Here is a 55,971-nt window from a genome sequence, read left to right as displayed (position 1 = left end):
ACAGGGGGAAGACGCGGATGGACTCGCCCTTCTTCACGTTACCGTTGTAGACGTTCCAAAGCTCTGGACGCTGGTTCTTCGGGTCCCAGCGATGCTTGCTGTCACGGAAGGAGTAGACACGCTCCTTCGCACGGGATTTCTCTTCGTCGCGGCGGGCGCCGCCGAAAGCGGCATCGAAGCCGTGCTTGTCGAGGGCCTGCTTGAGGCCTTCGGTCTTCATGATGTCGGTGTGCTTGGCGCTGCCGTGGGTGAACGGATTGATGTTCTGCGCCACGCCATCCGGGTTGATGTGGGTGATCAGGTCCAGATCCATCTCGGTGACCATCTTCTCGCGGAAGCGGTACATCTCCTGAAATTTCCAGCGCGTATCGACGTGCATCACCGGAAACGGCAGGCGGCCGGGGAAAAACGCCTTGCGTGCCAGATGCAGCATCACGGCGGAATCCTTGCCGATGGAATAGAGCATCACCGGATTGTCGAACTCGGCGGCCACCTCACGGATGATGTGGATGCTTTCCGCCTCCAGCTCTTTCAGATGCGTCAGTTTGTCGACCATGGCTACTCACGATTTGGCAGATGGACGGCCGGCAGGCCGGAACGAGGGCGCCACTTTAACACGGCATTAACTTCTAATCAGGCCGCTGGTTAGATCTAAATGCTCTAGGTTTATGCCGCCCGGATTTCCTGGGGCAATGCTGCACACAGCCTTGCAGCAGGCGTGCTCAGGCCGGATTCGGGCAGTCGATAAATTGATGCTCGACCGCGAATCGACTGGCCAGATAGTCACCGAGGGCCTGGACACCGTAACGCTCGGTGGCGTGGTGGCCTGCGGCAAAAAAGCTCAGCCCGTTCTCCTGTGCGATGTGGGCCGTGGGCTCCGATATTTCGCCGGTCAGATAGGCATCGACACTTGCAGCAACCGCCTGCTCGATGTAGCCCTGGGCGCCGCCGGTGCACCAGGCGATTCGCCGGATCGGCCGGCCACCGTCCACGATCACGGGTTCACGCCCGAGTGCCGTCTGGACCCGCTGCGCGAATTCGAGAGGCAGCAGCGGCACGACAAGCGAGCCGACAAGGCCGACCGAACGAGGGTTGTCCGGTTCCAGTGCGCTTTCGACGGTCAGCCCGAGCAGCCGGGCCAACTGCACGTTGTTGCCCACTTCCGGATGGACATCCAGGGGAAGGTGATAGGCCAGCAGGCTGATGTCGTGGGTCAGCAGGGTCTTCAACCGGCGCTGCTTCATGCCGACTACACGCGGGTCTTCGTTCTTCCAGAAATAACCATGGTGCACCAGCACCAGATCGGCACGCGCCTCGACAGCGGCATCCAGCAGCGCCTGGCTTGCGGTCACGCCACTGACGATCCGGCTCACCTGAGACCGGCCTTCGACCTGCAGGCCGTTCGGGCAGTAATCAGCGATCTTCGCAGCATTCAGGTAGCGATCGGCTTCCTGAACCAGGTTGGTCAACGCAACAGCCATGCACAGTCCTCGGGTGATCGGAGCAGGATTGCAGCACCACAGCGGTCGGCTGAACGCAACCGGGTTAAGCCGGCCATGGGATCAGGTTCAGATTCGGCATCTGCGACGCTGCAATTCGTCTCCAGCTTCGTATAATGCCGCCACCTTAAGGGGGCGTTAGCCCCCTCGCAACCTGCCCGGATCTCTGAATCGCGATGATCAATGCCCTGCGTTTTCTCGGCTGGCCGCTGCTGGTGGGCCTGCTTGTGGCCCTGCTGATCATTCAACGCTACCCGCACCTGGTTGGCATGGGCACCGAGCCGGAATACACGTTGCGGCAAACGCCGCTGGTGGGCATCCCGCAACAGGGGCCCTATTCCTATGCCAATGCGGTCAGCGGCGCGGCGCCAGCGGTGGCCAATCTCTACACCACCAAGGTCATCGACAGCTCGACCGAAAAGCCGATGCTCAAGGACGACCCGCTGTTTCAACGGTTTTTCGGCGACAACCTGCCGCGTCAGCGGCGCATGGAGTCAAGCCTGGGTTCGGCAGTGATCATGAGCCCGGAAGGCTACCTGCTGACCAACAACCACGTCACCGCCAACGCGGAACAGATTGTCGTGGCCTTGCGCGACGGCCGCGAAACCCTGGCCCGGGTGATCGGTAGCGACCCGGAGACAGACCTGGCGGTATTGAAGATCGACCTGGCCGACCTGCCTGCCATCACCATCGGTCGCTCCGACAGCATCCGCATTGGCGATGTGACGCTGGCGATCGGCAACCCGTTCGGTGTTGGCCAGACCGTGACCATGGGCATTATCAGTGCCACCGGGCGCAACCAGCTAGGGCTCAACACCTACGAGGACTTCATCCAGACCGACGCGGCGATCAACCGTGGGAACTCAGGGGGCGCGCTGGTGGACACCGCCGGCCATCTGATCGGCATCAACACGGCGATCATTTCCGAATCCGGCGGCTCGCAGGGCATCGGTTTCGCGATCCCGGTAAAGCTGGCCATGGAGGTGATGAAATCCATTATCGAGCATGGCCAGGTGATCCGCGGCTGGCTTGGAGTGGAAGTGCAGTCGCTGACCCAGGAACTGGCAGAGTCGTTCGGACAGGCCGGGCGGCCCGGCATCGTGGTAGCCGGCGTCTATCGGGACGGCCCCGCTGCACGCGCCGGCCTGCAACCGGGCGATCTGATCCTCAGCATCGATGGCCAGCAGGCACTCGACGGTCGCAGCTCGATGAACCAGGTCGCGCGCGTGCGGCCTGGCGACAAGATCGACATCGACATCCTGCGCAACGGCAAGCCGCTGACCCTGACCGCCGAAGTCGGCATGCGCCCGCTGGTGGAAAACAGTCCGCAGTGACAGACGAGAGGCGCGGTACCTGGACGGGTATCAGCGCCTCTTTCGCGTAGCTAGCCGTTTTTGAGAATATCGGCCAGGGCATCGAGCAGTGCCTGATTCTGCTCCGGCGCGCCGATGGTGATGCGCAGGAACTGATCGATCCGTGGCACCTTGAAATGCCGGACGATGATTCTCTCGTTACGCAGCTGCCCTGCCAGCTCGCCAGCATCATGCTGCGGGTGGCGGGTGAAAATGAAGTTCGCCGCCGATGGCAGAACCTGGAAACCCAGGGCCTGCATCGAAGCCACAACACTCTCGCGACTGCTGACGACCTGCTCACAGGTGCGCTGGAAATACTCGCGATCCTCGAACGCCGCCGCCGCGCCGGCAATGGCGATGCGATCGAGCGGATAGGAGTTGAAGCTGTTCTTGATCCGCTCCAGGGCCTCGATCAGGTCTGGATGACCGACCGCCAGACCAACCCGAAGCCCGGCCAGGGAGCGCGACTTCGACAATGTCTGGGACACCAGCAGGTTCGGATATCGATCCACCAGGGCGATCGCCGAGACGCCACCGAAATCGATGTAGGCTTCGTCGACCAGCACCACCGAATCGGGGTTCGCCTGCAGCAGGCGTTCGATGGCATCCAGGCCCAGCAGGCATCCGGTCGGCGCATTGGGGTTGGGAAAGATGATGCCGCCGTTGGGCCGAGCGTAGTCATCCACATTCAGCTGGAACCGCTCGTCCAGCGCAATGGACTCGAACTCGATGCCGTAGAGGCCGCAATAGACCGGGTAGAAACTGTAGGTGACATCCGGGAACAGCAACGGCTTGCCATGCTGGAACAGCCCATGGAAGGCGTGGGCAAGCACCTCGTCCGAGCCGTTTCCGACAAATACCTGCTCCGGCTTCACATCGTAGTACTCGGCGACGGCACGCTTGAGCCGCTCGCCGTTCGGGTCCGGATACAGGCGCAGGCTGTCGCTGACCTCCGCCTGCATCGCGGCGATGGCGCGAGGTGACGGGCCGTAGGGGTTCTCGTTGGTGTTGAGCTTGATCAGCTTGCTCAACTTGGGCTGCTCGCCCGGCACGTAGGGCACCAGGTCGTTGACGAAGGGGCTCCAAAACTTGCTCATGCCCTTCTCTCCTATAAATGGTCGCTGGAGGCTGGAGGCTGGAGGCTGGAGGAAAGGCAACGATGCGCCTCGTCCAGCCTCCAGCGATCAGCGCCTTGTCGGCTTTTTAGCCCTTGATCCTGTATTCCGCGCTGCGTGCATGGGCGGTCAATGACTCGCCGCGCGCCAGCACCGAGGCGATCTTGCCGAGTTCCGAGGCGCCTTCGGCCGAGCAGTTGATGATCGAGGAGCGCTTCTGGAAGTCGTACACGCCTAGCGGCGAGGAGAAGCGCGCGGTACCGGAGGTCGGCAGGACGTGGTTGGGTCCTGCACAGTAATCGCCCAGGGCTTCGGCGGTGTAGCGACCCATGAAGATCGCGCCGGCATGGCGAATCTGCGGCAGCCACTGTTCCGGCTCGGCCACCGACAGCTCCAGATGTTCGGGGGCGATGCGGTTGGCCACCTCGATGGCCTGCTGCATATCGGTCACCTGAATCAGCGCGCCACGCTCGAGCATGGATGCCCGCGCGATATCGGCGCGCTCCAGGGTCGGCAACAGCCGCTGGATGCTTTCGGCAACCTTGTCGAGAAAGGCCGCGTCGGGGCTGACCAGGATCGATTGTGCATCCTCGTCATGCTCGGCCTGGGAGAACAGGTCCATGGCGATCCAGTCCGGATCGGTCTGGCCGTCGCATACCACGAGAATTTCCGAGGGACCGGCAATCATGTCGATGCCGACCTTGCCGAACACGTGACGCTTGGCCGTGGCCACATAGATATTGCCCGGCCCGACGATCTTATCCACCGGCGGCACGCTCTCGGTGCCGTATGCCAGCGCCGCAACCGCCTGGGCGCCGCCAATGGTGAAGACCCGATCGACACCGGCTATGCACGCCGCGGCCAACACCAGCTCGTTGATCTCGCCGCGCGGCGTGGGTACCACCATCACCACTTCAGGCACCCCGGCCACCTTTGCCGGGATCGCGTTCATCAGCACTGACGAAGGATAAGAAGCCTTGCCACCGGGCACATAGAGGCCGGCACGATCGAGCGGCGTGACCTGCTGGCCGAGCACGGTGCCGTCGGCCTCGGTGTACTGCCAGGAATCCTGCTTCTGCCGCTCGTGATAGACACGCACACGCTCGGCGGCGGCTGCAAGCGCCTCGCGCTGGGCCGGGGTAATGCGCTCTAGTGCAAGCTCCAGACGCTCGCGAGGAAGGATCAGATCGGCCATGGAGGCCACTTCGAGCCCGTCGAAACGCTGGGTGTATTCCACCAGCGCCGCATCGCCGCGCTCGCGTACAGCCTTGATGATCTCCAGCACGCGCTGGTTGACGCCATCATCGGACACGCTTTCCCAGCTCAGCAGCTGGTCCAGGTGTCGACCGAAATCCTGATCAGCGGCATTGAGTCGGCGGATGTCGATGGGAGCGGTCATAACGGGCCTCATGAAGGGATGCGGACAGCAAGGGTCAGGCGCCACTAGATTAACAAGCCAACCGCGCGGGCACCTGAGAATTTAGGCTATGACGCGGATAGGCCTGCCGGCCGCAGCGGGCCGGCAGGAGAAATCAATCCGGCTGCGCAATCGCACTCTGCAGGGCTTCGATCAGCGCCTGGATACGGGCGTGCTGCATTTTCATCGAGGCCTTGTTGACCACCAGCCGCGAGCTGATCATGGCGATCAGCTCCTGAGGCTCCAACCCGTTGGCGCGCAGGGTGTTGCCGGTGTCGACGACGTCGATGATCTTGTCGGCCAGACCCACCAGCGGGGCCAGCTCCATGGAGCCGTAGAGTTTGATGATGTCGACCTGACGGCCCTGCTCGGCGTAGTAACGCTTGGCGACGTTGACGAACTTGGTCGCCACACGCAGCCGCCCCTTGGGCTCCGGAGCGCCAACCTTGCCGGCGGTCATCAGCTTGCAATTGGCGATCCTGAGATCCAGTGGTTCGTAGAGCCCCTGCCCACCGTATTCCATCAGCACATCCTTGCCAGCCACGCCAAGGTCCGCCGCGCCGTGCTCGACGTAGGTCGGCACGTCGGTGGCGCGGACGATCAGAAGGCGAACGTCATCCTGGGTGGTGGGGATGATCAGCTTGCGGCTTTTTTCCGGATTTTCAGTGGGAACGATACCGGCGGCGGCAAGCAGCGGGAGGGTGTCGTCGAGAATGCGGCCTTTGGACAGGGCGATGGTGAGCATGGACGATGTGTTTCCTTGAAGCCTATTGTTGGCGGCCGTTCACTGGCGGCGGCCGGTCCCTTTGGTCCAGCCAGGGCGGATTGCCAGCAAGCGCCGACAATCCACCATGCGGTCAGCCCGGTACGCGGCGAATCTTGGCGCCCAGCAGCTGCAGCTTTTCCTCGATGCACTCGTAGCCGCGATCGATGTGGTAGATGCGGTCGATCAGGGTGTCGCCTTCAGCTACCAGCCCGGCAATGACGAGGCTCGCCGAGGCGCGCAGATCGGTGGCCATCACCGGAGCGCCCTTGAGCTTCGGTACGCCGGTGACGATGGCGGTGTTGCCCTCGACGAGGATCTGCGACCCCATCCGGTTCATCTCGTACACGTGCATGAAGCGGTTCTCGAACACCGTCTCGATCACCGTACCGGTGCCTTCGGCAATGGCGTTCATGGAAATGAACTGCGCCTGCATGTCGGTGGGAAAGGCCGGATAGGGCGCGGTGCGGATGTTCACCGCCTTTGGCCGATTGCCCTTCATGTCCAGCTCGATCCAGTTGCTGCCGGTATCGATATAGGCACCCGCTTCCTCGAGCTTGTGCAGGACGGCTTCAAGCAGGGTCGCGTCGGTATCCTTCAACCGCACCCGGCCGCCGGTAGCGGCTGCGGCAACCAGATAGGTACCGGTTTCGATCCGGTCCGGCATGACGCTGTAGCGGCCACCGCCCAGGCGCTTCACACCGTCAATGACGATGGTATCGGTGCCGGCGCCCGACACCTGCGCGCCCATGGCGTTGAGGAAATTGGCGAGATCGACCACCTCCGGCTCGCGCGCTGCGTTCTCCAGAACGCTGCGGCCGTTGGCCAGGGCGGCGGCCATCATGATGTTCTCGGTGCCGGTCACGCTGACGATGTCGAAGAAGAAATGTGCGCCACGCAGGCCGCCGGCTGGGGCCTTGGCCTTGATGTAGCCACCCTCCACATCGATCTGCGCGCCCATGGCTTCCAGGCCGCGAATATGCAGGTCCACCGGACGCGAGCCGATGGCACAGCCGCCCGGCAGGGCTACTTCGGCTTCGCCGAAACGCGCCACCATCGGCCCCAGCACCAGGATCGATGCACGCATGGTCTTGACCAGCTCGTAGGGCGCTACCAGCGTCTGGATACTGCTGGCGTCGACCTCGACACTGAGCTTTTCGTCGATGACCGGTTGCACGCCCATGCGACCGAATAGCTCGATCATGGTGGTAATGTCGTGCAGGTGCGGCAGGTTGCAGACGGTGACCGGGGTGTCGGCCAACAAGGTGGCCGCCAGGATCGGCAGGGCCGAGTTCTTGGCACCGGAGATGCGAATCTCGCCATCAAGGCGGGCGCCGCCGGTAATGATCAGTTTATCCATGGAAGTTCCCGTAACCCGCAAGCTCGAAGCGCTTTCGAAGAGAAGCCGCGCGCCCTGTTAACGGCGCGCTGGCAGAAATGTGACTGGCGTGACCAGGGCTCAGCCGCGTGCAAGCCAGTCGGCGCGGCTGAAGAATTTCATGGTCACTGCGTGGATACTGCCGTCGCCTATCCACGGGTTCAGGTGAGCGTAGATCTGCTGCTGGCGCTTGACCGGGCTCAGGCCAGCCAGCTCGTCACTGATGACATTGAGCTGGAAGTTGCAGCCTTCGCCTTCAACTTCTACCTGGGCGCCTGGAAGTTTCTCTTCCAGAAAATTCTTAACTTCTACAGCCTGCATGTTCAACCTCGATCGGCAGCGGACGCGCGCGGCCGGCCATCATACAAAAAAGCCTGAAGACTGCGAACCCCGAAGCCACGCCGGCTGACGAAGCTCACCTAATCGAGGGTTTCGGCATCGCTGTCCCGCCGCAGGGGGTGTCGACTGGCCGCAACGGCTGGAAAACGCGAGGAGGCAAAACGCACCACCAGAATGGCCACCGCCAGCAGGAGGATCGCTCCGGAAATATAGACGACCCCCATGTCCGGACGATGATGATGCGATACGTCGGAGATGAGCAGGCGGGTCAGTGCCGTGATCGCCACATAGATCAGGAAGCGCACCGGCATGTGGTTGGTCTTGAAATAGATGCCCACCATGGCGCCCAGCTCGAGATAGATGAACAGCAGCAGGATGTCATCGACACTGATGCTGCCTTTCTCGATCATGCCCAGAAAAGCATCGAGCCCGGCCCAGGCCGTGACCGCGCCAATCGCGAACAGGGACAGATAGTGGAAGGTCTCCACCAGAAGGTTTCCCAGCGACTCGGCCGTCAGGTGGACCTTGGCACGTGTCGACTCCGCCCAGCGCAGTAACATCAGACAACTCCTTCTGTTTCATCTTCCAGCGAAAGAACGTCCAGCAAACCGGAGACCCGGGCAATCTCGCGCATGTCTTCAGGCAGGCCGGTGATGAGGATCTCGTCACCCTGCCCCAACGCATCGCGGCTAAAGGCCAGCAGCAAGGACAGGCCGACGCTACTGGATTTTTCCACCGATGAGCAATCGACACGTAAACGCTCACCCCGGGCTTGGCGTATCAAGGCCTGTCCCTGCGCCCGCACGGCCGGCCCGGACCGGTAATCGAGCACGCCGGCGAGCCGAAGCTCTCCGGCCGCGCCACGCTCAACCCGCCCTTCACTCATCGGCCGCCGCCTGCTGACCGGCCTCGGTGTCCTTGGCGCGTGCCACGACCTCGGCCCAGCCATCAATGGTCTTCTCGAGATCATTGCCGTTCTTCTGCATGGCGTCGGCGAACTGGTCACGGAACAGCTTGCCGATATTGATGCCATTGATGATCACGTTGCGCACGCGCCATTCACCGCCCTTGTTGACCATGGTGTAGGACACCGGATAGATCTCTCCCTGGCGGCCCGTCACTTCCATACCGACACTGGTGCGCTCCTGGTCCTGCTTGCCGCTGGCCGGCAGCACGCGAATCTGCTGGTTGTTGTACTCCAGCAGTGCGTTGCCATAGAACTGCATGAGACTGCGCTTGAAGTTCTCCTGGAATCGCTTCATCTGCGCGGGGCTGGCGCTGCGTGAGTACTTGACCGTCATGATGCTCCGCGAGATGCCTTCGGCATCGACCACGGGACCGAGTATGTCATTGAGCGACTCGTAGAATGCATTCGGGTCCTGACGGTATTGCTCCTTGTTTGCCTTGAGATCAGCGAGCAACTCATCGGTGGTTCGCTGGATCACATCATGGGCGCTGGGCGCCGCCTGGACCAGAAGGGGAAAGGCAGCCAGCAATACCAGCAAGCCGCGACGCAGGGCCATCATCATGGGGTTGCTCCTCATTCTTTATTGACCGAATTAAGCAGGAATTTGCCGATCAGCTCTTCCAGCACCAGCGAAGACTGGGTGTCGCGGATCGTGTCGCCATCGCCGAGCGTTTCTTCCTCACCACCGACGCTGATGCCAACATACTTTTCACCGAGCAACCCTGCCGTCAGGATCGAAGCGGTAGAGTCGGTCGGCAGGATGTCGACGTCCTTTTGTATCTCGAGGGTGACGCGCCCGGTGTAGCTCTCTCGATCCAGATCGATTGCGGTCACCTTGCCGATGGTCACGCCAGCCATGGTGACCTTGGATCGGACACTAAGACCGGCAATATTGTCGAAATAGGCATACAGCCTGTAGGTGTCGGCGCTGTTGACGTTCAGCCCGCTGACTCGCAGGGACAGCAGCAGCAGGGCGAGAATCCCCGCGAGCAGGAACAGGCCAACACCGATTTCCAGGGTGCGGATACGCATCAAAAATCTCCAAACATCAACGCGGTCAGAATAAAGTCGAGGCCGAGCACCGCCAGCGAGGCGTAGACCACGGTTCGGGTAGTGGCGCGACTGATCCCCTCGGAAGTCGGATCGCAGTCATAGCCCTGGAACACCGCGATCCAGGTCACCACAACAGCGAACACCATGCTCTTGATCACACCGTTCAGGACATCGGACGAGAACGTCACACTGTTCTGCATGTTGGCCCAGAACGAGCCCTCGTATACGCCGAGCCAGTCCACCGCGACCATCGCACCGCCCCAGATGCCGACGACGTTGAAGATCACGGTCAGCAGAGGCAGCGCGATAAAGCCCGCCCACAGCCGCGGGGCGACGATGTATTTCAACGGATCGACACCGATCATTTCGAGGCTGGACAGCTGCTCGGTGGATTTCATGTTGCCGATTTCCGCCGCCAGCGCCGAGCCGGCGCGCCCGGCAAACAGCAACGCCGTCACCACCGGCCCCAGCTCACGCAGCAGGGTGAGGGCCACCATCTGCCCAACCGCCTGCTCCGAACCGTAGCTGCTGAGGATGCTGTAGCCCTGCAGCGCAAGCACCATGCCGATGAACAGGCCAGAGACCACCACGATGGCGAGCGACAGCACCCCTACCGAGTAGAGCTGCCTGACCAGCAACGAAAAGCGGTTGTCCAGGCCGCTGGAGCCGAACAGCGCATGAAACAGGAAAAGTGTCGCACGGCCCTGGGCGGCGACCACATCGATGCCGGCCACACCAAACAGGCGGATTCGCTCGATCAGGGAACGCTTACGCATCTGAGCCTCGCAACAGGTCGTCGGCATAGTCCGGCGCAGGGAAATGGAACGGCACAGGGCCATCCGCGGCGCCGCGCATGAATTGCTGAATCCTCGGGTTATCCGACTGGCGCAAGTCCGCCGGCGTGCCCTGCCCCAGGACCTGGCCGTCGCCGACCACATAGATGTAATCGGCGATGCTGGCCGTTTCAGCCAGATCATGGGACACCACGATGCTGGTAATGCCGAGCGCGTCGTTGAGCAGACGAATGAGCTGGACCAGCACGCCCATGGCAATGGGGTCCTGGCCGGCAAAGGGCTCGTCATACATAAGGATCTGAGGGTCCAGGGCAATGGCCCTTGCCAGTGCCACGCGACGTTTCATGCCACCGGACAGTTCGTCCGGCATCAGCTCGACCGCACCGCGCAACCCGACCGCCTGCAGCTTCATCAGTACGATGTCCCGGATCATTTCCTCCGGCAGCCTGGTGTGCACACGCAAGGGGAAGGCGACGTTCTCGAACACGTCTAGATCGGTAAACAGCGCGCCACTCTGGAACAGCACGCCCATCTGCTTGCGCATGTCGAACAGCTCGCGGCGCGAGAGACTGGGCAGGTTGGTCCCGGCCACCCAGACTTCGCCACTGACGGGCTTCAACTGTGCAGCAATCAGGCGCAACAAGGTGGTCTTGCCACAGCCTGACGGCCCCATGATGGCCGTCACCTTGCCGCGCGGAATGACCATGTCGATGTTATTGAAAATGCTCCGCTCGCCGCGCTTGAAGGTGACACCCTTCAGCTCGACGGCGTTAGCGTTGGCGGCACTCATCGGATCTCCTCGGATACAGCCTGCGAAACAGACGCGCTCCGAGCGTTCGGAGATACTTCGCAGAGCCGTTTTGGCGGCGCGAACTATAGCACCGCGCCGTAGGCGTCCCAAGCAGCCCACTGTATCGGCACATGAGCAATCGCACGCCGTTCAGCTTGCATTCAGCTACAGGCGCGACGATCTGCACTAAAGCTTTCGGTGAGGGGCGGCTGGATTGGCGCTATAATCTCGCGTTTTCATTCAGGCGATGACCAGACATGAGCCAGAGCAGCCAGCTGATCGAGACTGCCCAACGCACTATCCGCATGGAAGTGGAAGCGGTCGAGCAACTCAGAACGCGTATCGACGAGCAGTTCGTCAGGGCCTGTGAACTCATCCTGCAGTGCAAGGGCCGTGTCGTGGTGGTCGGCATGGGCAAATCGGGCCATATCGGCAACAAGATCGCCGCCACTCTCGCCAGCACGGGCACCACGGCATTCTTCGTACACCCGGCCGAAGCCAGCCATGGCGACATGGGCATGATCACCCGGGACGATGTCGTGCTGGCGCTCTCCAACTCGGGCAGCACCAGCGAGATCGTGACCCTGCTGCCGCTGATCAAACGCCTGGGCATCACCCTCATCAGCATGACCGGCAACCCCGAATCAGTGCTGGCCAAGGCCGCCGAGGTCAACATCGACGCCAGCGTAGCCATCGAAGCCTGCCCACTGAATCTGGCGCCTACGTCCTCCACCACCGTGAGTCTCGTGCTGGGCGATGCCCTGGCCATTGCCCTGCTCGAAGCTCGCGGCTTCACCGCGGAAGATTTTGCCTTTTCCCATCCGGGCGGTGCGCTGGGACGGCGCCTGCTGCTCAAGGTCGAGCACGTCATGCATTCCGACGACCGCCTGCCACAGGTAAGCCGGGGCACGTCGCTGCGTGACGCCCTGCTGGAGATGACCCAGAAAGGCCTCGGCATGACGGTCGTGGTGGAAGAGGATGGCCGCCTCGCCGGGATATTTACCGACGGTGACCTGCGCCGCACGCTGGACAAGGGTGTCGATGTGCGACAGGCCAGCATCGACCAGGTCATGACCATCCATGGCAAGACCGCCAACGCCGACATGCTCGCCGCCGAAGCCCTGAAGATCATGGAAGACAACAAGATCAACGCGCTGGTGGTGGTCGACGAACGCGACCGCCCGGTGGGCGCACTGAACATGCACGACCTGTTGCGTGCAGGGGTAATGTAATGAACGATCTGCTGCGCCGCGCCCGAGATGTTCGCCTGGCCATTTTCGATGTCGATGGTGTGCTCACCGACGGCAAGCTGTATTTCCTGGTCGACGGCAGCGAGTTCAAGACCTTCAACACCCTGGACGGGCACGGCATCAAGATGCTGATCAACTCCGGCGTTCGCACCGCGATCATCAGCGGACGCAAGACCCCGGTGGTCGAGCGGCGCGCCCAGGGGCTCGGCATTCAGCACCTGTACCAGGGTCGCGAAGACAAGCTGGTGGTGCTCGATGAACTGCTGGGCGAACTTGAACTCGATTATGCTCAGGTGGCCTACCTCGGCGACGACCTGCCCGACCTGCCGGTCATTCGCCGGGTTGGCCTGGGCATGGCTGTCGCCAGCGCCGACAGCTTCGTCCGTCAGCATGCCCACGGCGTCACGACCGCACGCGGCGGCGAAGGCGCTGCACGCGAGTTTCTGCGAGTTGATCATGCGCGCGCAGGGTACCCTGGACGCCGCGCAATCCGCCTATCTATGAGGTCCCGATGCTGAGCCGAATCCGCCTTCCCGGCCTCCTTCTGATGATTGCGCTGCTGCTGGTCGCGGTAGGCTATTGGAACATTCGTCCCGAAAGCTTCATGCAGGACGCCCCGGCCACCGCTGCAGAGCAATCACCGATCGACTTCTATGCCACCAACACCCGCACCGTGCAGTATCAGCCGGACGGCAAGCGCAACTACGAGCTGACAGCAGACAAGGTCGAACATATCAAGGCAAGCGACGTCAGCCTGCTGACCCGCCCCGACCTTCGCTCCTACCGCGGCTCCGCCCTGCCCTGGCACGTTACCAGCGAGCGCGGCGAAGTTGGCCCGCAGGGCAAGGAGGTGGAGCTTATCGACAACGTCCGCGTCGAGCGCACCGATGCCAAGGGCCGCCCGACAATCATCACCAGCAGCCGGATGACCGTGCTGCCGGATGAGGAATATGCCGAGACCGGGCAACCCGTTAGAATCGTCGCCGCGAACGGCGTTACGAACGCTACGGGTATGAAAGCGTACCTGAACGAAGGCAGGATGCTCCTGCTATCCAATGTAAGAGGCCAGCATGAGCTGCGTTAAGACCCTTCCTTTCCTGCTCGGAATGAGCATCTTCCTGCTCGGCGCCAATGCCCATGCACTGCCCGAAGACCGCAACCAGCCGATCCGCGTGCAGGCCGACACGGCCGAGCTGGACGATCGCCAGGGCGTCGCGGTCTATCGCGGTGATGTGGTCATCACCCAGGGCACGATGAAGATCACCGGCGACACCGTGACCATCACCCAGAACAAGAACGGTGACGTCGAAGTATTCACCTCGATCGGCAAGCCCGCCTATTACGAGCAGAAGCCGGCGGTCGACAAGGAGATCGTCAAGGCCTATGGGCTGACGATCCAGTACTTCGCGGCAAACGAGCGTATCGTGCTGATCGACCAGGCAAAGGTCGTCCAGGAGGGCAATACTTTCGAAGGCGAAAAGATCGTTTATGACACCCAGCGCCAGATCGTCAACGCAGGCCGCGCAACCAATACCGATGTGACCACGCCACAGCCGCGCGTCGACATGGTCATCCAGCCCCGCAAGAAAGACGAGTCGACAGCGGAGCAGAGCGAGTAATGGCAACGCTGAAAGCCCAGCACCTGGCCAAAAGCTACAAGAGCCGTCAGGTCGTGCGCGACGTGAGTCTTTCGATCGACAGCGGTCAAATCGTCGGCCTTCTCGGGCCCAACGGTGCCGGAAAGACCACCTGCTTCTACATGATCGTGGGACTGGTCAGGGCCGACCAGGGCCGCGTGCTGATCGATGACCAGGACGTAACCCACCAGTCCATGCATGGTCGAGCACGGGCAGGCATCGGCTACCTGCCACAGGAGGCCTCGATCTTCCGCAAGCTATCGGTGGCCGACAACATCATGGCGATCCTTGAGACGCGCAAGGACCTGGACCGCAACGGGCGCCAGCAGGCACTTGAAGGCTTGCTTCAGGAGTTTCATATCAGCCACATCCGCGACAGCCTCGGCATGAGCCTGTCGGGTGGCGAACGCCGTCGCGTCGAGATCGCACGTGCGCTGGCCACGGCACCCAAGTTCATCCTGCTCGACGAGCCTTTCGCCGGCGTGGACCCGATTTCGGTCGGCGATATCAAGCAGATCATCCATCACCTCAAGGCCAAGGGCATCGGCGTACTGATCACCGATCACAATGTCCGCGAAACGCTGGATATCTGTGAAACAGCCTACATCGTCAACGATGGCCAACTGATCGCCGAAGGCAACGCCGAGACCATCCTGGCCAACCAGCTCGTGAAGGAAGTGTATCTCGGACACGAATTCCGCCTCTGATTGCGGGATTTCGCTTCGAGACAGGCACCGGGGGCTAGGCAAAGGCTTCGTTGGCAGGCATATAATTTGCTTACAGGGACGCCGGCGGGCGTCAACGAAATGGAACAGGCGCGGTTGCGCCGGCAAACAAGGTTCGAAGTCCTCTGCCATGAAACCATCGCTAGTCCTGAAGATGGGCCAGCAGCTGACGATGACACCGCAGCTGCAACAGGCCATACGACTGCTCCAGCTGTCCACGCTGGATCTCCAGCAGGAGATCCAGGAAGCGCTGGATTCCAACCCCATGCTCGAACGCGAGGAAGATGGGGACGACTTCGACAACTCGGACCCTATGGCCGAGTCGGTCGAAAGGAAGCCCGAGACCACGGCAAGCGAGCAGAACAATACCGACACCCACCATGAAGAGCCGATCAATACGGTAGAAAACTTCGAGGACGGTGATTGGGGAGATCGCATCCCCAGCGAGCTGCCAGTCGATACTGCCTGGGAGGACATCTATCAGACCAGCGCCAGCAGCCTGCCCAGCAGCGATGATGACGAATGGGACTTCACCACCCGCACCTCCGCCGGTGAAAGCTTGCAGAGCCATCTGCTCTGGCAGTTGAATCTCGCGCCGATGAGCGACACCGATCGGCTCATCGCGGCCACGCTGATCGACTGCATCAACCCGCAGGGCTACCTCGACGAGACCCTGGAAGAGGTACTTGAATCCTTCGATCCGGAGCTCGAAATCGAGCTGGACGAGATCGAAGTGGTGCTGCGCCGTATCCAGCAGTTCGAACCGGCCGGCATTGGCGCACGTGACCTGCGTGAGTGCCTGCTTCTGCAGCTGCGCCAGTTGCCCGAGCGCACCCCGTGGCTGGCGGAGGCGATGCGCCTGGTTGGCGACCATCTGGACATCCTCGGCAGCCGGGACTACAGCGCCCTGATGCGCCGCATGAAGCTCAAGGAAGATGAACTGCGCCAGGTTGTGGACCTGATCCAGACCCTCAATCCGCGCCCGGGCTCGCAAATCGAAACGAGCGAGCCGGAGTACGTGGTGCCCGATGTCATCGTGCGCAAGCACAACGACCGCTGGCTGGTGGAACTGAACCAGGATGCCATGCCGCGATTGCGGGTCAATGCCCAGTATGCAGGCTTCGTAAAGCGTGCCGATTCGAGCGCTGACAACACCTTCATGCGCAACCAGTTGCAGGAGGCGCGCTGGTTTATCAAGAGCCTGCTCAGCCGCAATGAAACCCTGATGAAAGTCGCCACGCAGATCGTCGAGCATCAGCGCGGCTTTCTCGACCACGGCGATGAAGCCATGAAGCCCCTGGTGCTGCATGACATCGCCGAAGCGGTCGGTATGCACGAGTCGACGATTTCCCGCGTCACCACTCAGAAATACATGCACACACCTCGCGGCATCTATGAGCTGAAATACTTCTTTTCCAGCCATGTGAGCACCGCCGAAGGCGGCGAATGCTCCTCTACTGCGATCCGCGCGATCATCAAGAAGCTGGTGGCTGCGGAAAACCAGAAAAAGCCATTGAGCGACAGCAAGATCGCTGGTTTACTGGAGGCACAGGGTATCCAGGTCGCACGCCGAACAGTCGCCAAATATCGCGAATCTCTCGGGATCGCGCCGTCTAGCGAACGCAAGCGGCTGCTGTGACGCAGGCGACCTGAGCGGCTCATCGCCAGCCCTTCGCACGTGGCAATAAGGAGATGCAGTATGCAAGTCAACATCACTGGCCTTCACCTGGAAATCACCGAAGCCCTGCGTGACTACGTCGAGGAGAAATTCGAGCGACTGGAACGACATTTCGATCGCATCATTGCCGTCCAGGTAGTGCTGCAGGTCGAGAAACTCAGACAAAAGGCCGAAGCCACGCTGCACGTAGCCGGGCGCGAAGTCGTTGCCAACGCCGAACATGAAGACATGTATGCAGCCATCGACCTGCTTGCCGACAAGCTGGATCGCCAGCTCATCAAGCATAAAGAAAAACAGCTCGACCATAGCCAGGGTGCCCTTGCTCGCTAACCCATCATGATCCGAATCGAAAACATCCTGACCCCCGGACGTTCCCTCGTGAACGTACCGGGAGGTAGTAAGAAACGCGTCCTGGAGCAGATCGCCAAGGTGATCGCCCAGGATTTGCCAGACCTGGACCCACAAACTGTCTTCGAGAGTTTCGTTGCCCGCGAAAAACTAGGCTCCACCGGGTTTGGCAACGGTATCGCCATTCCTCACTGCCGCATGGCCGGCTGTGCATCGCCGCTTAGCGCGGTGTTGCGACTCGACGGGCCAGTGGACTTCGATGCCATCGACGGCGCACCGGTTGACCTCTTGTTCGTGCTTCTGGTCCCGCAAGCCGCAACCGATGAGCACCTCGAACTGCTTCGCCAGATCGCCAGCATGCTGGATCGCGAGGAGGTGCGCGATCAGCTGCGCAAGGCGCCTACCAGCCAGGATCTTTACCAGGCGATTGTTGATATACAAAGCGGCCGCTAGCGAGGCGGCATGTCACGCCTCCGCATGAAGTGAGGGAAGAGACGTGTACCCAACCTGCGAATCCTGTGGTCGATATATCAGCCTGAACCGGCGCATCGACGCGTATGCCAAGCCACCTGCCGCGGTAACGCCATGCGCCTGATCATCGTCAGCGGGCGCTCGGGCTCGGGGAAAAGCACCGCACTGGCGGTACTCGAAGACAACGGTTTCTATTGCATCGACAATCTGCCAGCCGGGTTACTGCCAGAGCTTGCCGAACGAGCGCTACTGCACACCGAACTCCTGCAACCACAGGTCGCGGTCTCCATTGATGCGCGCAACCTGCCAAGCCAGCTCAAGCGCTTTCCCGAGCTGCTCGACGAAGTACGCGCGCGGCACATCCACTGCGATGTGCTGTACCTCGACGCCGCAGATGAAACCCTACTGAAGCGCTTTTCCGAAACCCGTCGGCGCCATCCGCTGACCACCGAGCATCGCTCGCTGGCCGAGGCGATCCATGACGAGGAATTGCTGCTGGCGCCGATCATCGATCACGCCGACCTGAAGATCGACACGACACATCTGAACCTCTATCAACTGCGCGACACGCTCAAGCTGCGCCTGCTGAACAAGCCCGAACCCGGCACCGCCTTTCTCTTCGAGTCGTTCGGCTTCAAGCGAGGCATGCCGGTCGACGCCGATCTGGTATTCGATGTGCGCTGCCTGCCCAATCCCTACTGGAAAGCCGAGTTGCGCGAATTTTCCGGACTGGATCAGCCTGTCATCGACTATCTCGCCATGCAGGCCGATGTCGAGGAGATGTATCAGGACATCCTGGGCTACCTGAGCAAATGGCTGCCGCGATTCGCCGCCAGCAATCGCGCCTATGTCACGGTTGCCATCGGCTGCACTGGCGGCCACCATCGTTCGGTTTATCTGGCAGAGCGCATTGGCCGGGCCCTGCGCGAGCCATTGAAGAACGTTCAGGTTCGCCATCGCGACCTGGCCTAGGAAAAAAAATGCCGTCCTGCGAAATCATCATCATCAACAAGCTTGGGCTGCATGCCCGTGCTGCGGCCAAGTTCGTCGGTGTTGCCAACCGTTTCCCCTGTCAGGTGCGCGTCGGACGTTGCCCGGCCACGCTGGTCGATGGCAAGAGCATCATGGCGGTGATGATGCTCGCCGCAAGCAAGGGCACCACGCTGCATCTGCACGCCGAGGGCGAACAGGAGCAGGAGGCGCTCGACGCACTGGTCGCCTTGATCGAAGATTACTTTGAAGAGGGTGAGTAGCTGGAAGCTGGAAGCTGGAAGCTGGAGGCTGGAGGCTGGAGGCTGGAGGCTGGAGGCTGGAGGCTGGAGGCTGGAGGCTGGAGGCTGGAGGCTGGAGGCTGGAGGCTGGAGTCAGTGTGGCTAGGCGCTGAATCCCGTCAAGCTTTTTGCCTAGCCTCAGGCTTCCCGTTCCAGACCTCCAGCTGCCCTATTACTGCCCCGCCACCTTCATCCGCTCGATCAGCACCGAACCGGTATGAATGCTGCTGCGCTTCTCGATGTCATTGCCAACCGCAACGATCTGACGAAACATGTCGCGCAAATTGCCGGCTATCGTCACTTCCTGCACCGGAAACTGGATTTCGCCGTTTTCCACCCAGAAGCCGCCTGCCCCGCGTGAATAGTCACCCGTGACCAGGTTCAGACCCTGGCCCATCAGCTCCGTCACCAGCAGCCCACGCCCCATGCGCTTGATCAGCGCCGCCTGATCCTCGTCCCCATGGGTCACGAACAGATTGTGAACGCCACCCGCATTGGCGGTGCTGGGCATGCCCAGCTTGCGGCCAGAATAGGTACCGAGCACATAGGAAACCAACTTGCCGTTGTCAACGAATGGCTTGGCGTACGTGGCCAGACCATCGCCGTCATAGGCAGAACTCGCCAGCCCACGCGGCAACAATGGCCGCTCATCAAGATTCAGCCACTCGGGAAACAGGACCTGCCCCAGGGCATCTTCCAGATAGGAGGACTTGCGGTAGAGGTTGCCGCCGGAAATGGCCGCGAGGAAATGTCCGAACAAACCCGTCGCCAACTCGGATGAGAACAGCACCGGCACATCGCAGGTTGGCACCGGTCGTGCGCCGAGGCGGCGAACGGCCCGCTCTGCCGCGCGGCGACCGATCGCTTGCGGGGCGGCGAGTTCGCTGGCAAGGCGGCTCACGTCGTAATGATAGTCGCGCTGCATCTGGCCCTCGGCCTCGGCAATCATCACGCAACTGAGGCTGTGCCGGGTACTGCTATAGGCTCCGATGAAACCGTTGCTGTTACCGTAGGCACGGCAGCCCTGATGCGTACTCAGACTGGTGCCGTCGGCGTTGCGGATACGGGGATCGGTGTCGAATGCCGCCGCCTCGCAGCTGAGCGCCAATTCCACTGCCTCGTCGGGCGAGATGGCCCAGGGGTGGTAGAGATCGAGGTCCGGTACGTCCCTGGCCATCAATTCGGGCGCCGCGAGACCGGCAAACTCGTCTTCGGAGGCGTGTTTGGCAATTGCCAGGGCAGCCGCTACGGTTTCGCGAATCGACTCTTCGCCGCTGCCGGTGGTGCTCGCCGAACCCTTTCGCTGGCCCACGTACAGGGTGATGCCGAAGCCCTGGTCGCGATTGAATTCAACGGTCTCGACTTCGCGCTGCCGGATCGTCGTGGAAAGTCCCTGCTCCATCGAAACGGATACTTCGCAGGCGCTGGCGCCTTGCCGGCTGGCTTCCTCGAGTATGCGCGCTACCTTTTCACGCAACCCCGGCAATGCCTGCGGGCCGATCCCTTCAACTTCACTCATAAAACACTCCAGACCTTGTCATTCGATCATGTCAGCCAGGGACGCTTGCATTAAGTCCCCTGGCATGGCTGCTGTTATCATGGCGGCAATTTCTACTGGACCCGCCTCATGTCTGATATTTCCGACCTCGACAGTTTCGAGGAAAAAAGTAAAACCCAGGTCAAGCGCGAACTGCATGCACTGCAGGATCTGGGGCAACGCCTGGCGACACTCAAGCCTGACGTACTTGATCGTCTGCCCTTGACCGACGCGCTACGCAAAGCCCTGGCCGATGCCCCGAAGCACACCGCAAACATCGCCCGCAAGCGCCACCTGCAATACATCGGCAAGCTCATGCGCGACCAGGACATCGACGCCATCCTGGCGCTGGTCGATCAACTCGACGCCTCGACTCGCCAGTACAACGAGCGCTTTCATGCATTGGAGCGCTGGCGTGACCGCCTGATTGCCGGCAACGATGAAACCCTAGAAGCCTTCGTCAGCGAGTTCCCTGAAACCGACCGCCAGCACCTGCGTAGCCTGATCCGCCATGCCCAGCACGAAGCTGCACGGGACAAGCCGCCAGCGGCCAGCCGCAAGATATTCAAATACATCCGCGGCCTGGACGAATCCCAACGTGGCTTGAGATAAAAGCCTTGGCTTGAAGCTTGAAGCTCGAAGTCCAAAGTGGCCTGCATTGCTTCCAGCTTCTGGCTTCCAGCTTCAAGCTCCAGTCCCCCCCACCGTTATGCCATCAATCTTCAGCGTCGGCTGGCCAACACCGACAGGTACGGACTGGCCGTCCTTGCCGCAGGTGCCGACGCCGCTGTCGAGTGACAGATCCGTCCCGACCATGGACACCTTGTTCATGACCTCAGGGCCATTGCCGATGAGCGTGGCGCCCTTTACCGGCGTTGTGATCCTGCCGTCCTCGATCAGATAGGCCTCGCTGGTGGAGAACACGAACTTGCCGCTGGTGATATCCACCTGCCCTCCGCCGAGACTGGCGCAATAGATGCCCTTCTTGACCGAGCGGATGATCTCCTCGGGATCGCTCTCCCCAGCCAGCATGTAGGTGTTGGTCATACGCGGCATCGGCAGATGCGCATAGGATTCGCGCCGACCGTTCCCGGTTGGTGCGACACCCATCAGCCGCGCATTGAGCTTGTCCTGGATGTAGCCCTTGAGAATGCCGTTCTCGATCAGGGTGGTGCACTGGGTCGGCGTGCCTTCGTCGTCCACGCTGAGCGAACCGCGACGGTCGGCCAGCGTGCCATCGTCGACAATGGTGCAAAGGCTGGAAGCCACCTGCTGGCCGATGCGGCCACTGTAGGCCGAGCTGCCCTTGCGATTGAAGTCGCCTTCCAACCCGTGACCGACGGCCTCATGCAGCAGCACGCCGGACCAGCCCGGCCCAAGGACAACCGGCAAGGTGCCTGCCGGCGCAGCCACCGCCTCGAGGTTCACCAGTGCCTGCCGCAGGGCCTCGCGGGCATAGCCCATCGCCCGGTCTTCCTGAAGGAAGTAGTCGTACCCGGTCCGCCCGCCACCGCCGTGCCCGCCACGCTCGCGTCGGCCATTCTGCTCGACGATGACGCTGACGTTGAAGCGCACCAGCGGACGGATGTCCGCCGCCATACCGCCATCCAGCGCGGCCACCAGGATGTGCTCCCAGACCCCCGCCAGGCTCACGGTGACCTGCTTGATTCGCGGATCAAGCGCGCGGGTAGCGACATCGATCCGCTTGAGCAGCTCGACCTTTTCCGCCCGACCGAGTCCATCCAGCGGATTGTCCTGACGGTACAGCGGCGCGAAGGTAGCCCGCGATAGCACCTTGACCTGCCCCTGCTCACCGCTACGGGCGATGGATCGAGCGGCCTCGGCGGCCTGGCGCAACGCATCGACCGTGATGGCATTGCTATAGGCAAAGCCGGTCTTCTCGCCAGACAGGGCCCGCACGCCCACGCCCTGCTCCAGGTGGAAGCCGCCTTCCTTGACGATGCCGTCTTCGAGAACCCATGACTCGGTGACCTGATCCTGGAAATACAGGTCCGCTGCGTCCACACCGGGAACTGCCAGCTCGCCAAGCAACCCCGGCAGATCATCGATCCCCAGCCCGCCCGGTGTCAGCAGGCGCTCGGTGACAGGTAACAACAGTTCACTCATATCTACTCCAATGTGCCTGATGCAAGACGGGGCGCGGTGAAACGACGATGGCTGAGCAATGGCATCCGATGACGCACCGCAGCCTGTTCGGCTGTGTCTCGGACGGTTGCCAGTGCCGCCGCGCCGCTTGCCTGCTCGGCCAACACGCGCCCCCAGAAATCAACGATAGACGAATGCCCGTGTGTCAGACGTCCGCCGGGGTGTTCTCCACCCTGTGCTGCGGCCAGCATATAGCATTGTGTCTCGATGGCTCGCGCGCGGATCAGCATCTCCCAGTGCGCGCGGCCGGTGGTCGCGGTGAAAGCCGAAGGCACGCTGATCAGCTCAGCGCCGGCCAGGCGCAGCGCCGTATATAGTTCGGCGAAACGCAGGTCATAGCAGACGGTCATGCCCAGGCGCCCTACCGGCGTATCGGCCACTACCAGGCGATCTCCCGCCGCGTAATCATCCGATTCGCGATACCGGCCGCGGGTGTCATCGACCTCCGCATCGAACAGGTGCAACTTGTCATAGCGGGCTACACGCTGGCCCTGGTCATCCAACAGCAGCGAACAGGCGCGCACCTTGGCATCCGGCTGCCCATCGGGCGGTAACGGCAGCGTCCCCGCGACAATCCATAACCTGAGGTCGCGGGCGACACGTTTCAACCACGGCAGAATGGGGCCGGCGCCCTCAGCCTCGGCGCGCCCCACCGCAGGCAGATCGTGGCGCCCCATGGCTGCGAAGTTCTCAGGCAACACCGCCAATTGCGCACCGTCTGCGGCAGCCTGTTCCAGCAAGGTCCGAGCCGTCGCGAGGTTTGCCTGGATATCGGCCTGGCTGGCCATCTGGATTACGGCTAGGGTCATGAACAGGTCACCCAGGGAAGCAGGTCATTGAGGTTTTTCGAAGGGTTTGTCGAAGGTGATCTCGGGGGCCTGCCACGGCCCCTCGACGCTGTACTGAACTGTTGCGAAGCGCGCCACCCTGTCGCCCAGCAGCTTGTCGACCACGAACAGGGCGCCACCGATGGCCGGCGCACCCACAATCAAGGCCGCCAGGGGCAGGTTGTTGCTCACCGGCAGCGTGACCCTCAGCTTGGCGTCGATCCGATCGTCTACCATGTCCAGTCGTCCGTCGAGCTCCAGGTTGCTCGATGGCCCGGTGACCGTGAGAGGCTTGGTGGTGACGTAGACCCCGTCGGCCGCGTTCAGCTCGGCCTCGATCCGATCGTAGCTCAGCCCCTTGCTGAACAGGTCGGAAAAGTCCAGCCGCAGACGCCGGCCAATTGAATCGAAGTTCAGCAGCCCGAAGACCCTCAACGCCTGCGCGCTACCGTCCACTTCGCGCAACTGCCCCTTGCGCAACCGCCCGCTGATCCCTCCAGAGAGACGTTCCAGGCTGAAGAATGCAGGCGAGCCCGGCCAGTGGGCATCGCCATCCAGGCGGAAACTCTCGCTGGTTGTCGAGGGCGCAAAGCCCCATGCCAGCAGGACCTCCGCAAGATCCCCTCCTTCAAGGCGCCCCTTGTACCAGGTCCGCTCGCTCGCCCAACCGCCATCGCCCCTTATCTTGAGCCCCTTGAGGTCCAGATCCAGATTTGAGAATGCAACCCCACCAACGGCCGGACGCATGTCGAGCGACCATGCACCGAGTGGCTGATCGCCCTGCAGCACCTGAGCGATGCGGATGTCGACTGGCGGCAACTGCGACGGATCCACATCAGCCAAGGGGTCATTCGGTGGTTTACCCGTTCCGCTCGGGTCCTGGACCGGCAGTCTCAGGTGCGCCAGGTCCAGGGCGATCGGCACGTCAGCTGCGTCAGGCAATCTGACGGTGCCTGTGATGATCTGGCTGTCGAGCCCCAGCAACCATGCACCGGATAAGCGTTGAAGGTCGATGCCAAGCTCATCGACATGGGTACCGAACGCCTCGACATCGGCCAGCTGAAGCCTGGCGCGGCGCAGCACGCTGACACCCGGCTGGTCTTCGGACGGCTGGCGGTACTTCGCCAGCCACGCCTGCCACTCGTCGAGGTCGACATGTGACACGCTGCCGCGAACCTGCAAACCCTGATCATCGCCGCTCCCAAGGGCAGCCGGCCCGCCGCCGAGCACCAGCTCCCCGGTTCCCCCAGCCAGGTTTCCGACAGGAGCAACAAAAGCGAGCGCCGCCAGGCCATCGTGCTGTAGCGCATAGCGTTGCCTGTCGCCGCCCAGCGTCATGCGCAAGGAGGTGTCACGACGTTCGCTGGCGGACTTGCCGTAGGGGGCCGGCATATCGAGCTCGGTTCCCAGCAGGGAGGAGTCCAGTTGCAGCTGATTGCTGTCGCTTCCCAGCATCAGACTGATTTGCATGGGTACCTTGCCCGATATCGGCAGGGGCCGTTCGATTCCCTGCCAGGTCCGCAGCTGCTCGACACCTACCGTTCCGTTCGCCTGGATCCGCGTCGCCGGGCTGCCTGCCGTGCCGATGGCGCTGGCGCTGCCCTGCACAGCCGCGCCCAGGGTGCGGCCACGGATTCCTTTGGCGCTAAGGCCGCGCTCGCTGTCATAGCGAAACTCTCCTGCCAGCTCGCTGAGGCTAAGGTCAGCCTGGGCGATGTACAGCGAGGCATCACGACTGGCGAAGTCAACGATCGCCTTGGGTCGCTCCCCCTTGGCCAGGGGAATATCCAGGTTCAGTTTGCCATTCAGCGGCCCGCTGGCGCGCCAACCAGCGAAGAGATCGGCGGTTCCGATGGGCGAAACCTGAAGCACGGTCAAGGCGTCTCGAAGGTCGCCATCGACCAGCCCGTTGATGGCAAGTCTGGGTGCAGTCCCGTTCTGGCTGTGGGGAATCACAGCGGTGGCGTCATGGACTCGGCTGTCCAGCATTCGGGCATCGGCCAGACGAACCTGTACACCACTGTCCTCGATCAGCACCTCACCGCGACCATCCCGGAGCAATGGCCAGCCCGGCTGAAAGGCCAGCTCGGCGTCCTTCACCTTGAAGTACAGGCTGATACTGCGTGCGCTGTCGGGGGCACCCTTGCTCAATGCCCCCTGGTATTGAAAATAACCCTGTTCCACGGTGCCACCGCGGATCGCTGTGTCCAGCCACTCCGCGACGGCAGGGCTCAGCGCAGGCGAGCGCGTCGGCAGGTATTTTTCGGTGAATTGCGCGTCAGCGTCGCGGATGCCAACCCGCAGATCCATGTAGTCCTCAGCGGCTGGATCACGCATCAGGCGAATCAGGAAATCGCCGCCGATGAGCCCTTCTTCCCCTTCGACCTGCAGGTAGGGCGCCGCCAGCGTGAATGCCTGTTCGTCGATGGTCCAGACCAGACGCCCTCGGCTGCGACGATAGTTCCAGGGCTGCGGAAAGAGCTCGGCTAGGTGCAGGCTGAAATCCTGGCTATCGAAGCGCAACTCGCCGCCACCAAGATCGCCTCTTACCGCGCCGCTGACATTCTGCGCCGCGGGTATCCAGTGGTGGGCAGCGATGCCTACCGCGTCCAGATTCGCACTGTAGGTCAGGCGTTGCGCCGGCTCGGCGAATGGCTGGAGATCAGCCTGTATGTTGCGCAATGTGCCGTTGGGCGCCAGTCCGAGCAGGTATTCGCGTCCGCTATCCGGCAGCGGAGCCAGGGCATTCGCTAGCGCGGCGGCCGGCGCGAGGGCAATGCGGTCGGCCTGGACGTGCCAGCGATCAGTTCCGACATCTTGCTGCAGGAGGATGGTGCTTTCCTGCCAGCGATGATCCGCAAAGCTGAACGCCAGTCTGTCGAGCTGCAGACGATATCCAGCATCGCTGTGGTCGAGGTAGGCATTGAGCGACAGGTCCTCGATGGTGACCGGCTCCTGCTGCGCGTGACCTAGCTGCAGGCGGGGGGCGTTCAGGCGTGCCACAGCTCGCGCCAGGCGCCCGCCGCGCCAGTCGAGCCAAAGTTCACCACCGGCCTGAAGCGTTTCGACGGGCCAGGCGCCGGTCAGCTTGGCCGGCATCCAGGCGGCCCAGTCACTTTGCGGCAGGCTGAGATACAGCCGCGCCTCGCTCGCCTTCCAGGCCTCTGGCCGGACGTCGATCTGGCTGCTCATGCTCAGTCGCTGACCGTCCGGCAACAGGACGCGACCTTCCAACCGCAGGCGCTCCCCGACCGCATTCAGTTCCAGATTGGCATAGGTGAGGGTGAGCGGAGCTTCGCCGGCAGGCTCGATGGTGAGCTGACTGTCCAGCAACCGCAGCCGATCGATGCGCTGCAGCTCCGACAGCAGCTTGTCCAGGTCCGGGGGCCCTTGCTCGTTGCGCTCAGGCAGCCCCTCGACACGCCATGTGCCATCCGCGCTCTGCGCCAAGCTGAGATGAGCCCCGGCAAACTCGACAGCCTTGAGGTGCAGTTCACGGGACCAGAGGCTCGCTGCAACATCCGGCACCAGCGCCAGCCGGTCCAGGCGCATGGCGGCGGCGCCCTCGCCCAGCGACACCTCGTACGCCAGCAGCCGAGGCGATAATCCGTCCCAGCGACCTTCGAGGCGACCGATTTGAACGGGCATCTGCAGCAGCTCGCGAGCCCGGCCCTGAGCCTCGGCCCGGTATTCTGCAACCAGTGGCACCAGCAGACGACCCAGGCTCACGTATAGCGCCACCAGCATCAGCGCAATCGCGCCCAGCCAAAGCGTGCGGCGCAGAAATATGAGTATCAGGGCGAGGAGTCGGCTCATGCAGATGCGCTCCGGTCACCTTGGCCGACATGGCCTGGCTTGCATCTGGTCAGAGCAACACCACGTCGTACTGTTCCTGGGAATACATGGTTTCCACTTGGAACTTTATAGACCGGCCAATGAAGCTCTCGAGGTCGGCGACATTACCCGACTCCTCATCGAGCAGCCGGTCGATGACCTTCTGATTGGCCAGCACGCGATAGCCCTCGGGCTGATAGGCACGGGCCTCTCTCAGGATCTCCCGAAAGATTTCGTAGCATACGGTCTCGGGTGTTTTCAGCTTGCCCCGGCCCTGGCAGCACATGCAGGGTTCGCACAGCACCTGTTCCAGGCTTTCCCGCGTGCGCTTGCGCGTCATCTGCACCAGCCCGAGTTCGGTGATGCCGATGATGTTGGTCTTGGCATGATCACGCTCCAGCTGTTTTTCCAGCGTGCGCAGGACCTGACGGCGGTGCTCTTCGTCCTCCATGTCGATGAAGTCGATGATGATGATGCCGCCGATATTGCGCAGTCGCAGCTGTCGCGCAATTGCAGTGGCGGATTCAAGATTGGTCTTGAAGATGGTCTCCTCGAGCGTGCGATGGCCGACGAAGGCGCCGGTATTGACGTCGATGGTGGTCATCGCCTCGGCTGGATCGATGATCAGGTAGCCACCGGACTTGAGCATCACCTTGCGTTCCAGAGCCTTCTGGATCTCATCCTCGACGCTGTAGAGGTCGAATATAGGCCGTTCGCCCGGGTAGTGCTCCAGCTGCTCGCTCAATTCCGGCATCAGCTCGCCAACGAACTGACTGACCTTCTGAAAGTTCTCGCGCGAATCGATGCGGATCTTCTCGATGCGCGGATTGACGAGGTCGCGCAGCGTGCGCATGGCCAGGGTCAGGTCTTCGTAGATCACCGAAGGCGCACCGGCGGTTTTCATCTGACCATCGATCTGCTGCCATAGCCGGCGCAGATAACGAATGTCCATGAGAATTTCGTCACTGCCGGCCCCTTCGGCTGCGGTGCGCAGGATGAACCCACCGGTTTCCTCGATCCCCTCAGCGGCAATGCACTCGGCGACGACCTGCTTGAGGCGCTCACGCTCGGCTTCCTCCTCGATGCGCAGGGAAATGCCGACATGGCTCGTCCTGGGCATGTACACCAGATAACGCGACGGGATAGACAGCTGGGTTGTCAGGCGTGCGCCCTTTGTGCCGATCGGGTCCTTAGTGACCTGAACCACCAGTGCCTGCCCTTCGTGCACCAGCCCACTGATCGGCTCGACGGCATTGCCCTCACGGGTCGAGATCTCGGAAGCATGGATGAAGGCCGCCCGCTCCAGCCCGATATCGACGAAGGCTGCCTGCATGCCCGGCAACACGCGCACCACTTTGCCCTTGTAGATGTTGCCGACGATACCGCGACGCTGCGTGCGTTCGACATGCACCTCTTGCAGCACACCGTTTTCCACCACCGCCACCCGCGACTCCATGGGGGTGATGTTCATCAGGATTTCTTCGCTCATTGTTATTCTCGGCCGAAGGCGGTGGGGTAAAGCAGCCGAAGCTGACCAGTTGGCTCGATTCTAACGGCATAGGCAGACAAGCCACAGGCTCTAGACGGAGCTTTTAGTCCAGTAACCGATACCGTATGCGTCGAGTAGCTGTGCCGTTTCGCACAATGGCAGCCCGACCACCCCCGAATAACTGCCTTGCAAGCTGCTGACAAAAACCGCCCCCCAACCCTGGATGGCGTAGCTTCCGGCCTTGTCCTGCGGCTCGCCACTTTGCCAGTAGGCATCCGCCTCGTCAGGACTGATCGGGCGAAACGCGACCTGACTGGTCACCAGACGCACCTGGCAACCGCTCGCACTTGCCAGCGCCACGGCAGTCATGACCTGATGCTCACGGCCGGACAGTGAAAGCAGCGTGGCGATGGCGTCCTCTCTGCTTGCCGGCTTGCCCAGTATCTGCTCATCCAGCACCACCGTCGTATCGGCGCCCAGGACACAGGCCGAGTCGTCCGCTATCGAGGCCAGGCCAGCCAAGGCTTTTTCCTGCGCCAGACGCTGGACATAGCTTTCAGGGGACTCGTCAGGTCGGGGCGTTTCGTCAATCGAAACCGAGACCAGGGAAAACGGAACCCCGATTTGCGTCAGCAATTCGCGGCGCCGAGGCGATGCAGAGGCGAGAAAAAGAGTGGCCATGCTTGATCCTTGTAAAACCTGTCGGGGCAGACTCGCATATCCGCGCAACCTGCGGAACCAGACCGGCGGCATTGGCGTGCATGACCTTTCCGCTGCCGTCGATGAGGGCCGCTCAGTTGACGTTGAAACGCCGCTTGACCCATTGCAGGACAACGAACACCCATGGCCAGAGCAAGGCGCTGACCGGCACCGGTATCAGGAACAGCAGGGTTGGCGGACGATTGCCGGTAAGGGTGTTCAGCCACAGCTGGACCAGCTGACCAAGGCCCAGCAGGACCATCAATACCAGGCTTTGCTGTAGTAACGGAAACATGCGCAAGCGCTGCTGCAGGCTGAGGACGAGGAAGGTCGTCAGGATCAGCGGCAAACCATGTTGCCCGAGCAGGGTGCCGGAAAGCACATCGAGCATCAGGCCGAAGAAGAAAGCAATGCTCAGCCCGCCACGATGCGGCAGATTAATCGCCCAGTAAGCGATGAACATACCCAGCCAGAGCGGCCGCGCCAACTGAAGGCTGTCAGGCATGGGTGCAATGCTCAGCAGCAAGGCAACCAGCAGCGATACCCAGATAACCCAGCCGTTGTTCAGGCGCCCACTGATCATTGCTGCACCTCGGCATCAGGCGAGGGTTCGCCTCCCGCAGCAGGCTCTGTCGGTACGGAGGGATCGGCGGGTGCAGCAGCGGTATCCGCTGCTGCCCCGGCCTGCTCGGCGGCCTCGCGATCAGCGCTTACCTGCGCTTCAGCCGCGTCGGTGGCACGCTGTTCCGGCGAGCGCGAATCGCTGAACACCAACAGCAGATAGCGACTGCGATTTAGCATTGCCGTGGGCACGGCGCGAACGATGGAAAAAGGCTGCCCGGAGCCGCGCACCACCTCGGTCACCTGGGCTACCGGGTAGCCACTGGGGAAGCGCTGGCCAAGCCCGGAGCTGACAAGAAGGTCACCCTCCTTGATGTCAGCCGTCTCGGCGACATGGCGCAGCTCAAGATAGTCCGGGCTGCCGGTGCCGATCGCGATGGCGCGCAGTCCGTTGCGGTTGACCTGCACCGGAATGCTATGGGTCACGTCGGTCAACAGCAGCACCCGCGCGGCATAGGGCATGACTTCGACCACCTGCCCCATCAACCCACTGGCGTCGAGCACCGGCTGGCCGAGGAACACTCCGTCGCGCTCGCCTTTGTCGATGAGGATTCGGTGGGTGAAGGGGTCGGGGTCGAGGCCGATGAGTTCAGCGATCAACACCTTGTCATCAACCAATGCCGCGGAATTGAGCAGCTCTCGCAACCGGACGTTCTGTTCGGTCAGCATGGCCAGTTTCTGCAGGCGTCTCTGCATGAGCAACGCCTCGGCCTTGAGCTTCTCGTTTTCGGCGGCGAGACTGGAGCTGCTGCTGATCTGCTCGGTAGCCTGCTGCCAGGTCCGCACCGGCAGGTCGGCCAGCCAGTAGAACGGCGTCAGCACCAATCCCAGCTGGCTGCGCAACGGCTTGAGCGTATCGAAACGCGCATCGACCACCATCAGCGCGACACAGAGAACGGAGAGCACCAGCAGGCGCACACCGAGCAGGGGTCCTTTGGCGAAAAGTGGTTTGATGGAGGGGTCCTCGCAGCTGCAGGCTTCAAACTAAACGCGACAAGCCGAAAGCAGAGTCAGGCCCTGCTATCGGCTTGTGGCTTGGAGCTTACCGCTTGTGACTCACTCGGTGGAGAGCAAATCCATGGCGTGACGGTCCATCATTTCCAGCGCACGGCCGCCGCCACGCGCAACACAGGTCAACGGCTCTTCGGCAACGATGACCGGCAGGCCGGTTTCCTGCGCCAGCAGCTTGTCGAAGTCACGCAACAATGCACCGCCACCGGTCAATACCAGCCCACGCTCGGCGATGTCGGAAGCCAGTTCCGGTGGAGATTGTTCCAGCGCGCTTTTGACCGCCTGGACGATGGTCGCCAGGGATTCCTGCAGCGCCTCGAGCACCTCGTTGGAATTGAGGGTAAAGCTGCGCGGGACGCCTTCGGCCAGGTTGCGACCACGCACGTCGACTTCGCGGAGATCGTTGCTTGGGAAGGCCGTACCGATTTCCTGCTTGATGCGCTCGGCAGTGGATTCACCGATCAGGCTGCCGTAGTTGCGACGAACATAGGTCACGATCGATTCGTCGAAACGGTCGCCACCCACGCGAACGGATTCGGCATAGACCACGCCGTTAAGTGAAATCAACGCGATCTCGGTAGTACCGCCGCCAATGTCGACGACCATCGAGCCACGTGCTTCGTCTACCGGCAGGCCTGCACCGATGGCAGCAGCCATGGGCTCCTCGATCAGGAACACTTCGCGCGCGCCCGCACCCAGCGCCGACTCGCGGATCGCACGACGCTCGACCTGGGTGGACTTGCAGGGCACGCAGATCAGCACGCGCGGGCTGGGTTGCAGGAAGCTGTTTTCATGAACCTTGTTAATGAAGTACTGCAGCATCTTTTCGCAGACGCTGAAATCGGCAATCACACCGTCTTTCATCGGACGGATGGCGTTGATGTTGCCCGGGGTACGTCCAAGCATGCGCTTGGCGTCGGTACCCACGGCGACAACACTCTTCTGGTTGCCATGGGTACGGATGGCAACGACCGAGGGCTCGTTCAGGACGATGCCGCGATCGCGCACATAAATAAGGGTATTGGCAGTGCCCAGGTCGATCGACAGATCGCTGGAAAACATGCCACGCAGTTTCTTGAACATGGGAAAAGGGCCCTGAGGCAAACGCGTGGGGAAAAAAGTGCCGCAAACTCTAACAACGGTGGGAAGTTAGGGCAAGGCGAGAGTCCGCGCTGTTCGGGCCATACGTGCACCACTGCGCGAAAAATGCACACCGGCAAAATGGCGCCTGCAAGCCCCGGCCGTGCTACCGAGCCGGGGCCCATGCATGTAAGATTGACGGCTTTTCCGGGCCTGAACGCCCACCGCCGCGATTCGAACCCGCCGTCCTGCGTCGTGCTTTGCCGACGAAAGGCGAACCCGACTCGCTTCCCGCTGGAGAATCCCGATGGCGCTTGAACGCTCCGAGGTGGAAAAGATCGCTCATCTGGCCCGCCTGGGTCTGAATGAAGACGACCTGCCCCGCACCACCGAGACCCTGAACAACATCCTAGGCCTGATCGATCGCATGCAGGCGGTCGACACCACCGGCATCGAGCCCCTGGCTCACCCGCTGGAAACCAGCCAGCGCCTGCGCGCCGACGCCGTCACCGAAACCAACCAGCGCGACGCCTACCAGGCTATCGCCCCGGCCGTGGAAGACGGCCTGTATCTGGTTCCGCGGGTGATCGAGTAATGAAGGACACAGACATGCATCAACTGACCCTGGCCGAGATCGCCCGCGCCCTGGCCGACAAGCAGTTCTCCGCCGAGGAGCTGACCCGCTCGCTGCTGACGCGCATCGGCCAACTCGACCCGCAGCTCAACAGTTTCATCACGCTTACCGAAGAGCAGGCCATCGCCCAGGCCAAGGCAGCCGACGCGCGCCGTGCCAGTGGCGAGACCGGCGCCCTGCTCGGTGCGCCGATCGGCCACAAGGATCTGTTCTGTACCCAGGGCATTCGCACCAGCTGCGGTTCGAAAATTCTCGACAACTTTCGGGCGCCCTACGACGCCACCGTGGTGGAGCGGCTCGCCGCCGCTGGCGCGGTATCGCTGGGCAAGCTGAACATGGACGAATTTGCCATGGGCTCGGCCAACGAATCGAGCTACTACGGCGCAGTGAAAAACCCCTGGGATCTCAGCCGCGTGCCCGGTGGTTCGTCCGGTGGTTCAGCTGCAGCGGTCGCAGCGCGCCTGTTGCCTGCCGCTACCGGCAGTGACACCGGCGGCTCGATCCGCCAGCCAGCAGCACTGACCAACCTCACCGGCCTCAAGCCCACCTACGGCCGCGTATCGCGCTGGGGCATGATCGCCTACGCCTCCAGCCTCGACCAGGGCGGGCCGCTGGCGCGCACGGCAGAGGATTGCGCTTTGATGCTCGGCGCCATGGCCGGCTTCGATCCGAAGGATTCAACCAGCGTCGACCAGCCGCGTGATGACTACCTGGCTGCGCTGGACAAGCCGCTGGCCGGCCTGCGCGTCGGCCTGCCAAAGGAATACTTCGGTGACGGACTGGACGCCAAGATCGGCACGGCAGTAATGGCTGCGGTCGAGGAGCTGAAGAAACTCGGCGCCACGATAACGGACATCAGCCTGCCAAACATGCAGCACGCGATCCCGTCCTACTATGTGATCGCCCCGGCCGAGGCCAGCTCCAACCTCTCGCGTTTCGACGGCGTGCGCTTCGGCTACCGCTGCGAAAACCCAGTGGATCTGACCGACCTCTACAAGCGGTCCCGCGCCGAGGGCTTTGGAGACGAAGTGCGCCGCCGCATCATGGTCGGCACCTATGCGCTGTCCGCGGGTTATTACGACGCCTACTACCTCAAGGCGCAAAAGATTCGCCGCCTGATCAAGAACGATTTTGTCAGCGCCTTCCAGGAAGTCGACGTGATCCTCGGCCCGACCACACCGAACCTGGCGTGGAAACTTGGCGAGAAGAACAACGACCCGGTTTCGGCCTACCTCGAAGACATCTACACCATCACCGCCAACCTGGCGGGCATCCCGGGCCTGTCCATGCCGGCCGGTTTCATCGATGGTCTGCCGGTGGGCGTGCAGCTGCTGGCGCCGTATTTCGAGGAAGGCCGCCTGCTCAACGTCGCGCACCAGTACCAGCAGGTCACCGAGTGGCATAAACAAGCACCGAGCGGATTCTGAGGACGAACACATGCAATGGGAAACCGTGATCGGGCTGGAGATTCACGCACAGCTCGCGACCCAGTCGAAGATCTTTTCCGGCAGCGCGACCACCTTTGGCGCCGAGCCCAACACCCAGGCCAGCCTGATCGACCTCGGCATGCCCGGCACGCTGCCGGTGCTCAACGCCGAAGCCGTGCGCATGGCCTGCAAGTTCGGCCTGGCCATCGACGCCGTGATCGCCGACAGGAACGTCTTTGCACGCAAGAACTACTTCTATCCAGACCTGCCCAAGGGCTACCAGACCAGCCAGATGGACCACCCCATCGTCGGCAAGGGTTATCTGGACATCACCCTGGAAGACGGCACCACGCGCCGCATCGGCATCACCCGTGCCCACCTGGAAGAGGACGCCGGCAAGAGCCTGCACGAGGACTTCCAGGGCATGAGCGGCATCGACCTGAACCGTGCAGGTACGCCACTGCTTGAGATCGTCTCCGAGCCGGACATCCGCTCGGCCAAGGAAGCGGTGGCCTACGTGAAAGCCATCCACGCACTGGTGCGCTACCTCGGCATCTGCGACGGCAACATGGCCGAAGGTTCGCTGCGCTGCGACTGCAACGTCTCGGTGCGGCCGAAAGGCCAGGCCGAGTTCGGCACCCGCGCCGAGATCAAGAACGTCAACTCCTTCCGCTTCATCGAGAAGGCGATCAATCACGAAGTCCAGCGTCAGATCGAGTTGATCGAAGACGGCGGGAAAGTGGTGCAGGAAACCCGCCTGTACGATCCGAACAAGGACGAAACGCGCTCCATGCGCAGCAAGGAGGAGGCCAACGACTACCGCTACTTCCCCTGCCCCGACTTGCTGCCAGTGGTGATCGAGCAAAGTTTCCTTGGTGAAGTGCGTGCCAGTCTGCCGGAACTGCCAGTGCAGAAGCGCGAGCGTTTCGAGCGCGAGTTCGGCCTGTCCGCCTATGACGCCAATGTCCTGGCTGCCAGCCGCGAAATGGCCGATTACTTCGAAGCCGTACAGCAGGTTTGCGGCGACGCCAAGCTGTCAGCCAATTGGGTCATGGGTGAACTCTCCAGCTTGCTTAACAAGGAAGGGCTGGAGATCGAGCAGTCGCCGGTATCGGCCGAGCAACTGGGCGGCATGATCCTGCGCATCAAGGACAACACCATCAGCGGCAAGATCGCCAAGATGGTGTTCGAGGCCATGGCCGCAGGCGAAGGCAGCGCCGATGAAATCATCGAGAAGAAGGGGCTCAAGCAGGTCACCGATTCCGGCGCGATCGAGAAGATGCTGGACGAAGTACTGGCTGCCAACGCCGAGCAGGTCGAGCAATATCGGGCCAGCGACGAAGCCAAGCGCGGCAAGATGTTTGGCTTCTTTGTCGGCCAGGCCATGAAGGCCTCGAAAGGCAAGGCCAATCCCGCCCAGGTCAACCAGCTGCTCAAGAGCAAGCTGGAAGGCTGAGCAGCCGAAGCGGGCCGGCGCTCGGCCCGCTTCGATGCCTGCGCCACGTTGAACGGCTCGGCCGGTTCACGCTCAAAATCTCTGAAGCCGGGACGCAACCCTGCCACCGGCACCTGAACGTGTTCAGGAAGGAGGTTGGCTCATGCACTGCAGACTGCTATTCATACCGATCATGCTGACGGCCTCCCTGGGTTGTGCCGACCAGGAAAACGAAACGGCCGATCAAAACACCTTTACCCAACAGGGCAAGGCGTCTTATTACGCGCGCAGCTTTCACGGCGAAGAAACCGCCAACGGCGAGACGTTCAACCAGAACGCGCTGGTGGCCGCACACAAGACCCTGCCGTTTGGTACGCAGGTGCAGGTGACCAACCTGGACAATGGCAAGCAAGTGACGGTGCGCATCAATGATCGGGGCCCGTTCAAGCCCGGCCGTATCATCGACCTGTCGCGACTGGCCGCGCGCGAGATCGACCTGCTTGATGAAGGCCTGGCCCCGGTCGAGATCGAAACCATCGATTGAAGCCGGGGTATCCCATTGGAAAGGAGCCCAAATGACCCTGATGACGTTCGCCTACCTGATCGCTGGCCTGGTATTGCTGGTCGGTGGTGCAGAAGCCCTCGTTCGCGGCGCCTCCAGACTGGCCGCACGCTTTGGCATTTCACCGCTGATCATCGGGCTCACCGTGGTTGCCTTTGGCACCAGCGCACCCGAGACGGCCGTCAGTGTCCAGGCATCCCTCAACGGCAGCGGCGATATCGCCGTGGGCAACGTCATCGGCAGCAACATTGCCAATATCCTGTTGATCCTCGGTCTTTCTGCCCTCGTCGCGCCGCTGGTCGTTTCGCGCCAGCTGGTCCGCCTCGATGTCCCGGTGATGATCGGGGCCGGCCTGATGACCTTCGCGCTGGCCTGGAACGGCAGCATCAGTCGGCTCGACGGCATCGTCCTGCTGATGCTGCTGGTGCTGTATACCGCTTTCCTGGTCATCGCCAGCAAGAATGAAAAGAAGCGTGTTCAAACGGACGAATTCGCCGATGCATATGGCGTGGAAGAAGCAGCCAAACCCTTCGGCTGGCTCGTCCAACTGCTGTTGGTACTGGTCGGATTGGGCCTGCTTGTGTTTGGCTCGAACCTGCTGATCGAAGGCGCTGTGGCGCTGGCTCGCGCGCTGGGCCTGTCGGAACTGGTGATCGGCCTGACGGTGATTGCCGTCGGCACCTCCATGCCTGAGCTGGCCACTTCGCTGCTGGCTGTCTACCGCGGGGAGCGGGACATTGCCGTGGGCAACGTTGTAGGCAGCTGCATCTTCAATCTGCTGCTGGTGCTTGGTGCCGGTGCGGTGGTGTCGTCCGATGGGCTTTCAATCTCGCCGAATGCGCTGGCCTTCGATATCCCGGTCATGCTCGCGGTATTTGCAGCCTGCCTGCCAATCTTCTTTTCCGGTTATCGCATCAACCGCTGGGAGGGCACGCTGTTTTTCGGCTATTACCTGGCCTATACCCTTTACCTGGTGATGTTCTCCACTGGCTTGCCAGCGATCAGCCTGCTGCGCCATGCAATGACTTGGTACGTATTGCCCTTGACCGCCGTCACGCTTTTGGTGATCTTCCTGCGCGCCTGGAAGCACCAGCGCTGAGCGAATTCCTCCCTCTCTTGGAGCCTTATCTCCGTGTCCGCGATGACCTTTGTTTATCTGATAGCTGGCCTTGTACTTCTCGTTGCCGGTGCCGAGGTGTTGGTGCGTGGCGCTGCCAAACTCGCCGCTCAGTTCGGCATTCCGCCACTGATCATCGGTCTCACCGTGGTTGCCTTTGGCACAAGCGCACCGGAAACCGCAGTCAGTGTGCAGGCCGCTCTCAACGGCAGCGGTGACATCGCCATCGGCAACGTGCTCGGTAGCAACATCGCCAACGTTCTGTTGATCCTTGGCATGACGTCGCTGGTCGCGCCGCTGATCGTTTCCCGTCAGCTGATCCGCCTGGATGTGCCGATCATGATCGGCGCCAGCCTGGTTACCTATGCCCTGGCGTGGGACGGTGCGCTCAGCCGATTGGACGGTGCGCTGCTGTTTGCCGCCGTCGTCGGCTACACGCTGTTCCTGATCGTCAGCAGCCGACGCGCCAACGCCGCAGCAGCAGCCGACGATGAGTTCGCCAAGGAGTTCGGTCTCGACGAAACACCTAAGCCCTATGCCTCCTTGATCAATGCCGGTCTGGTTGTTGCCGGCCTCGTTCTGCTGGTAACGGGCTCGAACTTTCTAGTGGAAGGGGCCGTCTCCCTGGCGCGAGCGCTGGGCCTGTCGGAACTGGTCATCGGCCTGACGGTGATCGCCGTCGGTACCTCGCTGCCGGAGCTGGCCACCTCGATTCTTGCTGCCATACGCGGCGAAAGGGACATCGCGGTCGGCAACATTGTCGGCAGCAACATCTTCAACCTGCTCTGCGTGCTGGGCCTGGCCTCGCTGGTTTCACCCGAATCGATCGCCGTGGCTGCCAATGCCCTGGCTTTCGACTTCCCGGTCATGATCGCGGTGGCCCTGGCCTGTCTGCCGATCTTTTTCAGCGGATACACCATCAACCGCTGGGAAGGACTGCTGTTCCTCGGCTATTACGTGGCCTACACCGTGTATCTGGTGATGGTCAGCACAGGCCGCCCGTCAGCCGAGATCTTCGGTGACGCCATGATCGGCTATGCCCTGCCGCTTACTGCCGTGACGCTGGCGGTAATTGCGGCGCGCGCCTGGAAGTCGCAGCGTAGCTGAGTCGCCGGGCCGGCAGGTCAGATCCAGCCGGCCCAGCGCAGCAGGAACAGGCCGATGTTGATCGTCACCGCCGCGCCCAGGGTGGTGATCACGATGATGGTCGCGGCCAGCTGATGATTGGAATTGACGGCGCGCGCCATGACGAAGCTTGAGGCTGCCGTCGGGCAACCAAAGTACAGGAACAGGATACCCAGCTCGGCACCCCGAAACCCGCACAGCCAAGCACCCAGCGTCGCCAGGGCCGGGAACCAGACCATTTTCATCAGGCTCGAGCTCATTGCAATGCTGCTGCTTTCGCGCAAGACCGAGATCGACAGCGTACCGCCGATGCAGATCAGCGCCAGCGGCAGAGTCAGCTGAGCGAAATAGCCGCCTGATGTCATCAGCCAGTCCGGCAGCGGGATCTGCCAATAGGCGAAGGGGATCGCCGTGGTCACGGCAATGATCAGCGGGTTACGCAGAATGCTGCGGATGATCGCGCCCGCATCGGCGTGACCATCCGGGCTGTAGATGGCCAGGACCACGGCGGACAGGCTGTTGTATAGAAGGATCACCAGACCGGCCAGCACCCCGCCGAGCGAGAGCCCGTAGTCGCCATAGAGGCTGGTAGCCAGTGCCAGCCCGACCACCCCGTTATTGCCGCGAAAGGCGCCCTGCACATAGACACCGCGATCCCTCACCGGGCAACGCCAGATCGCCCAGCCCCAGGCCAGCAGGAAGCCACCCAGGGTTGCGGCAACGTAGTAGACAAGCAGGGCCGGCTGGAGCGCTGCGTTCAGATCCGCCTTTATGACTGACAGGAACAGCAGCGTCGGCATCGTCGCGTTGAACACCAGCGTCGATGCGGTGTGGATGAAGGCGTTGTCGATCCAGCCCAGCCGCATCAACGCGACACCGACAAACAGCATGACGAAAACCGGAGCGGTGACGCTCAGGGTCTGAAGTACCAGGGGGAGCATGACGAATGACCGGTGTTGGAGCTGGAAGCTGGAAGCTGGAAGCAGTCTTCTAGCCCGCGGTAATGGTGTCAAGCTGCGGATACGCTCTACGGCTCTGGCCCGAAGCCAACTGCATACCCCGGGCTCTAGCTTCTAGCTTCTAGCTTCTAGCTTCTAGCTTCTAGCTTCAGGCTTCTAGCTTCAGGCTTCTAGCTTCAGGCTTCCGGCTTCCCACCTACCTCCTGACCGGCCGCTTCTGTAATTTGCGCTGAAGGGTGCGCCGATGCATTCCCAGCGCACGGGCGGTGGCGGAAATGTTGCCGTCGTGTTCGGCGAGCACGCGCTGGATGTGCTCCCATTGCAGCCGGTCCACCGACATCGGGTTTTCCGGCACCAACGAATCCAGGTCAGCATGCTTGGACAGTAACGCAGCCAGCACATCATCCGCATCGGCCGGCTTGCACAGGTAGTTGCAGGCGCCACGCTTGATGGCCTCGACCGCCGTGGCGATGCTCGAGTAGCCGGTGAGAATCAGCACTTTCATTTCCGGATCCAGCTCCAGCAGCTTGGGCAGCAACACCAGGCCGGAATCGCCTTCCATCTTGAGGTCCAGCACGGCGTAATCCGGCAGGTCCTGCTTTGCCATTTCCAGGCCTTCTTCGGCCGATCCGGCGATGCTGACATGCAAACCACGACGACTCATGGCCCGCGCCATCACGCGGGTAAACGTCGGGTCGTCATCCACCAGCAGCAGATGGGGCTGATCTTCGCCTTCGTGCTGCAACTCTTCGGTCATGTCTGCATTCCTCGCATAGATTGTCACGTCAGTCTGTTCAGGCCCGGACCGAGCCATGGGGCAGGCGCAATTCGGTCAGGGTACCGCCATCTTCGTGATTGTAGAGTTTCACCGTACCGCCGGCACGGGTAACGCTGGCCTGGCTCAGGAACAAACCCAGGCCGAAACCCTTGCCCTTGGTGGTGATGAAGGGCCGGCCGATCTGCTCGGCGATGGCCAGCGGCACGCCAGCGCCGTGGTCACGAATGGTCAGGGTGATCCATTGGGCGTCCCAATCAAGGCGGATGTCGAGGTTGTCAGGGCTGGCGTCGGTGGCATTGTTCAGCAGATTCAGCAATGACTGGCCCAGGTCGGCCGGCGGCATCATCCGCGGTGGGCTGCCCTTGCCCAGACATTGGAATCGATAGGTCGCCTCGGGACGCATCAGGTGCCAGCGCTGCAGAACCGACTCGACCCACTCCCGCACGGTCTGCTCCTGAATCGCCTGGCGCCGGTCCGCCTCGGCCGCCCGCACCAGCTGGCGCAGACTCTCCTTGCACAACTGGACTTGCGACTGCAGCAACGCCAGGTCTTCACTCAGCTGGGGTTCCTGGTATTCCTGGCGCAACTCCTTGAGCAGCACGCTCATGGTCGCCAAGGGCGTGCCCAATTCATGCGCCGCACCCGCAGCCTGGGTCGCCACCGCCAACAGCTGTTGGTCGCGCATGCTCTCTTCACGGCGCTGGGCCTGGTATTGCTCCTGGCGCCGCAGCTGCTCGGCCATTCGTGCGACAAAGAAGGTAATCAGCGCAGCGGCCAGGGCGAAGCTCAGCCACATGCCATAGACGAGCATGGTGGTGCGATCTTCCGGCGATACGATCACCGGGTCATACCACACCAGCATCAGCGTGTAGCCCGCCAGAGCCAGGCCTGACAGCACGATGGAGTAGAGCCACGGCAGCGTGGCGGCGGCGATGGTCAGCGGAACCAGGTAGTAGGACACGAACGGGTTGGTCGAACCGCCCGAGTAGTACAGCAGCGCGCTGTGGATCAGCAGGTCGGCGCCGAGATGAACGGCATATTCCAGTTCGGTCACCGGCCAGGGGCCACGCAGCCGCAACGCCGTGCCCAGGCAGATGAGCGCCGACACCACGAGCGTGAAACCCAGGTGCATCCAGGGCAAGGCCACCAGCTGCGTCGCGTAGGCGAGTCCCACCGCACCCGCCTGGGCCGCGAGCACGAGGATGCGAATCAGCGTAAGCAGACGAAGATTCTGACGACTTGCAGACAGCAGCTGAACGGATGCGTACATGGGTTCTCCAAACGAGCCGCGAGTATAACCAAGCACTCCGAAAGGCAGCCTGTATGCGGCAACGCGACGCATGAAAAACTGCGCATCAGCACTCAAACGGCTACAGTCAGCAACGCCGCACACCGGTGCAACTCACCTAGGAGCGTTCATGTTTGTCCCAGTCTCACGCAGCATCGCGCTGATCGCCTGCATCGCCTGTTTTCCTGCCGTCGCCGACGAGCAACATTACAACCAGATATCCCTGCGCGCCGAGGCCAACAGTGAAGTGGCCCACGATCGCATGCACGTCACGCTGTATACCGAGTTTCAGGACCAGGAGCCCGGCCAGCTGGCCGCACAGACCACCCGAGCCATCAACAAGGCGCTGCGCCAGGCGCGCCAGGTCGAGGGCGTGACGGTCAGCCAGGGCAGCCGCAGCAGCTACCCGGTCCATGACGAAAAGGGCCAGCAGATCACCGCCTGGCGCGAACGTGCCGAGCTTCGCCTCGAGAGCGGGGATTTCGCCGCACTGTCCAAACTCACCGGCGAGCTGATGCAGGAACTGAAGATGGCCGGCATGCATTTCAGCGTGTCCGATCCGATTCGTCAGCAAAACGAGGACGCCTTGCTCAAGGATGCCGTCGCGGCATTCCGCGCCCGCGCGCAACTGGCGACCGAAGCGTTGGGCGGCAGCGATTACCGGATCGTCAGCCTCAACCTGAACAGCAACGGCAGCTACCAGCCGGAAATGATGCGCAGCGTGGCAATGAAAAGCATGGATGCCATGCCGACCCCGGACGTCGAAGCCGGGACCCGCCAGATCAGCATCAATGCCGAAGGTGTCATCGAGGTGCAGATGCCCTGAGTGGCTCTACAGACGGCATGGGCCAGGATGCCTCCGCCTGGGCTGGCGCCACCTTGATGGATGATCGACGGCCTTCCAGCCTGGGCCGACAACTTGCTTGCGGCTGTCCGGTCGACAGCTAACGCGAATGTATGTCTTCTGTAAATTCATAGCATTTGCGCGCGGACGCCCTTTAGAATCCTGCCGTCACTCGCCCACGACCAAGGATTAGCATGCGACTCTGGCTTGGCACGCTTCGCCAATGGCACTGGATCAGCTCCGCGCTGTGCCTGGTCGGCATGCTGCTGTTCGCCATTACCGGGATCACCCTCAACCATGCCGCACAGATCGAGGCACGGCCAGCGGTGACCGAACGCCAGGCCAAGCTTCCGGAGACGCTGCAACGCGAGCTGCTGGCAAACAGACCCGAAGCCGGTTTGCCGGACGCTCTTGGGCAATGGATCGAGGCGCAACTGGACGTCGATCTCACTGGCCGGAACCCGGAATGGTCCGACGATGAACTCTACATCGCCCTGCCCCGTCCTGGCGGGGATGCCTGGCTGAGTCTTGCACTGGATAGCGGCGAACTGCTTTACGAATCCACCGATCGCGGCTGGATCTCCTACCTCAACGACCTGCACAAGGGCCGTAACACCGGCAGCGCCTGGAGCTGGTTCATCGATATCTTCGCGGCCGCCTGCGTGGTGTTCAGCCTCACCGGCCTGTTGTTGCTGCAACGTTACGCAGCCGGTCGCCCGACAACCTGGCCGCTGGTCGGGCTGGGACTGGTCATTCCTGTACTGCTGGCGCTGCTGTTCATTCACTAAGGATCTGCGATGCGAAAATCACTGCTTCTTCCCCTCTTCCTGCTCAGCACTCCGCTGATGGCCGCCGACCTGCAAGTGTCGGTTGAGATTCCGCGTCTTCAGGTCGCCGAATACCATCGTCCCTATGTCGCGATATGGCTGGAGAAGACCGACCAGAGCCACGTGGCAGACCTGGCGGTCTGGTACGACGTGAAGATGGAGGACAAGGAAGGCGAGAAGTGGCTGAAAGACCTTCGCCAGTGGTGGCGCCGCAGCGGGCGCAGCCTCCAGCTGCCCGTGGACGGCGTCAGCGCAGCCACACGCGCCGTGGGTAGCCACACGCTGAGCTTCGACGACAGCCAGGTCCCGCTCAAGGAGCTGCCGCCTGGCGACTATCGCCTTGTGATCGAAGCGGCGCGCGAGGTCGGCGGCCGTGAACTGTTGCGCGTCCCGTTCAGCTGGCCAGCCACCGAACAGAAGATTCATCAGGCCCAGGGCGAAAGCGAGTTGGGCGCCATTTCCCTCACCCTCAATCCCTGAACCCACCTCTCTGAACCAAGGAAGCCGCGTTAATGAAACCGATGATCAAATGGACCGCACTGGCGCTGGCCGTCTGCCTGCCATTGTCTGCCCAGGCCCACCGGGCCTGGATGCTCCCGTCGGCAACCGTGTTGTCCGGCGAGGATCCCTGGGTGACTGTCGACGCAGCAGTCTCCAACGACCTGTTCTACTTCGAGCATTTCCCGATGCGTCTCAAGGGCATCGGTGTCGACAACGCACCGGCTGGCGGCCCCCAGGGCATGCGCCGCCCAGTTCCCGAGCTGCACGTGATCGCGCCGGACGGCTCGCAGCTCGAGGTCGAGAACGGCAACCTCGGACGCTACCGCACCACCTTCGACCTGCACCTCACCCAGAAAGGTACCTACAAGCTGGCCGTGGCCAATGACGGCCTATTCGCCAGCTGGAAGGAGAATGGCGAGACGCGCCGCTGGATGGGCGCTGCCGACAGCTTCGCCAAGGAAGTACCGGCCCAAGCCGAAGAGCTGAAGGTCAACCAGAACAGCAGCCGCATGGAAGTGTTCGTCACCTCCGGCAACCCGACCGAGGAGGTTCTGCAGCCCACCGGCAAGGGTCTGGAGCTTTCGCCGGTCACCCATCCCAACGATCTGTTCGCCGGCGAAGCAGCCGAGTTCGTTTTTCTGCTCGATGGCAAGCCGGCCGCCGACGTGGACGTCAGCGTGATCCCGGGTGGCAACCGCTACCGTGACGATCTCGGCGAAATAAAAGCCAGGACCGACGCCCAGGGCAAGGTCAGCATTACCTGGCCGACCCCGGGTATGTACTGGCTGGAAGCCGAGCTGAGGACCGACAAGGGCGTGAGCAAACCTGCCACCGAACGCCGTGCCAGCTATAGCGCCACTCTCGAGGTGCTGCCGCAGTAGCATGGCGAGCGCGCCGCAGCGGCGGACTCGTCGCAGCGGCGCCACCCGCCGTTTGGATAGGCCACGCATCCTGGCGCGACGGTATCGGCCCAAACCGACATCCGCTGCGCAGCCGCAACAGCCTTACGCAAACCAGACAAGCTCCACACGATAGCCACATTCCTGGAGACGGCTACCTTGGCTCGCCCATTCGCGCTCCTGCGTTATGCCCCGCTGCTGGTGTGCCTGCTGCTCGCTGCCTGGCTGTTCTGGTGGCAGCCGCCCCGGTTCGTATCGGCGGGCCTGGTGCTGATCGCATACCTTGGCGTGTGTCTGCACCTCTGGCGCAGCCAGCGCAAACACGCCCAGCCTTGCTCGGCCCCGCAGTCTGCCGAAGCCCTGCTTATCGCCTATGCCAGCCAGGGCGGGCAGGCGCGCGATCTGGCCGAACGCAGTGCTGAGCAGTTGCGCGACGCCGGCATGAGCGTGGACATCCGTGCACTCAGCAGCCTCGACCACAGGACCCTGGCCAGGCCACAGCGTGCGCTGTTCATCCTGAGCACCTACGGCGAGGGCGAAGCGCCGGACAATGCGGCTCGCTTCGAGCAACGCCTGCTGCACGATGGAATCGACCTGTCAGCCCTGGAATATGCCTTGCTGGCGCTGGGTGATCGGCAGTACAGCCATTACTGCAGCTTTGGACGACGGATCGACGCTCGCCTGCGCGAGCTGGGCGCGCGCACCCTGTTCGATCGGCTGGAAGCTGATCGCGCCGACCCCGGCACGCTGCGCCACTGGCAACACCAGCTGGCCCACATCAGCGGCCGCAGCGACTTCAGCGACTGGCAGCCGGCGCACTATCAACCCTGGACATTGCAAAGCCGCACGCTGCTCAACCCAGGCAGCCAGGGCGCACCGGTGTTTCAGCTCAGGCTTTCCCCAACCGTCAACGCCCCCCACTGGCAAGCCGGCGATATTGCCGAGATCGGACCACGCCATGCCCTGCCGGAGGTGGAACGGCTGCTCAGACAGCTCGGTATAGATCCCGCCCAACCCGTCGAGGGTGGACAATCCTTGGCGGCGGCCCTCGCCTCCAGACGCCTGCCGGAAGATCCTGCGGAACTGCACGGTGTTGACCTTGATGGACTGTTGGCGCTGCCCCGCCTTCCCCACCGGGAATATTCCATCGCATCGATTGCTGATGAAGGCCACGTGCAGCTACTGGTACGTGAAACCCGACAGCTGAACGGTCGTCTCGGTCTGGGTTCGGGCTGGCTCTGCCGGCATGCCACCATTGGTGATCCAATCGACTTGCGAATCCGTAGCAATCCCGGATTCCAGGGCCCGAATCCCACGCAGCCAATGATCCTCATCGGCAACGGCACCGGCCTGGCCGGATTGCGTGCTCATCTGCGCGAGCGCGCCGGCACACCGGGTTCGCGCAACTGGCTGTTGTACGGGGAACGCAGCGCTGCCCACGACCAGCTGCTGCGAGACGAACTTGACGCCTGGCTGCAATCGGGCCATCTGCAGCGACTCGATCTGGCCTTTTCCCGTGACCAGGCGGAGAAAGTCTATGTTCAACATCTATTGCGGGATGCGGCTGACGAATTGCGCCAGTGGGTCGAGGAAGGCGCCGCGATTTATCTGTGCGGAAGCCTCGAAGGCATGGGCCGCCAGGTGCATGAGGCTCTAGCGGACCTGCTTGGGAAAACGCAGCTGCAGGCACTGTCAGACCAAGGCCGCTACCGGCGGGACCTGTATTAGGGGCGGCGGGGCCTTTTGCGTCCGGAGCAGCTCAGAGAGCCGCTCCGGTTCGGGCCTCAATCAGAAGTGGAAGTTGGTGCTCAGCAATGCCGTGCGCCCTGCGGCCTGGCTGGCGTAGTGAGCGCCGTACGCCTTGTCGTAGTAGGTCTCGTCCGTCAGGTTTTGCACGTTCACCTGGAAATCCAGGTTCTTGTTCACCTTGTAGCTGGCCATCGCGTCGTAGCGCCAGTACGAATCGACCAGCAGGGTGTTGGCGGTGTTGCCGTACACCTCGTCGACATAGAACGCGCCACCACCGACCGCAAATTTGTCGGTCACATCGTAGGTGGTCCAGAGGCTGAAACTGTGGTTTGGCGTGTTTGCCAGCTGGTTTCCATTGTCAGGATTCGCCTGGCTCGTCACCACACCGGCACGATTCCCCACCGCTCCGCCCTCAACGAGTTCGCTGTCCAGGTAGCTGTACCCGGCGAAAACGTTCCATTTGCGCGTCAGGCGGCCAGTGGCAGTCAGCTCGTAGCCGTCCACACGCGTCTTGCCAACGTTTTCGTAGGTGAAGTTAGAGGCTAGTACCCGAGCATTGTCCTTTTCGGTGCGAAACACTGCAGCGCCTAGGGACAGGCGATTATCCAGCAGATCCCACTTGGTACCGATTTCGTAGTTGGTGGTTTCTTCCGGCTCCATGTCGCTTCGGATGCTACCGGCAGTGCCGTTGCCATTGTTCAGCGCGTTGGGCTCCGAGCCCTCCCCCAGCGTCGAGCCGGGCGGCGTGGCCGACGTCGCGTAGGAGACATAGATGCTGCCGTTCTCGACCGGCTTGTAAACCAGGCCCAGTTGGCCGGTGACGAACTCGCTGGTGTCCTCGATCCGAGTGATGCCGGTAGCCGCCGTGGTCTTGGCGCTGGTGTCGAAATAGTCGTAGCGAACGCCCATGTTCAGCAGCCACTGCTGGGTGAGTTCCAGGGTGTCGAATGCCCAGAGTGCGCGCGTATCGGCCTCGGTTTCAGTGCCGTAGTAGTTACGTGTGATGGCAGGCGTGTAAGCCTGGTTGTAGTTCGGGTTCGATAGCGAGGTGCAGTCACCCGATGCAATCAACGCAGGGGTACAGGTACCGGCACTGGTACCTGCCAGGCTGTAGCCGGAGCGATCGACATTCTCGCGGCCAAACTCGACGCCAAAGGAAAAGTTGTTCTTGAAGCCAGCGACCACGGTCTCGCCGAACAGCTCGGTCTGGTTGATGGTGCTGGTGGTGTTACTGACCCGCTGGTTCGCACGGCGGAAGACCAGGTCGTTGGCGACGTTGCCCTTGCTGTCGTCCGGCTGGCTCCAGATGTAGTCCTGCATTGAGCTGCCGTGACGAAGGGTGTTCCTGACTGTCAGGTTCTCGTTCAGGTCGTGCTCGAGGGCAATCGTCGAGGTGTCGGCGCGGCCCCTGGAGAAGTCGCGATCCTTCAGGCCGTAATAGTTGCTGCTATCGCCGCCGTCTGTAGGCTCGTCCGGGTTGGCCGAGCTGCGGTCGGCAGACAGCGTGTACGGAATGCCCGAGTCCGGAAGGTCGTCGTTTTCCATGTGGTAGTGATCAAGGAAAACGCGTGTCGGCGTGCCCAGGCCGAAAGCAAGCGAGGCCGCCATGCCCCAACGGTCGTTATTCACCGCATCGCGGCCCGCGACGTTGCTCTCGTGACTCATCAGGTTCAGACGGCCAGCCGAGGTTTCGTTGAACTGGTAGTTGCCATCGAGGGTGTAGCGCTGGGTCTGATCGGAACCCCAGGTGAAGCCGCCATCCAGCGAGTTGCCAAGGTGCGCCTTCTTGCTCACCAGGTTGATGCTGCCACCGGCCGAGTTGCGGCCTCCCATGGCAGAGTCGGAACCCTTGACCACTTCGATCGCCTCGATAGCGAAGACTTCGCGGCTCTGAGCGCCGGTGTCACGCACACCGTCGAGGTACATGCTGCTCTGCGAGTCGAAGCCGCGGATGAACGGACGGTCACCGGTGGGATTTCCGCCTTCGCCAGCACCCATGGTTATGCCCGGCACCGTGCGCAGGGCGTCCTGCAGGTTCAGCGAGTTGGTGTCCTTGAGGACCTGCTGCGGTACGACGGTGACCGAGCGAGGCGTGTCACGCAGCGGCGCGGTGTACTTGGATGACTGCGCCTGCTCGACCTTGTAGTCGCCCTCCACGGCATCACCCGTGACAGTGGTGGTGCCAAGGCTGAGCGGTTCGGACTGGTCAGCTTGCGCCAGTTGGGCCGCAGTCATACCGGTAATGGCAACGCCCACCGCAGTAGCGAGCAGGCGAGGCGACAAAGCAGGGCGATCCGAAGACAGGGTAGGCATCATTATTCTCGGTGAGGTAATCGGAGGACGCGAAATCTAGAACAAACAATAATCGATATCAATTCCGAGAGAGAGATTTTGTCGAAAAGTGGCCCTCTCCTCGCAAATGAGCGCTGAGACTCATTACCATTCCGCTTCAACCAGAACCTTCGGCACCCGACATGCTCCTGCACATCCCCGCTATCTTCCGCCCCGACGAAGTCGAACGTATACGCAGCGCGCTGGAACAAGCGCCCTGGGCCGACGGCAAGATGACTGCCGGTTACCAGTCGGCAAAAGCCAAGCACAACCTGCAATTGCCGGAAGATTCGCCACTCGCTCGAGAGATATCCGAGGCCATGCTGCAGCGTCTCTGGCAGAACCCGCAGTTCATGTCCGCTGCGCTCCCCCATAAGGTGTTTCCGCCGCTGTTCAACTGCTACGCCGAAGGGGGGTCCTTCGGTTATCACATCGACAACGCCATTCGGCAGGTAAGGAACAGCCCGGAACGCGTCCGTACCGATGTTTCCTCGACCCTCTTCTTCAGCGACCCGGACAGCTATGACGGTGGCGAATTGGTCATTCAGGACACCTACGGCACACAGCGGGTCAAGTTTGCGGCTGGCGACCTGGTGCTTTATCCGGCGACGAGCCTGCACAAGGTCGAGCCGGTCACACGCGGCGCACGCATCGCCTCGTTTTTCTGGACCCAGAGCCTGATCCGCGATGATGGACAGCGGACCCTGCTCTACGAGATGGACCAGGCCATTCAACAGCTGACCCGCGATGTACCGGACCACCCCTCGCTCATCCAGCTGACCGGCACTTATCACAACCTCCTGCGCCGCTGGGCGGACGTCTAGATGAATTACCTCCCCCGCCGTAACGAAGTCTTACCGGACCAGTTGTCCGACGTGCTGGCAGGCGAACCGCGAGAGGCCGCACGAACCATTCTCGCCGCCGCCGAAACCGGGCTGGCCGACGCCCAGGTGATGCTCGGCCAGATACTGCTGGAAGGCCGCGGCATTCAGCGCGATCCGGTGCTGGCTGTGCGCTGGTTCCGCATCGCCTGCACCCAGGGCAACGCGATGGCGCACAACATGCTCGGCCGTTGCCTGGAGCACGGCTGGGGTTGTGATCCGGATCCATCGGCCGCCGCCTGCGAATACCGCAAGGCAGCTGGACAGGGTCTCGACTGGGCCATGTACAACCTTGCCAACCTGTTCGCCACGGGCCGCGGCGTCGCGCAGGATCAGGCGCAAGCCTTGACGCTGTATCGCCAGGCGGCAGAGCTGGGCCATGCAAAGTCGATGAATCTGCTGGGCCGTTATCTGGAAGAAGGTCTGGTGGTGCCGGCCGATCCCGCCGCAGCCTTGAACTGGTATCGGCGCTCTGCCGAAGCTGGCGATTTCCGCGGCCAGTTCAGTTACGCCGCGGTGCTGATCATTCAGCAGCGGTGGGATGAGGCGCGTCACTGGCTGATCCAGGCATTGGCGACCGGACACCTGAAATTCATGCGCAAGGCGCGGGACGAGCTGCTGGCGGCACGGATCGAGCCGATTGCCGACATCGCCATGGCCTACGTCGCGCGCTGCGCCGCTATCGGCGACCAGGCCGACCGACTGCTTGCTCGCGAGATCGCCGCGACACGTCCGGACCTGCTCGAGCCAAACGCCTGAGATAGGCGAACGATAGAAACCAAAACGCCGCGAATGTCGCGGCGTTCAGCATGGCAGCACGGCTTAGATGTAATAAGCCTTCAGCGGCGGAAAGCCGTTGAATTCCACCGCGCTGTAGCTGGTGGTGTAGGCACCGGTGGAGAACCAGTACAGGCGGTCCCCGCTGGAGAGGTTCAGCGGCAGGCCATACTTGTAGTGCTCGTACATGATGTCGGCGCTGTCACAGGTCGGGCCGGCGATGACCACTTCTTCCATCTCGCCCTTCTTCTCGGTCCAGATCGGAAACTTGATGGACTCGTCCATGGTTTCGATCAGCCCGCTGAACTTGCCCACGTCGGTGAACACCCAGCGCTCGACCGCGGTGCGCGACTTGCGCGACACCAGCACCACCTCGGACACCAGCACGCCGGCATTGGCAATCAGCGAACGGCCCGGCTCGAGAATGATTTCCGGCAGCTCGTCGCCGAAGTCATCTTTCAGGAAGCGGATGATTTCGTCGGCGTAGGTGGTCAGGTCGTTGGTCTTGGCGATGTAGTTGGCCGGGAAGCCACCGCCCATGTTGATCATCTTCAGGACGATGCCGTCCTCTTCCTTCAGGCGCTCGAAGATCACCTTGACCTTGGCGATAGCGGCGTCCCAGACGTCGATGTCGCGCTGCTGAGAGCCGACGTGGAAGGACACGCCATAGGGATCCAGGCCCAGCTGCTTGGCGAGGATCAGCAGATCCAGCGCCATGTCGGTCTGGCAGCCGAACTTGCGCGACAGCGGCCAGTCGGCGGTGTTGGAACCCTCGGTGAGGATGCGCACGTAGACCTTGGAGCCCGGCGCGGCCTTGGCGATATTGCGCAGGTCGGCTTCCGAGTCGGTGGCATACATGCGCACGCCCTTCTCGTAGAAGTAGCGGATGTCCTTGGCTTTCTTGATGGTGTTGCCGTAGCTGATGCGCTCCGGGCCGACGCCGCTGGCCATCACCTTGTCCAGCTCGTAGATGGAAGCGATGTCGAAGTTCGATCCCTTGTCGCGCAACAGCTCGGTGATTTCGGTGGCCGGGTTGGCCTTGACGGCATAGTAGATCTTGGCGAACGGAAAGTTGCTGACCAGCTGGTCGTACGAATCGCTAATGATCTTGGTGTCGATGACGACGAACGGGGTTTCGCGTTCATCGGCGAACGCCTTCATCTTCTGGAAGGTTTCGCGCGGATAGTAGTCTTCGATCTTGATCGACATGCAGGGCTCCAGTTGGCGGGAACGGAAGAATGAGCGGGGGTGGCGCAAGGCCGCGAACGTCTGACAGTTTCCCCATTTTGGTTCGCCTACTTCCCAAGGCATGTCGCCGAGCATCACCGGTCCCGGTGAACCTACGAGCCATGCTCGTCGGGTTCGAAAACCGGCAACCTCTCGTCGTCAGTACTTGAGCCGGATGGATCGTTTCCAGCATGGACGTTCGGCCGCGAACTTTAGAACCACAGCTGTTCGAGATCAACGAAAAATCCGTGCTCGCTTCCTTTTTTGGATTGTCTTGGCAAACCTGTCGTATTCAAACCGACCGATATGACGCAGGGATGTTCCTCGACCGAGGCGACACGGGACCTTTCATCGCATTGCATCTGCGCGCCGCGGAGAGCCACCAGTGTTTCGGCAAGCAGAGACCGCCAGGTGACCGTCATCGGAACTGCAGCATTGCGCTATAATCGCCGGCTTTTTCCGACACGCTTTCTATACCGGGACCGCCATGACCACCCAGGCCGCCGAAGTCGCGAAGCGCCGCACCTTCGCCATCATTTCCCACCCCGACGCGGGCAAGACCACCATCACCGAAAAGCTGCTGCTGATGGGCAAGGCCATTGCGGTGGCCGGTACCGTGAAGTCGCGTAAATCCGACCGTCACGCGACCTCCGACTGGATGGAAATGGAAAAGCAGCGCGGCATCTCCATCACCACTTCGGTGATGCAGTTCCCCTACCGCGAGCACATGATCAACCTGCTCGACACCCCCGGCCACGAAGACTTCTCGGAAGACACCTACCGCACCCTGACCGCGGTGGACTCGGCACTGATGGTCCTCGACGGCGGCAAGGGCGTCGAGCCGCGCACCATCGCGCTGATGGACGTTTGCCGCCTGCGCGACACGCCCATCGTCAGCTTCATCAACAAGCTCGACCGCGACATCCGCGACCCCATCGAACTGCTGGACGAGATCGAGGCGGTGCTGAAGATCAAGGCCGCGCCGATCACCTGGCCGATCGGCTGCTACCGCGATTTCAAGGGCGTGTACCACCTCAAGGACGACTACATCATCGTCTACACGCCGGGCCACGGGCACGAGCGCACCGACGTCAAGATCATCCAGAAGCTCGACTCGGACGAGGCGCGCAAGCACATCGGCGACGAGTACGACCGCTTCGTCGAACAGCTGGAGCTGGTGCAGGGCGCCTGCCACGAGTTCGATCAGGACGAGTTTCTCAGCGGTCAGCTGACCCCGGTGTTCTTCGGCACCGCGCTTGGCAATTTCGGTGTCGATCATGTGCTCGACGCCGTGGTCGACTGGGCACCGCGCCCGCTGCCGCGCGCCGCCAACGAGCGTGTGGTCGAGCCGGTCGAGGACAAGTTCACCGGCTTCGTATTCAAGATCCAGGCGAACATGGACCCCAAGCACCGCGACCGCATCGCCTTCATGCGCATCTGCTCGGGCAAGTACGAAAAGGGCATGAAGCTGCGCCATGCGCGCATCGGCAAGGACATCCGCATCGCCGACGCCCTGACCTTCTTCTCCAGCGAACGTGAGCAGCTGGAAGAAGCCTGGGCCGGCGACATCATCGGCCTGCACAATCACGGCACCATCCAGATCGGCGACACCTTTACCGAGGGCGAGAACCTGGGCTTCACCGGCATCCCGCACTTCGCGCCGGAACTGTTCCGCCGTGTGCGCCTGAAGGACCCGCTGAAATCCAAGCAGCTGCGTCAGGGCCTGCAGGAACTGGCCGAGGAAGGCGCCACCCAGGTGTTCTTCCCCGAGCGCAACAACGACATCATCCTCGGCGCGGTCGGCGTGCTGCAGTTCGACGTCGTCGCCAGCCGGCTGAAGGAGGAATACAAGGTCGAGTGCGCGTACGAGGCGATCAACGTCTGGTCGGCGCGCTGGATCGAATGCGACAACGAGAAGAAGCTCAAGGAATTTTCCGACAAGGCCTACGAGAACCTGGCGCTAGACGGCGGCGGCCACCTCACCTACCTGGCACCGACACGGGTCAACCTGAGCCTCATGGAAGAGCGCTGGCCGGACGTGAAATTCCGCGCGACACGCGAACATCACTAGCCATCTTCCCGCAGAAATAAGCCTGCGCGTGACCACCGGGTTTGCCCTCGGTGTTCACCCGCAGGCCGCTACATGCCAAAGCTCCCAACAGCAGACATCGCGAGTCACGCGCCTGTGAGAGTCGCCCACAGACGCGCTATTTCAGCTCCTGCTTGACCCCATCGGCCTGCGCCGCACTTTCGCCATCATTCATCGATTTGCGAAAGCCGCTGATGGCGCCGCCCAGATCAGCACCGAGACCGCGCAGGCGCTTGGTGCCGAACAGCATGACCACGATCAGCAGAACGATCAGAAGTTGCCAGATGCTGATACCCATCATTTCAATTACCTCATCGAGTTGTAGGTTGCGGTCTAGTGACCGGCGTGAGCCTGTTGATGACCGGACATGTCGTGGGACATGCCAGACGTTTGCTGGAGCACTGACTGATCGACTTCATCGAAACGCAACACCCGGCCGCCGTGCTTGACCGCCAGCGCCTTGGCCGCGGACTCGTCGGCAAAGGTTGCCAGCACCGCGCCCATCGCGCCCTTGAGGCTCGTACCGGCGACATAGTAGGCAGTTGTTGCGTCGATCAGGTAGTGGTCGTCGGGTTGCTCCCAAGTGCTACGCCCCATGTCATGGACGTAGAGTTTGACATCAAGCATGCGATTCTCTGGCTGCAGCCACCAGCCAAGCAGTTCGGCGGTGGAGCAGAATTTTTTCGCTCCTTCCTTTCCTACCGCCTGGCCCTTGGGCCCGGGAAAATCGGTGATCGCCATGCCGCACACATGGCACTCGTCGCTGGCGTGAAAGGCCACCGGTTCCAATAGCTGCTCGGGCTGCTCCGCTTCGTTGCAACCGGCCAGGCCAAGCACAAGGACGGCAACCAATGCCCGCGAAGCCCGAATGTATAGCGCATTCATCATGACAGTTCCTTTAACAGATCAGGCGAGCCGACGGCGGAACACGCCATAGGCCAGCAACAGGGAAACGGCGACCCACAGCAGCAGGCACATCCAGAGCACCGGCACCGGCACCGGCAGCTCGCTGCCCAGCGAGAGCACACCCATGGCGCCCGCACCCTCGAACCCCGACAGGTTGACCAGCCGGTAGATATCAGCCGGGTTGAGCAGCAGCAGCCAGGGCAACAGTTCAGGGCTGAACTTCCCCTCACTGAGCACCAGCAGCGCCAGCAAGACGAGATCGAACACCAGTACGAAAAGAAACCAGACCCCAAGCGCAAGGCCGGCCGCGCTGGATTTCTCACTGACCTTGCTGCTCAGCACATAAGCCAGGGCGAGGAACACCCAGCCGAGCAAGGTCGAGGAGATCATGAAGCGGCCAAAGGCCCAGAGCAGCAGGCCGAGCTCGATATCCTCCACCAGCACGGCGATGGCCAGCATCGCGCAGCCGAAGCCGATCAGCACTGCCAGCGCCAGGATCAGCCCGTGGCCGACGAATTTGCCCAGCAGGATCTGCCCGCGTCCCAGCGGGTAGGTCAGCAGCAGCATCAGGGTGCCGCCCTCGTCCTCACCGACAATGGCGTCATAGGCCAGCAGCAACGCGATCAGCGGCATCAGGAAGGTGGCCAGGCTCGCCAGGCTGGCGATGGTCGCCGGAATAGAGGTAAAGCCAAGCTGTCCGGATGCCGCGGCGCCTAGCCAGGCAATGCCCACCGCCAGCACGGCGAACAACAGGCTGATGGCCAGCAACCAGCGGTTGCGCAGGCCGTCACTGAATTCCTTGCGAGCAATATTCCAGATCTGGTTCATGGCGTGCCCTCCGCCGCGCGGACGTCACCGGCGCGCTGCATGTAATAGCGATACAGGTCTTCCAGCGAGGGCTGGTGAATCTCGATGTCATCCGGCTCGCCCTCGCCCAGCAACTCACGCAGCAGCGGCAGCTTATGCCCATTGATGGCCGACACCTCGACGCTGCGTTCACCCAGCGAACGCGCGCTATGGCCCGCAGCGTCCCAACGCTGCAACCAGCCGGCGCTGTCGCCGATGCCACTGGCGCGGATGCGCGTCGGCAGCCCCGCCTCGACGCGCAGTTGCGCCAGGCTGCCCACCGCCTGTAGCCGCCCCTTGGCGAGGATTGCCGCCCGATTGATATGCGCCTCGACGCCGGGCAGCACATGCGAGCAGAGGATGACGCTGGTACCGCGTTGGCGCATCCGGTCGATCAGCTGATAGAGGTCGCCGGTGGCGATGGGGTCAAGCCCCACGGTAGGCTCGTCGAGCAACAGCAGGCGCGGATCGCCGAGCAGCGCCTGAGCCAGGCCGAGGCGCTGACGCATGCCCTTGGAGTAGGTCTTCACCCGGCGCTCAGCCGCGTGGGCCAGGCCCACCTGCTCCAGCAATTCGTCCACCTGCTGCACTGCCGCGCCTTTCAGCCGAGCGAAGTGCCGCAGCGTCTCGCGGCCGCTGAGCTGTGGATAGAAGGTCA

The 55,971-nt window shown here is 62.2% G+C and carries 56 protein-coding genes and 1 pseudogene (2 of these 57 only partly in view); 26 read left to right on the top strand and 31 right to left on the bottom strand.

Features of this window, described 5'->3' with window-relative positions; all coding sequences use genetic code 11:
- Together cysD and AC4LFW_RS01305 are read right to left on the bottom strand one after the other, a co-directional pair.
- On the bottom strand, positions 1–556 hold the 5' portion of the coding sequence (gene cysD, locus AC4LFW_RS01310) for a sulfate adenylyltransferase subunit CysD (protein ID WP_491817118.1). The gene continues 362 nt to the left of window position 1, outside the view; the window shows 556 of its 918 coding nt (coding positions 1–556); it begins with the start codon at positions 554–556; its stop codon lies off the left edge, out of view.
- A gap of 166 nt (positions 557–722) precedes the next feature.
- Complete coding sequence (locus AC4LFW_RS01305; RefSeq protein WP_491817116.1) at positions 723–1,481, bottom strand: Nif3-like dinuclear metal center hexameric protein; 759 nt, start codon at positions 1,479–1,481, stop codon at positions 723–725.
- 194 nt (positions 1,482–1,675) lie between these two features.
- On the opposite strand from AC4LFW_RS01305, the gene algW reads away from it, so the two are divergent.
- Positions 1,676–2,833, top strand: coding sequence for a Do family serine endopeptidase AlgW (gene algW / locus AC4LFW_RS01300; RefSeq protein WP_491817114.1), 1,158 nt, complete (start codon positions 1,676–1,678; stop codon positions 2,831–2,833).
- Between the two features lie 50 nt (positions 2,834–2,883).
- Here algW and hisC read toward each other — a convergent pair whose 3' ends face one another.
- The 11 genes from hisC to AC4LFW_RS01245 all read right to left on the bottom strand — a co-directional run bounded on the left by hisC (position 2,884) and on the right by AC4LFW_RS01245 (position 11,467).
- Positions 2,884–3,948, bottom strand: a complete 1,065-nt coding sequence (gene hisC, locus AC4LFW_RS01295; RefSeq protein ID WP_491817112.1) for a histidinol-phosphate transaminase — start codon at positions 3,946–3,948, stop codon at positions 2,884–2,886.
- 106 nt (positions 3,949–4,054) lie between these two features.
- On the bottom strand, positions 4,055–5,365 hold the full coding sequence (hisD, locus tag AC4LFW_RS01290) for a histidinol dehydrogenase (protein WP_491817110.1): 1,311 nt from the start codon (positions 5,363–5,365) through the stop codon (positions 4,055–4,057).
- Between the two features lie 133 nt (positions 5,366–5,498).
- Positions 5,499–6,128, bottom strand: coding sequence for an ATP phosphoribosyltransferase (gene hisG, locus AC4LFW_RS01285; protein ID WP_491817108.1), 630 nt, complete (start codon positions 6,126–6,128; stop codon positions 5,499–5,501).
- A 112-nt stretch (positions 6,129–6,240) separates the two neighbouring features.
- A complete protein-coding gene (murA, locus tag AC4LFW_RS01280; RefSeq protein ID WP_491817106.1) occupies positions 6,241–7,506 on the bottom strand; it encodes a UDP-N-acetylglucosamine 1-carboxyvinyltransferase in 1,266 nt (421 codons plus the stop codon).
- Positions 7,507–7,605: 99 nt separating this feature from the next.
- The gene (locus AC4LFW_RS01275) at positions 7,606–7,845 is read right to left on the bottom strand and encodes a BolA family protein (RefSeq protein ID WP_491817104.1); all 240 of its coding nucleotides are present in this window, start codon (positions 7,843–7,845) and stop codon (positions 7,606–7,608) included.
- 98 nt (positions 7,846–7,943) lie between these two features.
- Positions 7,944–8,423 carry a phosphate-starvation-inducible protein PsiE gene (locus AC4LFW_RS01270; RefSeq protein WP_491817102.1) on the bottom strand — a complete coding sequence of 160 codons (480 nt, stop codon included), beginning with the start codon at positions 8,421–8,423 and terminating at the stop codon, positions 7,944–7,946.
- Positions 8,423–8,749, bottom strand: coding sequence for an STAS domain-containing protein (locus tag AC4LFW_RS01265; RefSeq protein ID WP_491817100.1), 327 nt, complete (start codon positions 8,747–8,749; stop codon positions 8,423–8,425). The genes AC4LFW_RS01270 and AC4LFW_RS01265 overlap by 1 nt, the downstream gene beginning before the upstream one ends.
- On the bottom strand, positions 8,742–9,392 hold the full coding sequence (locus AC4LFW_RS01260; protein ID WP_491817099.1) for an MlaC/ttg2D family ABC transporter substrate-binding protein: 651 nt from the start codon (positions 9,390–9,392) through the stop codon (positions 8,742–8,744). The genes AC4LFW_RS01265 and AC4LFW_RS01260 overlap by 8 nt, the downstream gene beginning before the upstream one ends.
- An 11-nt stretch (positions 9,393–9,403) precedes the next feature.
- On the bottom strand, positions 9,404–9,862 hold the full coding sequence (mlaD, locus tag AC4LFW_RS01255; protein ID WP_491817098.1) for an outer membrane lipid asymmetry maintenance protein MlaD: 459 nt from the start codon (positions 9,860–9,862) through the stop codon (positions 9,404–9,406).
- Positions 9,862–10,659, bottom strand: a complete 798-nt coding sequence (gene mlaE, locus AC4LFW_RS01250) for a lipid asymmetry maintenance ABC transporter permease subunit MlaE (RefSeq protein ID WP_491817096.1) — start codon at positions 10,657–10,659, stop codon at positions 9,862–9,864. The genes mlaD and mlaE overlap by 1 nt, the downstream gene beginning before the upstream one ends.
- Entirely contained in the window at positions 10,652–11,467 is an 816-nt protein-coding gene (locus AC4LFW_RS01245; protein WP_491817094.1) for an ATP-binding cassette domain-containing protein, read from the bottom strand. Before AC4LFW_RS01245 ends, mlaE begins: the two co-directional genes overlap by 8 nt.
- A gap of 257 nt (positions 11,468–11,724) precedes the next feature.
- Between AC4LFW_RS01245 and AC4LFW_RS01240 the strand changes: the two genes are divergently transcribed.
- The 10 genes and pseudogenes from AC4LFW_RS01240 (at position 11,725) to AC4LFW_RS01195 (ending at position 18,829) form a co-directional block, all read left to right on the top strand.
- Positions 11,725–12,699: a KpsF/GutQ family sugar-phosphate isomerase gene (locus AC4LFW_RS01240; protein ID WP_491817092.1), complete on the top strand. Its 975-nt coding sequence runs from the start codon at positions 11,725–11,727 to the stop codon at positions 12,697–12,699.
- Positions 12,699–13,221: pseudogene (locus tag AC4LFW_RS01235) on the top strand (KdsC family phosphatase). The gene AC4LFW_RS01240 and the pseudogene AC4LFW_RS01235 overlap by 1 nt, the downstream one beginning before the upstream one ends.
- A 7-nt stretch (positions 13,222–13,228) precedes the next feature.
- Entirely contained in the window at positions 13,229–13,801 is a 573-nt protein-coding gene (gene lptC, locus AC4LFW_RS01230) for an LPS export ABC transporter periplasmic protein LptC (protein WP_491817090.1), read from the top strand.
- On the top strand, positions 13,788–14,336 hold the full coding sequence (gene lptA, locus AC4LFW_RS01225) for a lipopolysaccharide transport periplasmic protein LptA (protein WP_491817088.1): 549 nt from the start codon (positions 13,788–13,790) through the stop codon (positions 14,334–14,336). The genes lptC and lptA overlap by 14 nt, the downstream gene beginning before the upstream one ends.
- On the top strand, positions 14,336–15,061 hold the full coding sequence (lptB, locus tag AC4LFW_RS01220; RefSeq protein ID WP_491817086.1) for an LPS export ABC transporter ATP-binding protein: 726 nt from the start codon (positions 14,336–14,338) through the stop codon (positions 15,059–15,061). Before lptA ends, lptB begins: the two co-directional genes overlap by 1 nt.
- Before the next feature lie 148 nt (positions 15,062–15,209).
- Positions 15,210–16,718 carry an RNA polymerase factor sigma-54 gene (locus tag AC4LFW_RS01215; RefSeq protein WP_491817084.1) on the top strand — a complete coding sequence of 503 codons (1,509 nt, stop codon included), beginning with the start codon at positions 15,210–15,212 and terminating at the stop codon, positions 16,716–16,718.
- A gap of 60 nt (positions 16,719–16,778) precedes the next feature.
- A complete protein-coding gene (gene hpf / locus AC4LFW_RS01210) occupies positions 16,779–17,087 on the top strand; it encodes a ribosome hibernation promoting factor (RefSeq protein ID WP_491817082.1) in 309 nt (102 codons plus the stop codon).
- A gap of 6 nt (positions 17,088–17,093) precedes the next feature.
- Positions 17,094–17,558 (top strand): PTS IIA-like nitrogen regulatory protein PtsN, encoded by a 465-nt coding sequence (ptsN, locus tag AC4LFW_RS01205; protein ID WP_491817080.1) that lies wholly within the window; start codon positions 17,094–17,096, stop codon positions 17,556–17,558.
- A 132-nt stretch (positions 17,559–17,690) separates the two neighbouring features.
- Positions 17,691–18,548, top strand: coding sequence for an RNase adapter RapZ (gene rapZ, locus AC4LFW_RS01200; RefSeq protein WP_491817078.1), 858 nt, complete (start codon positions 17,691–17,693; stop codon positions 18,546–18,548).
- An 8-nt stretch (positions 18,549–18,556) separates the two neighbouring features.
- Complete coding sequence (locus tag AC4LFW_RS01195; protein WP_491817076.1) at positions 18,557–18,829, top strand: HPr family phosphocarrier protein; 273 nt, start codon at positions 18,557–18,559, stop codon at positions 18,827–18,829.
- A gap of 190 nt (positions 18,830–19,019) precedes the next feature.
- Here the strand turns inward: AC4LFW_RS01195 and pmbA are convergent, their stop codons facing one another.
- Complete coding sequence (gene pmbA, locus AC4LFW_RS01190; protein WP_491817074.1) at positions 19,020–20,366, bottom strand: metalloprotease PmbA; 1,347 nt, start codon at positions 20,364–20,366, stop codon at positions 19,020–19,022.
- Between the two features lie 108 nt (positions 20,367–20,474).
- Here pmbA and yjgA point away from each other — a divergent pair, with 108 nt between their 5' ends.
- Complete coding sequence (gene yjgA / locus AC4LFW_RS01185; RefSeq protein WP_491817072.1) at positions 20,475–20,996, top strand: ribosome biogenesis factor YjgA; 522 nt, start codon at positions 20,475–20,477, stop codon at positions 20,994–20,996.
- 72 nt (positions 20,997–21,068) lie between these two features.
- Here yjgA and tldD read toward each other — a convergent pair whose 3' ends face one another.
- From tldD to mreB, 8 genes are all read right to left on the bottom strand, one after another.
- Positions 21,069–22,511 carry a metalloprotease TldD gene (gene tldD / locus AC4LFW_RS01180; protein WP_491817070.1) on the bottom strand — a complete coding sequence of 481 codons (1,443 nt, stop codon included), beginning with the start codon at positions 22,509–22,511 and terminating at the stop codon, positions 21,069–21,071.
- 2 nt (positions 22,512–22,513) lie between these two features.
- Positions 22,514–23,359 carry a carbon-nitrogen hydrolase family protein gene (locus tag AC4LFW_RS01175; RefSeq protein ID WP_491817068.1) on the bottom strand — a complete coding sequence of 282 codons (846 nt, stop codon included), beginning with the start codon at positions 23,357–23,359 and terminating at the stop codon, positions 22,514–22,516.
- A 24-nt stretch (positions 23,360–23,383) separates the two neighbouring features.
- The gene (locus AC4LFW_RS01170) at positions 23,384–27,193 is read right to left on the bottom strand and encodes a YhdP family protein (RefSeq protein WP_491817066.1); all 3,810 of its coding nucleotides are present in this window, start codon (positions 27,191–27,193) and stop codon (positions 23,384–23,386) included.
- Between the two features lie 49 nt (positions 27,194–27,242).
- Positions 27,243–28,700 carry a ribonuclease G gene (gene rng, locus AC4LFW_RS01165; RefSeq protein ID WP_491817064.1) on the bottom strand — a complete coding sequence of 486 codons (1,458 nt, stop codon included), beginning with the start codon at positions 28,698–28,700 and terminating at the stop codon, positions 27,243–27,245.
- A gap of 90 nt (positions 28,701–28,790) precedes the next feature.
- The gene (locus AC4LFW_RS01160; protein WP_491817062.1) at positions 28,791–29,381 is read right to left on the bottom strand and encodes a Maf family protein; all 591 of its coding nucleotides are present in this window, start codon (positions 29,379–29,381) and stop codon (positions 28,791–28,793) included.
- A 112-nt stretch (positions 29,382–29,493) separates the two neighbouring features.
- Entirely contained in the window at positions 29,494–29,982 is a 489-nt protein-coding gene (gene mreD, locus AC4LFW_RS01155; protein WP_491817060.1) for a rod shape-determining protein MreD, read from the bottom strand.
- Positions 29,979–30,974 (bottom strand): rod shape-determining protein MreC, encoded by a 996-nt coding sequence (mreC, locus tag AC4LFW_RS01150; RefSeq protein WP_491820085.1) that lies wholly within the window; start codon positions 30,972–30,974, stop codon positions 29,979–29,981. Before mreC ends, mreD begins: the two co-directional genes overlap by 4 nt.
- A gap of 102 nt (positions 30,975–31,076) precedes the next feature.
- Positions 31,077–32,114, bottom strand: coding sequence for a rod shape-determining protein MreB (gene mreB / locus AC4LFW_RS01145; RefSeq protein WP_491817058.1), 1,038 nt, complete (start codon positions 32,112–32,114; stop codon positions 31,077–31,079).
- Positions 32,115–32,418: 304 nt separating this feature from the next.
- Here mreB and gatC point away from each other — a divergent pair, with 304 nt between their 5' ends.
- From gatC to AC4LFW_RS01115, 6 genes are all read left to right on the top strand, one after another.
- Complete coding sequence (gene gatC / locus AC4LFW_RS01140) at positions 32,419–32,706, top strand: Asp-tRNA(Asn)/Glu-tRNA(Gln) amidotransferase subunit GatC (RefSeq protein WP_064480528.1); 288 nt, start codon at positions 32,419–32,421, stop codon at positions 32,704–32,706.
- A 14-nt stretch (positions 32,707–32,720) separates the two neighbouring features.
- A complete protein-coding gene (gene gatA, locus AC4LFW_RS01135) occupies positions 32,721–34,172 on the top strand; it encodes an Asp-tRNA(Asn)/Glu-tRNA(Gln) amidotransferase subunit GatA (protein WP_491817056.1) in 1,452 nt (483 codons plus the stop codon).
- 10 nt (positions 34,173–34,182) lie between these two features.
- Positions 34,183–35,628: an Asp-tRNA(Asn)/Glu-tRNA(Gln) amidotransferase subunit GatB gene (gene gatB / locus AC4LFW_RS01130; RefSeq protein ID WP_491817054.1), complete on the top strand. Its 1,446-nt coding sequence runs from the start codon at positions 34,183–34,185 to the stop codon at positions 35,626–35,628.
- A 142-nt stretch (positions 35,629–35,770) separates the two neighbouring features.
- Entirely contained in the window at positions 35,771–36,151 is a 381-nt protein-coding gene (locus AC4LFW_RS01125) for a septal ring lytic transglycosylase RlpA family protein (RefSeq protein WP_491817052.1), read from the top strand.
- Between the two features lie 31 nt (positions 36,152–36,182).
- Positions 36,183–37,268 (top strand): calcium/sodium antiporter, encoded by a 1,086-nt coding sequence (locus AC4LFW_RS01120; protein ID WP_491817051.1) that lies wholly within the window; start codon positions 36,183–36,185, stop codon positions 37,266–37,268.
- A 33-nt stretch (positions 37,269–37,301) separates the two neighbouring features.
- A complete protein-coding gene (locus AC4LFW_RS01115; RefSeq protein ID WP_491817050.1) occupies positions 37,302–38,393 on the top strand; it encodes a calcium/sodium antiporter in 1,092 nt (363 codons plus the stop codon).
- A gap of 17 nt (positions 38,394–38,410) precedes the next feature.
- Here the strand turns inward: AC4LFW_RS01115 and AC4LFW_RS01110 are convergent, their stop codons facing one another.
- The 3 genes from AC4LFW_RS01110 to AC4LFW_RS01100 form a co-directional block, all read right to left on the bottom strand.
- On the bottom strand, positions 38,411–39,352 hold the full coding sequence (locus tag AC4LFW_RS01110; protein WP_491817048.1) for an AEC family transporter: 942 nt from the start codon (positions 39,350–39,352) through the stop codon (positions 38,411–38,413).
- A gap of 214 nt (positions 39,353–39,566) precedes the next feature.
- Positions 39,567–40,127, bottom strand: coding sequence for a response regulator transcription factor (locus tag AC4LFW_RS01105; protein WP_437422675.1), 561 nt, complete (start codon positions 40,125–40,127; stop codon positions 39,567–39,569).
- 37 nt (positions 40,128–40,164) lie between these two features.
- The gene (locus AC4LFW_RS01100; RefSeq protein ID WP_491817045.1) at positions 40,165–41,418 is read right to left on the bottom strand and encodes an ATP-binding protein; all 1,254 of its coding nucleotides are present in this window, start codon (positions 41,416–41,418) and stop codon (positions 40,165–40,167) included.
- Between the two features lie 148 nt (positions 41,419–41,566).
- On the opposite strand from AC4LFW_RS01100, the gene AC4LFW_RS01095 reads away from it, so the two are divergent.
- From AC4LFW_RS01095 to AC4LFW_RS01075, 5 genes are all read left to right on the top strand, one after another.
- Positions 41,567–42,262, top strand: a complete 696-nt coding sequence (locus AC4LFW_RS01095; protein ID WP_491817043.1) for an SIMPL domain-containing protein — start codon at positions 41,567–41,569, stop codon at positions 42,260–42,262.
- Positions 42,263–42,474: 212 nt separating this feature from the next.
- Positions 42,475–43,068 (top strand): PepSY-associated TM helix domain-containing protein, encoded by a 594-nt coding sequence (locus tag AC4LFW_RS01090; protein ID WP_491817042.1) that lies wholly within the window; start codon positions 42,475–42,477, stop codon positions 43,066–43,068.
- Between the two features lie 9 nt (positions 43,069–43,077).
- Positions 43,078–43,587, top strand: coding sequence for a DUF2271 domain-containing protein (locus AC4LFW_RS01085; protein WP_491817040.1), 510 nt, complete (start codon positions 43,078–43,080; stop codon positions 43,585–43,587).
- Positions 43,588–43,619: 32 nt separating this feature from the next.
- On the top strand, positions 43,620–44,489 hold the full coding sequence (locus tag AC4LFW_RS01080; RefSeq protein WP_491817038.1) for a DUF4198 domain-containing protein: 870 nt from the start codon (positions 43,620–43,622) through the stop codon (positions 44,487–44,489).
- A gap of 177 nt (positions 44,490–44,666) precedes the next feature.
- Positions 44,667–46,235, top strand: coding sequence for a sulfite reductase subunit alpha (locus AC4LFW_RS01075; RefSeq protein ID WP_491817036.1), 1,569 nt, complete (start codon positions 44,667–44,669; stop codon positions 46,233–46,235).
- Between the two features lie 60 nt (positions 46,236–46,295).
- Here AC4LFW_RS01075 and AC4LFW_RS01070 read toward each other — a convergent pair whose 3' ends face one another.
- Positions 46,296–48,569, bottom strand: a complete 2,274-nt coding sequence (locus AC4LFW_RS01070) for a TonB-dependent receptor (RefSeq protein WP_491817034.1) — start codon at positions 48,567–48,569, stop codon at positions 46,296–46,298.
- Between the two features lie 161 nt (positions 48,570–48,730).
- Here AC4LFW_RS01070 and AC4LFW_RS01065 point away from each other — a divergent pair, with 161 nt between their 5' ends.
- Together AC4LFW_RS01065 and AC4LFW_RS01060 are read left to right on the top strand one after the other, a co-directional pair.
- Entirely contained in the window at positions 48,731–49,411 is a 681-nt protein-coding gene (locus AC4LFW_RS01065; RefSeq protein ID WP_491817033.1) for a Fe2+-dependent dioxygenase, read from the top strand.
- Positions 49,412–50,227, top strand: a complete 816-nt coding sequence (locus AC4LFW_RS01060; protein WP_491817031.1) for a tetratricopeptide repeat protein — start codon at positions 49,412–49,414, stop codon at positions 50,225–50,227.
- A gap of 63 nt (positions 50,228–50,290) precedes the next feature.
- On the opposite strand, the gene AC4LFW_RS01055 is transcribed toward AC4LFW_RS01060, so the two are convergent.
- Positions 50,291–51,454, bottom strand: coding sequence for a type III PLP-dependent enzyme (locus tag AC4LFW_RS01055; protein WP_491817029.1), 1,164 nt, complete (start codon positions 51,452–51,454; stop codon positions 50,291–50,293).
- Between the two features lie 505 nt (positions 51,455–51,959).
- On the opposite strand from AC4LFW_RS01055, the gene AC4LFW_RS01050 reads away from it, so the two are divergent.
- Positions 51,960–53,543 carry a peptide chain release factor 3 gene (locus AC4LFW_RS01050; protein ID WP_491817027.1) on the top strand — a complete coding sequence of 528 codons (1,584 nt, stop codon included), beginning with the start codon at positions 51,960–51,962 and terminating at the stop codon, positions 53,541–53,543.
- A 136-nt stretch (positions 53,544–53,679) separates the two neighbouring features.
- Here AC4LFW_RS01050 and tatA read toward each other — a convergent pair whose 3' ends face one another.
- The 4 genes in view from tatA to AC4LFW_RS01030 are tightly spaced (at most 35 nt apart) and all read right to left on the bottom strand, a layout consistent with a single transcriptional unit that may run on beyond the window.
- The gene (gene tatA / locus AC4LFW_RS01045; RefSeq protein WP_491820083.1) at positions 53,680–53,859 is read right to left on the bottom strand and encodes a twin-arginine translocase TatA/TatE family subunit; all 180 of its coding nucleotides are present in this window, start codon (positions 53,857–53,859) and stop codon (positions 53,680–53,682) included.
- 35 nt (positions 53,860–53,894) lie between these two features.
- Positions 53,895–54,446, bottom strand: a complete 552-nt coding sequence (locus tag AC4LFW_RS01040; protein WP_491820082.1) for a nitrous oxide reductase accessory protein NosL — start codon at positions 54,444–54,446, stop codon at positions 53,895–53,897.
- A 21-nt stretch (positions 54,447–54,467) separates the two neighbouring features.
- Positions 54,468–55,295 carry an ABC transporter permease gene (locus AC4LFW_RS01035; RefSeq protein WP_491817025.1) on the bottom strand — a complete coding sequence of 276 codons (828 nt, stop codon included), beginning with the start codon at positions 55,293–55,295 and terminating at the stop codon, positions 54,468–54,470.
- A protein-coding gene (locus tag AC4LFW_RS01030) for an ABC transporter ATP-binding protein (protein WP_491817024.1) crosses the window boundary here: on the bottom strand, positions 55,292–55,971 show its 3' portion. 247 nt of this gene lie beyond the right edge of the window; only the last 680 of its 927 coding nucleotides appear in the window; the start codon falls outside the window, past its right edge; it ends in the stop codon at positions 55,292–55,294. The genes AC4LFW_RS01035 and AC4LFW_RS01030 overlap by 4 nt, the downstream gene beginning before the upstream one ends.

The sequence above is a fragment of the Stutzerimonas sp. C6.4V genome (assembly GCF_058536345.1).
Note: the sequence above shows the minus strand (reverse complement) of the source record. Positions and strands in the feature narration are given on the sequence as shown.

Coding starts and splice junctions, on each gene's coding strand:
- AC4LFW_RS01305 (WP_491817116.1), bottom strand. CDS start 1,481: ATGGCTGTTGCGTTGACCAACCTGGTTCAGGAAGCCGATCGCTACCTG.
- algW (WP_491817114.1), top strand. CDS start 1,676: ATGATCAATGCCCTGCGTTTTCTCGGCTGGCCGCTGCTGGTGGGCCTG.
- hisC (WP_491817112.1), bottom strand. CDS start 3,948: ATGAGCAAGTTTTGGAGCCCCTTCGTCAACGACCTGGTGCCCTACGTG.
- hisD (WP_491817110.1), bottom strand. CDS start 5,365: ATGACCGCTCCCATCGACATCCGCCGACTCAATGCCGCTGATCAGGAT.
- hisG (WP_491817108.1), bottom strand. CDS start 6,128: ATGCTCACCATCGCCCTGTCCAAAGGCCGCATTCTCGACGACACCCTC.
- murA (WP_491817106.1), bottom strand. CDS start 7,506: ATGGATAAACTGATCATTACCGGCGGCGCCCGCCTTGATGGCGAGATT.
- AC4LFW_RS01275 (WP_491817104.1), bottom strand. CDS start 7,845: ATGCAGGCTGTAGAAGTTAAGAATTTTCTGGAAGAGAAACTTCCAGGC.
- AC4LFW_RS01270 (WP_491817102.1), bottom strand. CDS start 8,423: ATGTTACTGCGCTGGGCGGAGTCGACACGTGCCAAGGTCCACCTGACG.
- AC4LFW_RS01265 (WP_491817100.1), bottom strand. CDS start 8,749: ATGAGTGAAGGGCGGGTTGAGCGTGGCGCGGCCGGAGAGCTTCGGCTC.
- AC4LFW_RS01260 (WP_491817099.1), bottom strand. CDS start 9,392: ATGATGATGGCCCTGCGTCGCGGCTTGCTGGTATTGCTGGCTGCCTTT.
- mlaD (WP_491817098.1), bottom strand. CDS start 9,862: ATGCGTATCCGCACCCTGGAAATCGGTGTTGGCCTGTTCCTGCTCGCG.
- mlaE (WP_491817096.1), bottom strand. CDS start 10,659: ATGCGTAAGCGTTCCCTGATCGAGCGAATCCGCCTGTTTGGTGTGGCC.
- AC4LFW_RS01245 (WP_491817094.1), bottom strand. CDS start 11,467: ATGAGTGCCGCCAACGCTAACGCCGTCGAGCTGAAGGGTGTCACCTTC.
- AC4LFW_RS01240 (WP_491817092.1), top strand. CDS start 11,725: ATGAGCCAGAGCAGCCAGCTGATCGAGACTGCCCAACGCACTATCCGC.
- lptC (WP_491817090.1), top strand. CDS start 13,229: ATGCTGAGCCGAATCCGCCTTCCCGGCCTCCTTCTGATGATTGCGCTG.
- lptA (WP_491817088.1), top strand. CDS start 13,788: ATGAGCTGCGTTAAGACCCTTCCTTTCCTGCTCGGAATGAGCATCTTC.
- lptB (WP_491817086.1), top strand. CDS start 14,336: ATGGCAACGCTGAAAGCCCAGCACCTGGCCAAAAGCTACAAGAGCCGT.
- AC4LFW_RS01215 (WP_491817084.1), top strand. CDS start 15,210: ATGAAACCATCGCTAGTCCTGAAGATGGGCCAGCAGCTGACGATGACA.
- hpf (WP_491817082.1), top strand. CDS start 16,779: ATGCAAGTCAACATCACTGGCCTTCACCTGGAAATCACCGAAGCCCTG.
- ptsN (WP_491817080.1), top strand. CDS start 17,094: ATGATCCGAATCGAAAACATCCTGACCCCCGGACGTTCCCTCGTGAAC.
- rapZ (WP_491817078.1), top strand. CDS start 17,691: ATGCGCCTGATCATCGTCAGCGGGCGCTCGGGCTCGGGGAAAAGCACC.
- AC4LFW_RS01195 (WP_491817076.1), top strand. CDS start 18,557: ATGCCGTCCTGCGAAATCATCATCATCAACAAGCTTGGGCTGCATGCC.
- pmbA (WP_491817074.1), bottom strand. CDS start 20,366: ATGAGTGAAGTTGAAGGGATCGGCCCGCAGGCATTGCCGGGGTTGCGT.
- yjgA (WP_491817072.1), top strand. CDS start 20,475: ATGTCTGATATTTCCGACCTCGACAGTTTCGAGGAAAAAAGTAAAACC.
- tldD (WP_491817070.1), bottom strand. CDS start 22,511: ATGAGTGAACTGTTGTTACCTGTCACCGAGCGCCTGCTGACACCGGGC.
- AC4LFW_RS01175 (WP_491817068.1), bottom strand. CDS start 23,359: ATGACCCTAGCCGTAATCCAGATGGCCAGCCAGGCCGATATCCAGGCA.
- AC4LFW_RS01170 (WP_491817066.1), bottom strand. CDS start 27,193: ATGAGCCGACTCCTCGCCCTGATACTCATATTTCTGCGCCGCACGCTT.
- rng (WP_491817064.1), bottom strand. CDS start 28,700: ATGAGCGAAGAAATCCTGATGAACATCACCCCCATGGAGTCGCGGGTG.
- AC4LFW_RS01160 (WP_491817062.1), bottom strand. CDS start 29,381: ATGGCCACTCTTTTTCTCGCCTCTGCATCGCCTCGGCGCCGCGAATTG.
- mreD (WP_491817060.1), bottom strand. CDS start 29,982: ATGATCAGTGGGCGCCTGAACAACGGCTGGGTTATCTGGGTATCGCTG.
- mreB (WP_491817058.1), bottom strand. CDS start 32,114: ATGTTCAAGAAACTGCGTGGCATGTTTTCCAGCGATCTGTCGATCGAC.
- gatC (WP_064480528.1), top strand. CDS start 32,419: ATGGCGCTTGAACGCTCCGAGGTGGAAAAGATCGCTCATCTGGCCCGC.
- gatA (WP_491817056.1), top strand. CDS start 32,721: ATGCATCAACTGACCCTGGCCGAGATCGCCCGCGCCCTGGCCGACAAG.
- gatB (WP_491817054.1), top strand. CDS start 34,183: ATGCAATGGGAAACCGTGATCGGGCTGGAGATTCACGCACAGCTCGCG.
- AC4LFW_RS01125 (WP_491817052.1), top strand. CDS start 35,771: ATGCACTGCAGACTGCTATTCATACCGATCATGCTGACGGCCTCCCTG.
- AC4LFW_RS01120 (WP_491817051.1), top strand. CDS start 36,183: ATGACCCTGATGACGTTCGCCTACCTGATCGCTGGCCTGGTATTGCTG.
- AC4LFW_RS01110 (WP_491817048.1), bottom strand. CDS start 39,352: ATGCTCCCCCTGGTACTTCAGACCCTGAGCGTCACCGCTCCGGTTTTC.
- AC4LFW_RS01105 (WP_437422675.1), bottom strand. CDS start 40,127: ATGACCGAAGAGTTGCAGCACGAAGGCGAAGATCAGCCCCATCTGCTG.
- AC4LFW_RS01100 (WP_491817045.1), bottom strand. CDS start 41,418: ATGTACGCATCCGTTCAGCTGCTGTCTGCAAGTCGTCAGAATCTTCGT.
- AC4LFW_RS01095 (WP_491817043.1), top strand. CDS start 41,567: ATGTTTGTCCCAGTCTCACGCAGCATCGCGCTGATCGCCTGCATCGCC.
- AC4LFW_RS01090 (WP_491817042.1), top strand. CDS start 42,475: ATGCGACTCTGGCTTGGCACGCTTCGCCAATGGCACTGGATCAGCTCC.
- AC4LFW_RS01085 (WP_491817040.1), top strand. CDS start 43,078: ATGCGAAAATCACTGCTTCTTCCCCTCTTCCTGCTCAGCACTCCGCTG.
- AC4LFW_RS01080 (WP_491817038.1), top strand. CDS start 43,620: ATGAAACCGATGATCAAATGGACCGCACTGGCGCTGGCCGTCTGCCTG.
- AC4LFW_RS01070 (WP_491817034.1), bottom strand. CDS start 48,569: ATGCCTACCCTGTCTTCGGATCGCCCTGCTTTGTCGCCTCGCCTGCTC.
- AC4LFW_RS01065 (WP_491817033.1), top strand. CDS start 48,731: ATGCTCCTGCACATCCCCGCTATCTTCCGCCCCGACGAAGTCGAACGT.
- AC4LFW_RS01060 (WP_491817031.1), top strand. CDS start 49,412: ATGAATTACCTCCCCCGCCGTAACGAAGTCTTACCGGACCAGTTGTCC.
- AC4LFW_RS01055 (WP_491817029.1), bottom strand. CDS start 51,454: ATGTCGATCAAGATCGAAGACTACTATCCGCGCGAAACCTTCCAGAAG.
- AC4LFW_RS01050 (WP_491817027.1), top strand. CDS start 51,960: ATGACCACCCAGGCCGCCGAAGTCGCGAAGCGCCGCACCTTCGCCATC.
- tatA (WP_491820083.1), bottom strand. CDS start 53,859: ATGGGTATCAGCATCTGGCAACTTCTGATCGTTCTGCTGATCGTGGTC.
- AC4LFW_RS01040 (WP_491820082.1), bottom strand. CDS start 54,446: ATGAATGCGCTATACATTCGGGCTTCGCGGGCATTGGTTGCCGTCCTT.
- AC4LFW_RS01035 (WP_491817025.1), bottom strand. CDS start 55,295: ATGAACCAGATCTGGAATATTGCTCGCAAGGAATTCAGTGACGGCCTG.